Annotated in this window: 39 protein-coding genes; 21 read left to right on the top strand and 18 right to left on the bottom strand. The window is 67.7% G+C overall.

The window, feature by feature from the left end; genetic code table 11:
- Positions 1-585: 585 nt before the first annotated feature.
- Complete coding sequence (locus tag ENSA7_RS10615; protein ID WP_146157557.1) at positions 586-1,476, bottom strand: formylglycine-generating enzyme family protein; 891 nt, start codon at positions 1,474-1,476, stop codon at positions 586-588.
- A 322-nt stretch (positions 1,477-1,798) separates the two neighbouring features.
- Here ENSA7_RS10615 and ENSA7_RS10610 point away from each other — a divergent pair, with 322 nt between their 5' ends.
- From ENSA7_RS10610 to ENSA7_RS10600, 4 genes are all read left to right on the top strand, one after another.
- Entirely contained in the window at positions 1,799-1,897 is a 99-nt protein-coding gene (locus tag ENSA7_RS10610; protein WP_106089114.1) for a hypothetical protein, read from the top strand.
- Between the two features lie 113 nt (positions 1,898-2,010).
- Entirely contained in the window at positions 2,011-2,322 is a 312-nt protein-coding gene (locus ENSA7_RS43485; RefSeq protein WP_181233608.1) for an NHL repeat-containing protein, read from the top strand.
- 223 nt (positions 2,323-2,545) lie between these two features.
- Positions 2,546-3,889: a C-type lectin domain-containing protein gene (locus ENSA7_RS10605; protein ID WP_181233606.1), complete on the top strand. Its 1,344-nt coding sequence runs from the start codon at positions 2,546-2,548 to the stop codon at positions 3,887-3,889.
- A 189-nt stretch (positions 3,890-4,078) separates the two neighbouring features.
- On the top strand, positions 4,079-5,893 hold the full coding sequence (locus ENSA7_RS10600; RefSeq protein WP_106089112.1) for an RCC1 domain-containing protein: 1,815 nt from the start codon (positions 4,079-4,081) through the stop codon (positions 5,891-5,893).
- Here ENSA7_RS10600 and ENSA7_RS10595 read toward each other — a convergent pair.
- Entirely contained in the window at positions 5,884-6,453 is a 570-nt protein-coding gene (locus ENSA7_RS10595; protein ID WP_106089208.1) for an ECF-type sigma factor, read from the bottom strand. The genes ENSA7_RS10600 and ENSA7_RS10595 overlap by 10 nt on opposite strands.
- A 60-nt stretch (positions 6,454-6,513) precedes the next feature.
- Positions 6,514-6,966, bottom strand: coding sequence for an AgmX/PglI C-terminal domain-containing protein (locus tag ENSA7_RS10590; RefSeq protein WP_106089111.1), 453 nt, complete (start codon positions 6,964-6,966; stop codon positions 6,514-6,516).
- A gap of 145 nt (positions 6,967-7,111) precedes the next feature.
- Between ENSA7_RS10590 and ENSA7_RS43480 the strand changes: the two genes are divergently transcribed.
- From ENSA7_RS43480 to ENSA7_RS10565, 5 genes are all read left to right on the top strand, one after another.
- On the top strand, positions 7,112-8,056 hold the full coding sequence (locus ENSA7_RS43480) for a hypothetical protein (RefSeq protein ID WP_181233604.1): 945 nt from the start codon (positions 7,112-7,114) through the stop codon (positions 8,054-8,056).
- 38 nt (positions 8,057-8,094) lie between these two features.
- Positions 8,095-9,036 (top strand): aldo/keto reductase, encoded by a 942-nt coding sequence (locus tag ENSA7_RS10580; protein WP_219907943.1) that lies wholly within the window; start codon positions 8,095-8,097, stop codon positions 9,034-9,036.
- 123 nt (positions 9,037-9,159) lie between these two features.
- Entirely contained in the window at positions 9,160-10,131 is a 972-nt protein-coding gene (locus ENSA7_RS10575) for an MbnP family copper-binding protein (protein WP_106089110.1), read from the top strand.
- Positions 10,121-11,290, top strand: coding sequence for a methanobactin export MATE transporter MbnM (locus tag ENSA7_RS10570; protein WP_106089109.1), 1,170 nt, complete (start codon positions 10,121-10,123; stop codon positions 11,288-11,290). Before ENSA7_RS10575 ends, ENSA7_RS10570 begins: the two co-directional genes overlap by 11 nt.
- A gap of 164 nt (positions 11,291-11,454) precedes the next feature.
- Positions 11,455-12,000, top strand: coding sequence for a GNAT family N-acetyltransferase (locus ENSA7_RS10565; protein ID WP_181233602.1), 546 nt, complete (start codon positions 11,455-11,457; stop codon positions 11,998-12,000).
- Positions 12,001-12,027: 27 nt separating this feature from the next.
- Here ENSA7_RS10565 and ENSA7_RS10560 read toward each other — a convergent pair whose 3' ends face one another.
- Positions 12,028-14,043: a polysaccharide biosynthesis protein gene (locus ENSA7_RS10560; RefSeq protein ID WP_106089107.1), complete on the bottom strand. Its 2,016-nt coding sequence runs from the start codon at positions 14,041-14,043 to the stop codon at positions 12,028-12,030.
- Positions 13,989-15,125, bottom strand: coding sequence for a DegT/DnrJ/EryC1/StrS family aminotransferase (locus tag ENSA7_RS10555; RefSeq protein WP_280523993.1), 1,137 nt, complete (start codon positions 15,123-15,125; stop codon positions 13,989-13,991). Before ENSA7_RS10555 ends, ENSA7_RS10560 begins: the two co-directional genes overlap by 55 nt.
- Positions 15,126-15,279: 154 nt before the next feature.
- On the opposite strand from ENSA7_RS10555, the gene ENSA7_RS10550 reads away from it, so the two are divergent.
- The 5 genes from ENSA7_RS10550 to ENSA7_RS10530 are packed head-to-tail and all read left to right on the top strand — an operon-like array spanning position 15,280 to position 22,779.
- Positions 15,280-17,142 carry a hypothetical protein gene (locus ENSA7_RS10550; protein WP_181233600.1) on the top strand — a complete coding sequence of 621 codons (1,863 nt, stop codon included), beginning with the start codon at positions 15,280-15,282 and terminating at the stop codon, positions 17,140-17,142.
- A complete protein-coding gene (locus ENSA7_RS10545) occupies positions 17,139-18,398 on the top strand; it encodes an O-antigen ligase family protein (protein ID WP_106089104.1) in 1,260 nt (419 codons plus the stop codon). Before ENSA7_RS10550 ends, ENSA7_RS10545 begins: the two co-directional genes overlap by 4 nt.
- Positions 18,395-19,606: a glycosyltransferase family 4 protein gene (locus ENSA7_RS10540; RefSeq protein ID WP_106089103.1), complete on the top strand. Its 1,212-nt coding sequence runs from the start codon at positions 18,395-18,397 to the stop codon at positions 19,604-19,606. Before ENSA7_RS10545 ends, ENSA7_RS10540 begins: the two co-directional genes overlap by 4 nt.
- On the top strand, positions 19,603-20,940 hold the full coding sequence (locus ENSA7_RS10535; protein WP_106089102.1) for a lipopolysaccharide biosynthesis protein: 1,338 nt from the start codon (positions 19,603-19,605) through the stop codon (positions 20,938-20,940). The genes ENSA7_RS10540 and ENSA7_RS10535 overlap by 4 nt, the downstream gene beginning before the upstream one ends.
- Positions 20,941-20,955: 15 nt before the next feature.
- On the top strand, positions 20,956-22,779 hold the full coding sequence (locus ENSA7_RS10530; RefSeq protein WP_181233598.1) for an aspartyl/asparaginyl beta-hydroxylase domain-containing protein: 1,824 nt from the start codon (positions 20,956-20,958) through the stop codon (positions 22,777-22,779).
- A gap of 9 nt (positions 22,780-22,788) precedes the next feature.
- On the opposite strand, the gene ENSA7_RS10525 is transcribed toward ENSA7_RS10530, so the two are convergent.
- Both ENSA7_RS10525 and ENSA7_RS10520 read right to left on the bottom strand, forming a co-directional pair.
- Complete coding sequence (locus tag ENSA7_RS10525; RefSeq protein ID WP_106089100.1) at positions 22,789-23,409, bottom strand: sugar transferase; 621 nt, start codon at positions 23,407-23,409, stop codon at positions 22,789-22,791.
- On the bottom strand, positions 23,406-24,473 hold the full coding sequence (locus tag ENSA7_RS10520; protein ID WP_181233596.1) for a GNAT family N-acetyltransferase: 1,068 nt from the start codon (positions 24,471-24,473) through the stop codon (positions 23,406-23,408). The genes ENSA7_RS10525 and ENSA7_RS10520 overlap by 4 nt, the downstream gene beginning before the upstream one ends.
- Positions 24,474-24,671: 198 nt before the next feature.
- Between ENSA7_RS10520 and ENSA7_RS10515 the strand changes: the two genes are divergently transcribed.
- The 6 genes from ENSA7_RS10515 (at position 24,672) to ENSA7_RS10490 (ending at position 37,454) form a co-directional block, all read left to right on the top strand.
- A complete protein-coding gene (locus ENSA7_RS10515) occupies positions 24,672-26,981 on the top strand; it encodes a GumC family protein (protein WP_106089098.1) in 2,310 nt (769 codons plus the stop codon).
- Positions 26,982-27,028: 47 nt separating this feature from the next.
- A complete protein-coding gene (locus ENSA7_RS43475) occupies positions 27,029-27,814 on the top strand; it encodes a hypothetical protein (protein WP_181233594.1) in 786 nt (261 codons plus the stop codon).
- A gap of 14 nt (positions 27,815-27,828) precedes the next feature.
- Positions 27,829-28,956: a glutathione S-transferase family protein gene (locus ENSA7_RS10505; RefSeq protein WP_106089097.1), complete on the top strand. Its 1,128-nt coding sequence runs from the start codon at positions 27,829-27,831 to the stop codon at positions 28,954-28,956.
- A gap of 133 nt (positions 28,957-29,089) precedes the next feature.
- On the top strand, positions 29,090-29,815 hold the full coding sequence (locus tag ENSA7_RS10500; protein ID WP_106089096.1) for a hypothetical protein: 726 nt from the start codon (positions 29,090-29,092) through the stop codon (positions 29,813-29,815).
- A gap of 36 nt (positions 29,816-29,851) precedes the next feature.
- Entirely contained in the window at positions 29,852-32,065 is a 2,214-nt protein-coding gene (locus ENSA7_RS10495) for a flotillin family protein (RefSeq protein ID WP_342352820.1), read from the top strand.
- A 7-nt stretch (positions 32,066-32,072) separates the two neighbouring features.
- The gene (locus tag ENSA7_RS10490) at positions 32,073-37,454 is read left to right on the top strand and encodes a DNA repair ATPase (protein ID WP_106089095.1); all 5,382 of its coding nucleotides are present in this window, start codon (positions 32,073-32,075) and stop codon (positions 37,452-37,454) included.
- Between the two features lie 7 nt (positions 37,455-37,461).
- On the opposite strand, the gene ENSA7_RS10485 is transcribed toward ENSA7_RS10490, so the two are convergent.
- The gene (locus ENSA7_RS10485; protein WP_106089094.1) at positions 37,462-39,615 is read right to left on the bottom strand and encodes a prolyl oligopeptidase family serine peptidase; all 2,154 of its coding nucleotides are present in this window, start codon (positions 39,613-39,615) and stop codon (positions 37,462-37,464) included.
- A 225-nt stretch (positions 39,616-39,840) separates the two neighbouring features.
- On the opposite strand from ENSA7_RS10485, the gene ENSA7_RS43470 reads away from it, so the two are divergent.
- Entirely contained in the window at positions 39,841-40,491 is a 651-nt protein-coding gene (locus ENSA7_RS43470) for an STAS domain-containing protein (protein WP_181233592.1), read from the top strand.
- On the opposite strand, the gene ENSA7_RS10475 is transcribed toward ENSA7_RS43470, so the two are convergent.
- From ENSA7_RS10475 to ENSA7_RS10435, 10 genes are all read right to left on the bottom strand, one after another.
- Positions 40,459-40,812 carry a ferredoxin family protein gene (locus tag ENSA7_RS10475; RefSeq protein WP_146157554.1) on the bottom strand — a complete coding sequence of 118 codons (354 nt, stop codon included), beginning with the start codon at positions 40,810-40,812 and terminating at the stop codon, positions 40,459-40,461. The genes ENSA7_RS43470 and ENSA7_RS10475 overlap by 33 nt on opposite strands.
- A 10-nt stretch (positions 40,813-40,822) precedes the next feature.
- Positions 40,823-42,052, bottom strand: coding sequence for a DUF4215 domain-containing protein (locus ENSA7_RS10470; protein ID WP_106089092.1), 1,230 nt, complete (start codon positions 42,050-42,052; stop codon positions 40,823-40,825).
- 125 nt (positions 42,053-42,177) lie between these two features.
- Positions 42,178-43,299 (bottom strand): hypothetical protein, encoded by a 1,122-nt coding sequence (locus ENSA7_RS10465; protein WP_106089091.1) that lies wholly within the window; start codon positions 43,297-43,299, stop codon positions 42,178-42,180.
- A gap of 161 nt (positions 43,300-43,460) precedes the next feature.
- On the bottom strand, positions 43,461-44,111 hold the full coding sequence (locus ENSA7_RS10460; RefSeq protein ID WP_106089090.1) for a hypothetical protein: 651 nt from the start codon (positions 44,109-44,111) through the stop codon (positions 43,461-43,463).
- Positions 44,112-44,978: 867 nt separating this feature from the next.
- Positions 44,979-47,789, bottom strand: a complete 2,811-nt coding sequence (locus ENSA7_RS10450; RefSeq protein ID WP_146157553.1) for a hypothetical protein — start codon at positions 47,787-47,789, stop codon at positions 44,979-44,981.
- 196 nt (positions 47,790-47,985) lie between these two features.
- Positions 47,986-48,243 (bottom strand): hypothetical protein, encoded by a 258-nt coding sequence (locus ENSA7_RS10445; RefSeq protein WP_146157552.1) that lies wholly within the window; start codon positions 48,241-48,243, stop codon positions 47,986-47,988.
- A gap of 5 nt (positions 48,244-48,248) precedes the next feature.
- On the bottom strand, positions 48,249-48,398 hold the full coding sequence (locus ENSA7_RS43465; protein WP_181233590.1) for a hypothetical protein: 150 nt from the start codon (positions 48,396-48,398) through the stop codon (positions 48,249-48,251).
- 700 nt (positions 48,399-49,098) lie between these two features.
- The gene (locus ENSA7_RS46115) at positions 49,099-49,278 is read right to left on the bottom strand and encodes a putative adhesin (RefSeq protein WP_372237562.1); all 180 of its coding nucleotides are present in this window, start codon (positions 49,276-49,278) and stop codon (positions 49,099-49,101) included.
- Positions 49,265-56,674: a SpvB/TcaC N-terminal domain-containing protein gene (locus tag ENSA7_RS10440; RefSeq protein WP_106089086.1), complete on the bottom strand. Its 7,410-nt coding sequence runs from the start codon at positions 56,672-56,674 to the stop codon at positions 49,265-49,267. The genes ENSA7_RS46115 and ENSA7_RS10440 overlap by 14 nt, the downstream gene beginning before the upstream one ends.
- Before the next feature lie 103 nt (positions 56,675-56,777).
- Entirely contained in the window at positions 56,778-57,092 is a 315-nt protein-coding gene (locus ENSA7_RS10435) for a hypothetical protein (RefSeq protein ID WP_106089085.1), read from the bottom strand.
- Between the last annotated feature and the right edge of the window lie 579 nt (positions 57,093-57,671).

Raw genomic sequence — 57,671 nt, 5'->3', positions numbered from 1 at the left:
ACTCGTGGGCGAGGGTTTTGCCGATCGTTTCGGTCCCCACTGGTTTAGGCAAGTGGAAGTTCATCCTGATCGCGTGGGGGCTCGCGTGCGACTTTCCCTGACCATGGCTCAAGAAGACGTCGCTCTCGCTGGCGCCGTAGCCGAACGTGACAGAATCGAAGTAGTGCTGTCCGTTTGTGACTTGCCAGAGAATCCGAGACCCCTCACGGAAGAAATCGCAGTAATTGTCAGCGTCGTCGCTCGTCACCTCCAACGCGCCAAGATCCTCCGGCGGGAAGTTGGCGTGCACAGCGATCGACCATGTCCCATCCCCGTGATCAATGAGATTCTTTTTCTCTGCGAAAGCTATGCCGGGCAGTGAGCCCATGGCGATGGATGCCACGAATGCCACAAGACCAGTTGCCGACCAACGCGAGGAGAGGCGAACGTTGCGACTCATGCTCGTGGAGTAGCACTCGACCGCAAGCGTGGTTCCAAAATAGTCCCGCTCGAATCCCGTTGCAATTGCGTCCTCATGACCCCATGTGCCAACAAGGGTGAGGGGAGACTCGACCACGCCTGCTAGTCCCATGGCAATACTATCGGTCACTCGGAGACCGCGCAGCGAAACCCGGTGCCGGGCCCGCCCGCTCCGCCCTGGGCCCGCCAAGCCAGGTGCAAGTAGCCACCACTCGCATCGTCGAGCTGTGAGGATATATATGTCCCTCCCTTCCACACCTTAAATGACCCGCTACCAGGACTGTCGGGACCGGTGGGATCTGTACCCAGGTTAGGCTGCCCAGGCGCGAGCCAGTCGGCCGTGATCTCGCCGACGTTCCCCACCATGTCTTGAACGCCGTACGGGCTGTCACCCTGCGGCGAGTGGCTCCCCGGACGCTCCGGCATTCCGGTACCGCATCCCCACAATTCGAACGGCTCCTCGCCCCAGACCGGCTCGCTCGCCATGCTGGCGTAAAAACAGGTGGGCGCTTCATTCCCCCACGCGTAGTCGCGCCCGTCGGTGCCGCGCCCGGCCTTTTCCCACTGCGCCTCGGTGGGTAGTTCGGCGCCCCGCGCGTTGCAGTATTCCAGCGCTTGCAGCCAGTCCACACAGGCGACCGGATAGGTGTCGATGCCCTCGTTTCCCCAGCGGCATCCAAACGTCAAGTCGTTGTTCGGGTCCTCTGCGGCCGGCGGCGAGCACTTCCCCGCCTCCACACACAGCCTATACTCGCCAAATGTCACCTCGTGTCGGTCGATATGAAACTGCGACAGATACACGACTTGCTCGGGGATCTCCCGCTCTTCGAGAAACCCCAACCCATTCGAGCCCATGATGAATGGCCCCGCCGGGATGCAGATCATCCCCTCATGCATGGACTCGCAGGGAGGCTCGTGACCGTCACCATCACCGTCGCCGAGGTCTCCGTCTCCAGGGGCGCCGTCGCCAAGGTCGCCGTCAGCGTCCCCCGGATCACCATCGCCGTCACCTTGCACATTAGTATCCTGCGACGGTTCTGGCCGGTTGGGAGCACAGGATGCCAGTGCAAGCGCGGCGAGACACGCACCCCCAGCGGCCATTGCTCCGATGCTCGTGTGTCGCATTATGTCATTGTCCCCTGGGTGTCGTCACCGCTCTGCGGGAATGACGAGTCACGCTAGTACTAGTGAAGTAGCACTCGACCACAAGGGTGGCTCCCGAAAGACCTGACTCAACTCCCGTTGTTTTTGCGCCCGAGCCCGTCGCCGGCTTGACGGCTTCCGAGCCACGGGTCTTGCGATCACCGAGCGGAGATCGTGATGCTCGAGTTGTGGCGCCGTGGTGGTCTTGCCGGACGGGTCGTTCTACGTGGCGGATGGCTACGAGAATTCCCGGGTCGTGCGCTTCTCCCCCACCGGGGAGTTCGTCGCTACCTGAGGGACCCGCGGATCCGGCCCGGGCCAGTTCGCGGTTCCCATGGCATCGCATGGGACGGCGACGCGCTGCTCTACGTCGCCGATCGGGGCAACCGCAGGATCCAGGCGTTCGGCTTGAACGGCACCTTCGAGTTCGCCTGGACGGCCGACGAGCTCGGCCGCCCGTACGGGATCGACGTCGCCCCCTCCGGCGAGCTCGACGTCATCGACGGAGGTGACCTCCCCGCGACCGGGCCCGATCGATCGCGGGTGGTGATCTTGTCTCCCGAGGGCGGAATTCGGGCCACCTTCGGAGCCTTCGGCAGCCAGGATGGCCAGTTCCGGCTCGGCCACGACGTCGCCGTCGGCGACGACGGCAGGATCTATGTGGTCGACGCTTGGGGGCGCCGCGTACAAAAGTTCGTCGGGGCGACATTCCACGAATGACCGAACTCCCGATTCGGGTAGGCCTCGCGGAGCTCTCGCGGATAGGGGCGACGATCTGCGCAAGCCACCGGAGGCTTGGCCGGGTCGAGGGTTCGCGCGTCGCCCGACCGTCGGGCCGACGGTCTGCGACCGTCTCGACGCTCGCACCGACACACGAACGAGCGTCAAACCGACGTTGCGCGGCCAAACGCGTGCGGCACAGCGGTTGCACGACGCAACCATCGTGACCATCTCCAAGCGCACCTTCCTCCCGCTCTCTCTGCTCGTTTCGATCGCCGCGATTGGCTGTGACGCCGGCCCCGATTCGCTCGATGACGCCGTGCTCGAGGCCGAGCTCGTCGATGGTGAAATGTCCAGCAGTGAAGCGATGGCCAGCAACGAGCTAGCCGCCCCGCAGACCGGCGAGCACACGACCGTCTCGCTCGACGGACTCGCCGAGAGCGACATCGTCCGCATCACGCACGGAGAGGCCGGCGCGTTCATCCACGACGACGGCGACGGCACGGTGTCCGCGAGCACGACGACCGACGATCCGGCCAACTACTGGGAGCTCGTCGACAGCGTCTACGGCACGCAGTTCAAGAACGTCGCGACCGGTCAGTACCTCAAGACCAGCACCACCGCCTGCAAGACCGGCTCGATCACCGGCTCGGGCGACGGCGCGTCGTGGAACGAGACCCTCGTCAACGGCGGCGTGACGCTGAAGAATTACAAGCGCAGCACCTGCTGCGAAGTCGACTCGGCCAGCGACACCGACATCTCGACCGGCAACTGCCACAGCCCCGACTCGCTCATGCGCGTCGAGGCGCTGCCGCGCGAGTTCTTCCTCGTCGACATCGACGTGACCGCCCACGAGGCCCAGGACTACTGCGCGTCGCTGGGCACCAACCTCGCGACGATCAGCAACGAGAACACCAATGATCTGGTCGCCGAGCTGTGCGAGCAGTCGAGCGACGTGCTGTGCTACACGGGCCTCAACGACGAGGTCAGCGAGGGCGTCAACGCCTGGGTCGACGGCTCGCCGATGATCTACGAGAACTGGGACGCGACCCCGCAGGGCGGCAACGGCATTGACTGCGGCACGATCGGCGCGACCCAGCAGAGCTGGATCGACTACGGCGCGTGGGAGTACGGCTACTGCGACGCCGTCCCGCGCCCGTTCATCTGCAACGGTCCGCGGATGGTCCGCGAGTACGTGCTCGTCGACATCGACATGACCGCCACCGATGCCCAGGCGCACTGCCAGTCGCTCGGCGACGACTATGACCTCGCGACCATCACCTCGCAGGCGGAGAACGACATCGTCGCAGCGCTGTGCGAGCAGTCGAGCGACGTGCTGTGCTACATCGGCCTCAACGATAAGGTCAGCGAGGGCGTCAACGAGTGGACCGATGGCGCGCCGATGGTGTTCGAGAACTGGGACGCGACCCCGCAGGGCGGCAACAACATCGACTGCGGCACGATTGGCGCGACCCAGCAGAGCTGGATCGACTATGGCGCGTGGGAGTACGGCTACTGCGACGCCGTCCCGCGCCCGTTCGTCTGCTCGCATCCGGTCCCGGCCTGAGGCGTGGCTCAGCGATCGAGCCACTGTCCCAAACGCCGCGCCTGGAACGACCAGCCGGCGAGCATCTGGGCCCGCGCTCGCGCATCGAGCTGCGCAGCGCCGGATGCTCGCCGAGCGCCAGTCTCAGCACGGCGTCCGCGGTGCGGCCAGCCAGTTGGGTATGTCGGCCACATCGCGCACGCCCGCTTCGTGGACGAGCTCGACGAGCTCGACGAGCTCGACGAGCTCGACCACGAGGTCCACGTGTCAGTGCGCGACGATGGAGAGCTGGTTGCGACCGGGCTGCTGCGCAACGTCGGCGCCGGCGATCGCGAGGCGCTCGCGCTCGACCCCGCCACGAAGACGCTGCGCTTCACCTCGAGCGAGGACATGCTGGCGTTTGCGGTCAAATTTGTCGATGCTCGGCCGCACATGCGCAAGCGACATCTCGACTGCTTTGGTTTGGCCTCGCTCCTGTGCCTCACAGGCACCGGGGCCTGCGGCGACGACTCGAGCATGGCCGACGCGGCCACGGAAACATCGAGCGAGACCGACACTTCAGATGACGGCGATGGTGACCCCGGCGATGGTGACCCCGGTGACGGCGATGGTGACCCCGGTGACGGCGATGGTGACCCCGGTGACGGCGATGGTGACCCCGGTGACGGTGACGGTGACGGCGACGGCGACGGCGACGGCGATGGCGACGGCGACGGCGACGGCACCGGCGATGGCGATGGCGATCCCGATCCCGTGTGCGGCGACGGCAACGTCGATGTCGGCGAAGTCTGCGACGACGGCAACGCGAACGGCTACGACGGCTGCGAGAACGACTGCACGCTCTCAGTCGGGGCGCGCAAGGTCGTGGAGGGGAACCAGCACGTCTGCGCGCTCTTGTGGGACGGCCAGGTCAAGTGCTGGGGCTACAATTTCACTGGCCAGCTCGGCCAAGGCCACACCATGAACATCGGGGACGATGAGCTGCCGTCCAGCATCGACTACGTCAGCCTCGGTGGGACGGCGGTCGACATCGCGGCCGGCCTCCACTACACCTGCGCGATCTTGTCGGACGCCTCAGTCAAGTGTTGGGGCAACAATGCACACGGACAGCTTGGCGGCGGCGACACCGTGAACATCGGAGACGACGAGCTCCCATCCAGTGTCGGCACCGTCGACCTCGGTGACGACGCCGTCGCGCTCACTGCGGGCTATCGTCACACCTGCGCGCTGACGGATCAGCAGACCGTACGCTGCTGGGGCAACAGCGAGTTTGGCTCGCTCGGCTACGGCAACACCACGCAGATCGGGGACGACGAGGCGCCGAGCACTGCAGGCACCGTCAGTCTCGGCGGAGCGGTGTCCAGCATCAGCGCCGGCGCGTTCTCGACCTGTGCGCTGCTCGACTCCGGTGAGGTTCGGTGTTGGGGCTTCAACGACGGTCGGCTTGGCCTCGGCCACACCGACACAATCGGTGACGACGAGCTGCCGAGCAGCATCGCCCCGGTGAGCCTCGGGGATGTGCCGGTCGTCCAGCTCGAGGCCAGCGTGGCCCACGTCTGTGTCCGCTACGACGACGGGACCATGCGCTGTTGGGGCCGCAACGAGTACGGGCAGCTCGGCTACGGCAACACCACCATCATCGGCGACGACGAGCTGCCGATCTCCGTCGGCACCGTCGACGTGGGCGGCAGCATCGATGAATTGGCGCTGGGTCGCTTCAACACCTGCGTACGGATCGGCGCCGACGTGAAGTGCTGGGGCGCGGGTGTGCTTGGCGGCAACGGCTCGGGGTTGGTCGACGACCTCGGCGACGACGAGGTCCCAGCCAGCTACGGGACCATCGATCTCGGATTCAGCGTGACCGAGCTTTCCTCAGGCAGCCTCGGCGCATATCAGTGTGCGCGCAGTGACGCGACGCTTCGCTGCTGGGGTGCAAACGAGCACGGCCAGCTCGGCTATGGCGACACGCTACAGATCGGCGACGACGAGGCTCCGAGCGCAGTCAGCCCGGTGTCTTACCTCTGATCGACACCTCGCCATGGCCCGCGATCGGACTGGTGGGCCGCGCGCTGCTCGATGAGCTGCGGCAGCTGTGGCCTCAGGCGGCCGGAGCGGCTCAGCGCGAGCGGCGAGCGTGGAAGCTCCACCAAGCACGAATCAAGGCGCCCCGGCACAGCTTCACCCCCATCACGCAGGCACGTCTGCATCGCTCGGCACACACCTGCGCCAAGCTCGTCCGCGATCAGTTGCTCGTCGAGTGTCACCACCCGGCCGGGCCCGCCCCGCTTGAGCGCCGCCTTCGCGCGCGCATGGTCGACGAGGATCTGGCGCATGGTTCGAGCCGCCACCGCGAAGAAGTGGGCGCGATCGTGCCAGTCGACGTCAGCGCCGACGAGCCGCAGATACGCTTCAGAGACCAAGTCTGTGGGGCTGAAGGTGTGGCCGGCACGCTCGCCACCCATGCGCGCCCGAGCGAGGCGATGCAGCTCGGTGTGCACGACTTCAATGAGCTTGTCGAAGGCCGCAGCGTCCCCGGCTCGCCACGCTCGCAGGTATCCAGTCACTGGCTGCTGAGCGTCGGCCACACCATCAGTCTCCACGATCACCGCGGGGCGGACAACGAGACGCCCGGAGACCTCGGGTTCTCAGCCGGGGCTCATCGTGAACGGGTAGCTCACGCGTGTCTGAGCTTCGGCGACCGGGAACGACCAGGTCGAGACCGCTCGACGCATGCACCGGTCGAAGCGCGGCGGCATCGTCGACTCCGGGACCTTTGCCTTGGTGACGGATCCATCGGATCGGACCACGAACGCGAGCACCGAGCTGCCCTCGATCGTCGCATCGTCGACCAGCTCGGCGTTGTAGCACGACCGAACCTGGTCGATGTTGGCGCGCACGACCTCGCGGACGGCCGACTTGTCGAGCCCGCCCTCGACCGTCGCATTCTGGACCTCGGTGTTCGCCGCGTCGGCCTCGGACGGCATGAATATGGCGGCGAGCAGCCCCGCGAGCAGAGTCGCGGCCGGCTTGCGGCGCGCACGGACGCGCTGGGCGTCGAGAGAGTGAAAGGTCGGAGCAGATTTGGTGAGGAGGGGCATATCGATTTCTCCAGCGTTCGAGCTGTCACTTCATCAAGCGCAGGCGGCCGTGGAAAACCACAACACGAGGAAGAAGAAACGAGCGGCCGGTACGCGGGCCCATGGTAGGCTCGGCCGCCCGCGCACCATCTAGCGCGCCCTGACCATGCGCACGCACTCTCCGACGTATCCAGCCTCGTTCATTCCATTGTGTCTCGTGCTCGGACTCGCGGCGGGCTGCTCGGACAGCGCAGGACCCACCGACACGCTCGCTGCTACGGACACCGAGACGGGCGACGGCGACGGCGACGGCGATGGCGATGGCGATGGCGATCTGGGCGACGGCGACGGCGACGGCGATGGCGATGGCGACCCGGGCGACGGCGATGGCGACCCGGGCGACGGCGACCCGGGCGACGGCGACGGCGACGGTGACGGTGACGGCGACCTAGCTTGTGATTACGAGGTCGGCCCCAACGGCGTCCTGATGTTCGAGGCCGAGTCGCTCGCGCTCAACGAAGACTGGCAGATCTCCGCCGACGTCCCCGGCCACTACGGCTCCGGCTACATTCTCTGGTCTGGCCCCAGCTTCAACAACCAGCCCGGCAACGGCTTGCTCGAGGTCGTGCTCGGCGTCGATCAGGCCGGTCGCTATCGCGTGCAGTGGCACACGCAGATCGGCATGGGCCAAAACGCGACCGAGCACAACGACGTCTGGCTGCGCTTCACCGACGCGGCCGACTACTACGGCAAGGCCGGCGACGACCCGGAGACCCGGCGCTACCCCAAGCCGATCTGCGAGGACGCGAACTTCATCGCCGAGATCGAGGCCATGCCGCAGGTCAGCGGGGCGGCGTGCGCGGCCGGGTCGAGCAGCGACGGGTGGATGAAGGTGTACTCGTCGGGCGCGACGAACTGGAAGTGGTCCACGCAGACCAGCGACAGCGACGCGCACCAGATCTATGTGGAGTTCGCGGCACCGGGCGCGTACACGATGCAGCTCTCGGCCCGCGCCGACTTCATGCTGCTCGATCGCGTGGTCGTGCACCGCGAGGACGTCGACAACGCCACGGCGCAGGCCGCCGGCCAGAGCGAGACGCCCTGCGACTGAGCCCATCTGTCATACGAAACCGTGGCAAGCTGCGGGGCGTGGATCATCACGCCCTCGGCGACCTCGACATCTCCGGAATCGGGCTCGGCTGCATGCCGCTCTCGCAGCCCGGCCTCCTGCCGGACCGCCCACGGGCCCTCGCCACGGTCCACGCGGCTCTCGACGCGGGCGTAACCCTGCTCGACACCGCCGACATCTACGCGCCCGATGGTGAGCGCTTCGGACACAACGAGGAGCTTGTCGGCGAGGCGATTCGTACGTGGGGGTCCGCGGCCGAGCGAGCGCGCGTCGTCGTGGCCACGAAGGGCGGCATCACCCGCCGCCCGGGCCCTGACGGGGACATGTGGGGGCGAGACGCGTCGCCCCACGGGCTCGCCCGCGCTGCCCGTGCGTCGGCCAGGCGACTCGGCGTCGACGTCATCGATCTCTATTTCCTGCACCGCCTCGATCCGAGCGTGTGCTTCGATGAGCAGGTCGGCGGCCTCGCGCAGGTGAAGGCCGACGGCATCGCCCGGCACATCGGGCTCTCGAACGTCAATCTCGCCCAGCTCGACCGCGCCTTGCAGCTCGTGGGTGGGCCCGGCGAGGGCGGCGTGGTTGCAGTGCAAAACGAGTACTCTCCGCGCTACCGACAGGACGCCAACGTCCTCGAGCGCTGCGTCGAGCGAGGTGTCGTGTTTCTGCCCTGGTCTCCGCTTGGCGGCGCGAGCCAAGCGAGCGAGCTCGGCTCGCGCTACGCCGCGTTTGCGCAGGTGGCCGACGCGCGCGGTGTGTCTGCGCAAGAGGTGACGCTCGCGTGGCTGCGCGGCCTCGGGCCTGGGGTCATCCCGATCCCGGGCTCGACGAGGCCCGAGACGGCCCGCTCATCGGCGGCCGCTGCCGGCCTGGCGCTCACGGACGAGCAGATGCGACGGCTGAGCGCGACCTCGCCTGAAAACACCTCGGTGTTCCCCGACGACACGCCGCCGCCACCCATGTGAACCACGAACCTCTACCTCTCCGGACGCCACGAGCCAGGGCATCTCGATCATGGGTGCGACAGCTTGTCTCGCTGAGACATCTGGTCGCACCCATGGTCACCACAGGTCGAGTATATCCCCGCGATGCTCATCACTCCGCTCCGTACCCGCACCGGCGTCCTGTTGCCCTGCTTCGCCTTGCTCGCCGTCGCAGCATGCTCCAGTGAACCAGGCCAGGATGACGAGGTCGGCGACACGATGGCCGACAGTGAGACCTCGATGTCGACCGAGGGCGACACCTCTGACGACACCTCCACGGGCACGGAGGTCATTCAAGTCACGCTGAACTTCGGCGCGTCGGTCGGGGATCAACCAGCGGCCTGCGGCCAGAGCTACACGGGCCTGGGGAGTCAGGGCAGCACCGTCGAGATCCAGGATCTGCGCTACTACGTGTCGGAGATCGAGCTGCTGGATGCGCAGGGCAACGCGACCCCGCTGACGCTCGATCAGGACGGGTTGTGGCAGTACGCCGATGTCGCGCTGCTCGACTTCGAGGACGGCACGGCCGCATGCCAAGAGGCCGGAACCGCCGAGCTCAACAACTCGGTGGTCGGCAGCGTCCCGGACGGGGACTACACGGGGGTGCGCTTCATCCTTGGCGTGCCCTTCGATCTCAACCACCAGGATCTCGCCGCCGCTCCGTCGCCGCTCAGCGTGCCCTCGATGTTCTGGGTCTGGCAGGGCGGGCATAAATTCGTGCGGCTCGACCTGCGCAACGACAACCCCGACGACAACGCGTGGTTCTGGCATCTGGGCAGCACAGGCTGCACCTCGGACGGGCCCGAGGCGCCGCCCGAGGCTCCGTGCGTGCGGCCCAATCGACTCGCGGTCGAGCTCCCGGAGTTCGACTGGTCGGCGCAGACCATCGTGATGGACGTCGGGATGTTGCTCGAGGGCGTCGATGTCAGTCAAAATACGCCCATGACCGCCCCCGGTTGCATGAGCGCCCCCGACGATCCCGAGTGCATGGAGCTGTTCCCCAAGATCGGGCTCGGGCTCACGACGGGCGAGTGCGCGACCGACTGCTCGGACCAGCAGGTCTTTCGTGTCGAGTAGCAGGAACTTGCTGGCGATCTCGCTGGTCGGGCTCGGCCTGTGTGCGTGCGGCGGCGAGGGTGGGCCTGGGCAAGACGAGACCGACACCTCGGGCGACGAGGGCGATCCGCTGCTCGAGCTGCCCGAGGACTTCCCTGCCCCTGCGATCCCCGAGAGCAATCAGCTGACGGCGGCCAAGATCGAGCTTGGCCGGCATCTCTTTTATGCCGAGGAGCTCTCGGCTAATCAGACGATGTCGTGTGGCTCGTGTCACCTGCAGGAGCTCGGATTCAGCGACGGCGAGGTCACCCCGATCGGGTCCACGGGCGAGGCCTTGACGCGTAACTCGATGGGTCTGACCAACGCGGCCTATGCGTCGAAGCTGACCTGGGCCAACCCAAACCTCGACCAACTCGAGCAACAGATCGCCATCCCGATGTTCGGCGAATTCCCGGTCGAGCTCGGGATCACCGGACACGAGGATGAGGTCCTGGCCCGGTTCGCCGAAGATCCCACCTATGTGGCCATGTTCGAGGCTGCGTTTCCGGACGCGAGCGAGCTGGTCAGCTTCGATCACATCATCGACGCGCTCGCCTGCTTCGTCCGCGTGTTGATCTCCGGCGACTCGCCCTACGATCGCTACCGGCGTGGAGATCAGGCCGCGATCAGCGAGTCGGCCGCGCGCGGGGCCGCGCTGTTCTTCTCCGAGACCCTCGAGTGTCACCACTGCCACGGTGGCTTCAATTTCTCGCTGGCCACGCGCCACGCGAACACCACCTTCACACAGAACGCGTTCCAGAACACCGGCCTGTACGACATCGACGGCGCCGGCAGCTACCCGCCCGACAATCGCGGCATCTACGAATTCACGTTCGCCGACACTGACATGGGCCGGTTTCGCCCACCGAGCCTGCGCAACATTGCGGTGACGGGCCCCTACATGCACGACGGGAGCGTGGCGACGCTTGGTGAGGTGCTGGATATCTACGCGGCCGGCGGTCGCGTGGTCGCCGAGGGTGAGCCCTGGGCCGGGGACGGCCGGGCGAACCCCTACAAGAGCGGGTTGGTGGCCGGCTTCGAGCTCAGCGACCAGGACCGCGAGGATGTGCTCGCGTTCTTGACCAGCCTGACGGACGACTCGTTTCTGACGGATCCCCGCTTCGCCGATCCCTCGCCCTGAGGGTCGAGGCTAGAGCGCAAACCGCCGGGCCCGGCCCAGACACAGCAGGACCAACAGGACCGGCAGCGGGTTTCTCATCCCCGCAGCCTGACCCAGAATGAGCCGGCGCGGTAAACTCGGGAGGCGAATTAAGAGACTGACGCGCGACGTGTTAACCTGTGAGGGTGAGCTACACCCTCGCTGAGCACGGCGTTCACTTGCGCCGCCCAGAGCCGCGCGACCTCGCGGCGATCCTGCGGTTCAAGAACGACCCGGAGGTCGCGGCCCTGCTCGGTGGCTTTAGCACCGGGTACGCGCAGGCCGATGGTGACGACTGGCTCGCGCGTCGCCGCAATCGCAGCGATGAGCTCGTCTATGCGATCGCCACGGTCGAGGACGACGCGTGCCTCGGGCACGTGGGGCTGTATCAGATCGACCACCGAATCCGCAGCGCCGAGTTTGCGATCATGCTGGGTGAGAAGTCGGTCTGGGGCAAGGGGATCGGCGGCGCGGCGACCCGGTGGATGGTGGACGTTGGCTTCGCGCAGCTCAACCTCAATCGGGTGTCGCTGTCGGTGCTAGCGTCCAACGAGCGGGCCCAACGTCTGTACGCGCAGGTCGGGTTCGTGGAAGAAGGCCGGCTGCGCGAGGGGCAATACAAGGGCGGCCACTACCACGATGTGGTGTGTATGTCGGTGCTGCGCCGCGAGTGGGGCCGCACCTCACAATAGCGGTCACCATCGCGATCACCATCGCGATCACACATGGGCGAGGCTGAGCGGCGGGAGCACACCAGACGCGGCGGGTGTCGGCTCGGGCACCGGGCTCGCCGTGGACTCACCGTCGTCGAAGTCGGGCAGCATCGCGCGGAGGGCCGCGCGGATGGCAGCCGCTTCACCGCGCTCGGCCACGGCGATCAGCTCAGCGACGTCGCGGTCGAGCCGCTCGGCGCGGAGCCACGTCGCCTCTCGCTCACACAGGATCGAGGCGTGCGAAGTGGGTTCGAGCCCGGCGACACCACACAGCTCCTCGCGCAGCTTCTCGCCGGGTCGGAGACCAGTAAACTCGATCGGGATGTCCTCGCCGGGCACCAACCCACACAGCCGGATCAGGTCATTCGCAAGGTCCAAGATCCGCACGGGCTCGCCCATGTCGAGGATGAAGATCTCACCGCCGCTACCCATGCTCGCGGCCTGCAAGACCAGCTGCGAGGCCTCGGGGATGGTCATGAAGTACCGCTCCATGTCCGGGTGAGTGACGGTGACCGGCGCCATGTTGGCGATCTGCGCCTTGAAGATTGGCACCACGCTACCGTTGGAGCCGAGCACGTTGCCAAACCTGACGATGGTGTACTTGGTATGGTGCTGCAGGCGAGCGAGGCGCTGAATCAACAGCTCGGCGCAGCGCTTGCTGGCGCCCATGATCGAGCGAGGGCGCACGGCCTTGTCGGTCGAGATCATGACGAATGAGGCGACCTCGTGGTCGCCCGCGAGCTCGGCGATGACTCGGGTGCCAACGACGTTATTGAGGATCGCGGCGCCGGGGTTGTACTCGAGCATGGGCACGTGCTTGTGCGCGGCGGCGTGAATGACCACGGCGGGGCGCCACGTATGGAACACGCGATCCAGGTGCTCGCGCTCGGTGATGTCGACGAGCGCGGGGACCAGCTCGATGTTGGGGCACTTGGCCCGGAGCTCGCGGTGGATCTCGAACAGGGCGTTCTCCGAGCGCTCGACCAGGATCATGCGGCGCGGTCCGTAGCGACAGACCTGGCGGCACAGCTCGGACCCAATGCTGCCGCCCGCGCCGCTGACCAATACGGTGCGATCGGCCAGGTCGCCCGCGATCGCGGCGTCGTTTAGCTCGACGGGATCGCGGCGCAGCAGATCCTCGAGGGCGACCTTGCGGATCCGCTCGACGGCGACGCTGCCGTCGACGAATTCGGCGACGTTGGGGATCATCTTGACGGGCAGGTTGAGCTGCTCGACGTCCCGGGTGACCCGCCGGACAAAGGCGCCGTTGGCCGAGGCCACGCAGATCAGGATCTCGTCGATCTGATAGTGGCGGCAGACGCTGGCGAGCTCGTCGACGCGGCCGCAGACCGGGACGCCGTGGATGCGCGTGCCCTGCTTGGCGTGGTCGTCGTCCACGAACGCGATCGCCTCGAGATCGGTGCGACGATCGAGGGCCCGGGCGACCGCGACCCCTGCCTCACCCGCGCCAACGAGGATCAGGCGGATCGGCGCGGCGTCGCTGAGGGGGGCGCGGCCGCGCTCGTGCTCGCTGGTGCCGCGGCGGATCGCCCGGAGCGCGGCCAAGCCGACAAACGCGAGCACGACGTCGGCCGCTGCGGCGCCGATCGGAACCAGCACGTGGGTCGCCGAGGGTATGTATTGAGAGACAGCGGGCGCGGTGAGCCGCGCGACCAGCAGCAGCACGCCAGACAGACCGATCGCCGCGCCCATGCGACCGAGCTCGGCGAAGCCAAAGTGCTGCCACGAGCAGCGCGGGACGTTGAAGGCCACCAGCGCGAGGTACTGACATAGCAGCACCCACGGCATCACCAGCAGCATGCGCCGGACCCAGGGAACCGGAATGTTCCAGTCGAAGCGCAGCGCGAACGCCAGCCACAGCGCGAGCGCGAGGACCCCGAGATCCAGCAGGATCCGGGCGATGCGGCGCAGCGCCAGCTTGACGCCAGCGGCGCGCAAGCGCTGGATCACGCGCACGCCTCCGTGGGCATGAATACCTGCGGCCGGGCGGCGCGGTGGCATGCACGAATGATCTGAATGACGCGATCACGATCTTCGCCGCGCAGGGTCGAGCCGCTGGGCAGACACAGGCCGCGCGCGAACAATTGCTCGGTAAACTGGCCACCAATGCAGCGACTGCGAGCGAACAGCGGCTGCATGTGAAGCGGCTTCCACAGCGGGCGCGACTCGATGCCCTCGCGGTCGAGCGCGAGCCGGACTTGCTCAGGGCCAGCACCAAATTGCTCGCTGTCGAGCAATACAGCGGTGAGCCAGCGCGTGGATCGATACCCGGGCGGCTCGGGCATGAACGAGATCCCGGGCAGCGACGCGAGCTCGGCCGCGTAGTGGTTGAAGTTGGCCCGGCGGTGATCCACGAGCTCGTCGAGGCGACCGACCTGGGCCACGCCGATCCCAGCGAGCACGTTGCTGAGCCGGTAGTTGTAGCCGCCCAGCTCGTGCTGATAGTGGGCGGTGTCTTCGCGCGCTTGCGAGGCCAACCACCGGGCGCGCGCGATGACCTGGGGGTCGTCACCCACGAGCATGCCGCCGCCGCCGCAGGTCGCGATCTTGTTGCCGTTGAACGACACCAGCGCGAGCTCGCCAAAGCTGCCTGCGGGGCGGCCGTGGTAGCTCGCGCCCAGGCTCTCGGCCGCGTCTTCGATCAGGGCGACGCCGTGGCGCTGGCAGGCGGCGACGATCGGATCGTAGTCGGCGCACTGACCATAGATGTCGACCACGATCACCGCCTTGGGCAGCCGGCCGATCGCAGCCCCGCAGTCGAGCGCGTGGGCGAACAGCTCGGGATCGAGGTTCCACGTGCGGGCCTCGCTATCCATGAACACTGGCTCGGCGCCGAGCCAGGTGATCGGGGTCGCCGAGGCCACGAAGGTGAGCGTGGACAGCCAGACCTCGTCGCCCGGGCCCACGCCGAGCAGCCGCAGCGCCAGATGCAGGGCCGCGGTTCCGCTGTTGGTGGCGGCCGCGTCGCTGCGACCCACACGCTTGGCTAGCGCCCGCTCGAAGGCTTCGACCTGGGGTCCAAGGGGCGCGATCCAACCAGAGTCAAAGGCCGAGAGCAGCGCCTCGCGTTCTGCGGGGCCCACGTCGGGGGGTGACAGGTAGATGCGCTCGGGCGTTGCACGTCGAGCACTGACCACGCTTCGTACATGAGCGCGTTGATGTGATCCTTCATTTCATTTGTGGGTGATTCAATGCGAAGGATGCAGGCCCGACGGTCCATGCATTCGGGTCACCATGATGAGTACTCGCGCCGATATTGGGCTTGTGGTCGCGCTCGCAATCGGGCTCGTCGCGCTCGGCTGTACCGATGACGTGACCGTGGAACCGCCGGCCGACACCGAGACTGGCGACGGCGACGGCGATGGCGATGGCGACGGTGACGGCGATCCTGGTGATGGCGACGGCGACTGCCCCGAGGGCACGCTCGGCTGCCCGTGCGGTCCAAACGACGTTTGCGACGCTTCGCTGGCGTGCGTCGAGGGCACCTGCGACCTCGCCTCCGATCCCGTGTGTGGCGACGGCGTCGTCGAGGGCGACGAGCAGTGTGACGACGGCCCCACCAACAGCAACACGGGCGCCTGCAAGCTCGACTGCACGGCGCAGACCTGCGGTGACGGGTTCGTCGGTCCCGGTGAAGCGTGCGACGACGGCAACGAGATCAACGACGACGCGTGCACCAACGCGTGCGGCCAGCCTGGCTGCGGTGACGGGATCTTGCAGGACGGCGAGGTCTGCGACGACGGCAACGCCGACAACGGCGACGCGTGCCTGTCGAGCTGCCTCGCGGCCAGCTGTGGGGATCTCTTCGTTCAAGTCGGCGTCGAGGACTGCGACGACGGCAACGAGATCGAGACCGACGCGTGCCTGCCCGGCTGCGTGGCCGCCAGCTGCGGCGACGGTGTAATCTGGGCCGACGTCGAGGCCTGCGACGACGCCAACCCGGTCGATCTCGACGGCTGCAACGCCAACTGTCAGCCAACCGGCAGCCTGATCTGGGAGCACAGCTACGACGCGGGCCCGAGCTCGTGCGACTACTTCTATGGGGTCGACGTGAGCGCGGCCGGCAAGATCGCGGCGGTCGGTGTGCTCGGAAAAGCGCCCGATCCCCTGAGCGACTGCCAGATCATCGTGCAGGTGCTCGAGGCCGACGGAACCGTGGATTGGACCTCGATCCCGCAGACCACCGGGCCCAACTGCGACGAGGGCTGGGCCGTCGATTTCGACGAGCAGGGCAACGTGTGGGTCGCCGGGCATGTCTACGAGCCCGGCCGCGAGCGCGAGCAGTGGATCCGCAAGTATGATCCGGTCGGTAACGCGCTGTGGTCCCGCCGGTTCGGCAGCCCCGCGAGCGACTACGCCTACGGGCTGGCGGTCGACAGCCTGGGTCGCGGGATCTTGGTCGGGGCGATCAACTCGAACGAGACCGGCTACGACATCTCGGTTCAGGCGATCTCGGGCAACGGCGCGGCGGTGTGGTCCAAGCTGATCCACTCGGGCAACGCTGACTTCGCGCTCGACGTGATCACGGAGGGCCAGAACATCTGGGTCGCCGGGTTCCTCGATGTCGAGGGGCAAAACCAAAATGCCTGGGCCGCGCGCCTGGATCTGGCCGGTAACGTGGAGTGGAGCCACGCGCACAACGGCGTGTTCTCGGGCATGGATCGGGCCGGCGGCATCGCCCGCGCAGCCGATGGCAGCCTCGCGCTGGCCGGGTTCGAGACTGGCGCGACCAACCACGATATCTGGGTGCGGCGGCTCGACGCGGGCGGCCAAGAGCTGTGGACGCAGACCTTCGACGACGAGTTCTTGCTGTGGGCGGACCGCGGCCAGGAGGTTGCGATCGACGGCCAGGGCAACATCGTCGCCGTCGGCCAGCACTGGACCCCGGGTGATCAGCTCAACAGCTTTGACGCGTGGATGCGCAAGTACGACGCCGACGGCAACATCGTGTGGAGCGAGAGCGCGAGCGGGGGCGCCGACGGCGAGGACGTGTGGTTCGCCGTCGACATGGCCGCCAACAACGAGATCATCGTCGCGGGGGCCATGACGACGCAGATCGGCGAGTGCACCAACGCGGTCCTGCGCCGCTACAACCCGTGAGCTCCACGCTGTCGATGCCGGCGCCCCACCACACCTCGCGTCGACCGGCCGTGCCAACGCCAGCTGCGAGCGGGGCGGGCCGCGAGGTCCTGTGTGGGTTCGCGCTGGCGCTGTTCCTGGTCTCGGGCAGCTGGAGCCTGGCGCGGGTCGCTGGGGTCGAGCCCATGGTGATCTGGCAGCCGCGGGTGTGGGCGGTGATCGTGTTGGTGGCGCTGGCGTTCATGCCAGCGCGCGGGCGAGCTGGTGGACGGGCTCGGGGGCGGTCGGTTCTCGGCGCCGAGCTGGCGTGGCTGGGGTTCTCGCTGGTGTCGATCACCTGGGCGCCGGAGCTCGAGCTCGCCGAGGATCAGGCGGTCGACCTCGCCTTGCTGATCGCGGTCGCGGTGGCGCTCCACCGCCTGGCCCACACCAGCCGGATCGAGCGGCTCGCGAGCACGCTGCGAAGTAGCTTGCTGGTGCTGTTGCTCGGCCTGGCCGCGCTCGCGCTGCTCGGTGGGGTTGGCGGGCGCATGGCCGTGCTCGGCGGGGGGCCGAACGTGTTTGGGCGCAACATGGGGTTGCTGTGCCTGCTGGCCCTCGAGCGGGCGCTGTGTTTTGGCGTGGCCCGATCGCGATCGCGTGGCTGGTGGCTGCCAGTGTGGGCGCTGGTCGCCTGCGTGGCCGCCGGCTTGGTCGCGCTGTCGGGCTCACGCGGGGCGATGATCTCGACGGTCATCGCCGCTGGCCTGTTGCTGATGCTCGGCCGCGCGCGCCTGAGTCGGCGGCTCGCGGTCGCGCTTGGGGTGCTGGGATTGTTCGTGGGCCTGCTGGTGCTCACGCCCCTCGGTGATCGGGTGATCGAGTCGTTCGCGTCGCGAGTGCTCAACCTGCTGGTCGCGGATCGCTACGTGAGCAGCCGCGACCAGATCTATTTGATCGCGCTCGAGGGCGGCGCGACCCGGCCGATCGCCGGTCACGGGCTCGCGAGCTTCGCCGCCCAGACCCCGTGGCCATACGCGCACAACCTCGCCCTCGATGCGTGGTTCGAGACCGGCGCGATCGGGGTCGCGCTGCTGGGCTTGTACCTGGGCCGCAGCGCGCTGCTGCTCGCGCGGGTCGGCACCAGCGGCCGCGAGCTGTGGGTTGCGATCGCGCTGCTGATCCTGGTCGGCGCGCAGTTCAGCGGCGGCCGCTACGACGCCCGCGCGCTGCTGGTGTGCGTGGCGCTGGCCCTCGCGCTGCCCCGGCCCATGCCGCGCGTCCGGAGGTCGCCGTGAAGATCGCCTACCTGCATCAGTACTTCCTCGAGCCCAGCGACGGCGGCGGCACGCGCTCGTGGGAGCTTGGGCGGCGGCTCGCGCAGGCCGGGCACGAGGTCACGGTGATCACCAGCGATCTACGGGTCAACCGACGTGGCTGGCAGGTCGAGTGCAAGGCTGGCATGGAGATCCACCGGGTCGGCGTGCGCTACGACAACGGCCTGAGCTACCGCCAGCGGATCGCGGCGTTCCTGCGCTTCGCGACGGCGGCGGGCCCCCGGGCGCGCGCGACCGGGGCCGACGTGGTGTTCGCAACCAGCACGCCGCTGACGATCGCGCTGCCAGCCATGTTCGCGGCCCGGACCTTGGGCGTGCCGTTCGTGTTCGAGGTCCGCGATCTGTGGCCGGCCGTGCCGATCGCCATGGGTGCCCTGCGCAACCCAGCGTTGATCGCCGCGGCGCAGTCGCTCGAGCGGCTCGCCTATCGCGAGGCCGCGCAGGTGGTCGCGCTGTCGCCGGGCATGCAGGCGGGGGTCGTCGCCGCGGGCGCCAAGCCCAGCCAGGTCACGATGATCCCCAACGCCTGCGACTTCGAGCTGTTCGACGTCGAGCCCGAGGTCGGCGCGCGCTGGCGGGCCGAGCAAGGCTGGCTCGGCGATCGCCCGCTGCTGGTCTACGCGGGGACTCTGGGCAAGGCCAACGGCGCGGGGTGGCTGGCCGAGCTGGCCCACGCGCTCGCGCGGCGCGGCTCGTCGGCCTGTATCGCGGTGGTCGGCGACGGCTGGGAGCGCGCGCAGATCCAGCAGCGGGCGGCTCGGCTGGGCGTGCTCGACAATAATTTCTTCATGCTCGGATCCCGGCCCAAGTCGAGCATCCCCGCGCTGCTGTCAGGGGCCAGCGGGGCGCTCAGCACCTTCTTGCAGCTGCCCGCGCTGCGCGACAACTCGGCCAACAAATTCTTCGACGCGCTCGCGGCCGGCAAGCCCGTGTTCTTGAACCACGAGGGCTGGCTGGCGGACCTCGTGCGCGAGCGCGACTGCGGGTTGGTCATGCCGCGCGACGTCGGCCAGGCCGCGGCGGTGCTGGCCGCGAAGCTAAACGACCCGACCTGGCTGGCCCGCGCGGGCGCTGCCGCGGCTCAGCTCGGGCGCGAGCGCTTCGATCGCAACGACCACGCCCGCGCGCTCGAGGCCGTGCTGACCCGGGCGATTGCGAGGGCCGCGTGAGCGCGGGGTCCCGCAGCTACGGGAGCAACGTGCTGGTCTCGGTCGCGGCCGTCGGGCTGATGAGCGCGATGGCGCTGGGCAACAACGTGGTCATCGCTCGGGCCGCCGGGCCGGAGGGGCGCGGGGTCTATGGGCTAGCGGTTGCGATCGGTGCGCTGGCGCTGCCGATCGCTTCGGCGGGGTTGGGCTCGGCGACGACCTGGCAGCTCGGGCGCGGCCAGCCGCTCGGGCAGCTGCTCGCGCTCGCGCGTCGGGCCATCTCGATCACGCTGGCGATCTCGCTGGCGACCGCGGGGGTCATGCACCTCGGCCTGGGGCTGGCGCTGGGCGAGGCGACCGAGTGGGCGGTGCTGGCGGCCGCGCTCGCGCTGCCGGCTCAGGTCATCGTCGAGATCGGTCGCGGGGTCGCGCTGGGCCGGGGCCGAGCGGTCGCGTACAACCTGTGCTCGGCGGCCGTGATCGCGGTGCTGCTCGGCCTCAACTCGATCGCCGCCGTGCGGGGCCTGCCCGGCACCAGCTGGGTGGTGCTCAACCTGGTGTTTGCGAATTGGGCGGTCGCGCTGGTGCTGCTATGCATGACGTGGGGGCGCCTCGAGCCCGCCGCGCCGCCGCTCGTCGGGGACACCCTGCGCTACGGGGCTCGCAGCGCGGCGGTGGCGTTGGGCGACGCGGCGTTGCTGCGCGTCGACTACCTGGTGGCCGCGCCGATCATCGGGCTCGCGTCGCTCGGGGTCTATGCGATCGCCGATCAGATCAGCCACCTCATGGCCTGGGTCGGGCTGCTGGCCGGCAAGATGATGCTGCCCGAGGCCGCGGCCGACGACGACGACGACGCGAGCCGGAGCCTGGGCAAGCTGGCGCTCGCGTGTCGGTTGATCGTCGCGGTCACGCTGGCTGGGGCGGCCGTTGCGATCGCCCTGGGCCCGTGGCTGATCAACGCGCTGTTTGGTGTCGCGTTCGCGGACGCCTACCTGGCGCTGCTGATCTTGCTGCCCGCCACGCTGAGCAAGAGCCTGCACGCGCTCGTCGCGACCTGGCTGCAGGGCCGCGGGGACCAGCGACCGATCGTCCGCGCCAGCGCGATCGCAATCGCCGTCGAGCTGCTCGCGGTGGTGGTCTTCGCCCTCAGCTTCGGCTGGCTCGGGGTCGCCGTCGCCAAGGCTGGCGCCTACGTGGTCCAGCTGGGTCTGAGCCTGGCCGCCCTGCGACGCCACCGATCCCGGCTGCCCGACGACGATGGCCACGTGATCCCCGGCGGCCGCTGGCTGCTCGATCGCAGCGACCTGCGCACGCTGCAGCGCTGGCTGGCCGCCCGCCGCCGCGCCAACCCCTGACCCATGGACCCCACCATGCAACCGCACGACTGGATCGATCGCTCCCGCGCCACCGCCCCCCCAACGACCCGGGGAGCCCGGCGGCTCGACGGCTTCGAGTGGCCGCTCGCGCAGCTGCAGGCCGAGCTCGACGCGATCGAGCCGACCGCCTGGAAGCCGCTGCCGCGCGGGCGTGGGTGGACGAGCATTCAGCTGATCGAGCCTGACGGCCGCGGCGGTGCGCGTGAGCATCGGCTGCTCGACAGCTGCCCGGCGATCCAAGCGCTGGCGGCGTCGTTCGGGGCCCGGGTCATGGGCCTCACGCTCGCCCGCCTCGCGCCTGGCGGCGGCGTGCATGAGCACCGCGACATCTCGGGCGGTCTGCCGATGGGTGTGATCCGCTTGCACGTGCCCCTGCGCACCAACCCGGGCGTGCAGTTCGTGGTCGACGACGTGCGCGTGACCATGCGCGAGGGCCAGACCTGGCAGCTCGACACGACCTACCGCCACCGCGTGGCCAACCTGGGCGACGCGCACCGGGTCCACCTGATCGTCGACCTCGCGCTCACGCCAGCGCTGCGCCAGCTGCTGCCCAAGCCGGACCTGCGCGACCACCTGCACCGGGTCGAGTTCGCGGCGGTGTGCGTGGGCAAGGGGCTGCAGCTCGCGGTCACCCAGCCGCGCGAGCTCGCGGATCGTGCGGTTCGGTTCGCGCGGCTGCGGGTGTTGGGTCAGGCGGTGATGACCTTCGAAGACGAGACCACGGCGCCCTCACCCACCACGATCCCGCGTCCGACCGCGGTGCCCGACTACTTCGCGTGCCCCGAGTGCCGCGGCCGGAAGCTCGAGCTCGTCGAGGACCTCAGCCCGCGCCCGGGCGTGGCGTGGGCCGGTCGCTTCGGGCTGCGCTGCCGCGACTGCGCCCGTGAGTACCCGTGGGTCGCGGGCGTGTGGGTGCTGTGGTCCGACGAGCTCGCCAGCTTGATCGCCGCGGGCCTGCCCCAGGCGAGCCCCGACGCCGCGCCCGAGCCCAGCGCGGTCAAGCAGGCCAACTACGCGATCTATCAGCAGGTCAGCGAGGCCTACGGTGAGCACGCCGACGCCAGCGTCGACTACGTCGATCAGCTGCTGCTGCTCAAGGCCCACGCACGCGAGGCGATCGACGCCAACCAGGCGGCCGAGCACCGCCCAAGGGTGTTGGTGGACGTCGGCTGCGCGAGCGGGTTCTCGCTGGATGTCGGCTCGGCCGGGTTCAGCGAGCGCGTGGGCGTGGACATCTCGCTGGCCAACCTCGAGCAAGTCGCGGCCCGAGGTCACGTGGCCGTGCTCGCCGACGCCGAGCGCCTGCCGTTTGCCGCGGGGTCGGTCGACCTGCTGACCTGCTTCGCGGCCATGCACCACTTCCCCGACTGCGAGGCGTTCCTGCGCAGCGCCAGCGCGAGCTTGCGGACGGGCGGCGTGTTGCTGACGTCCGCGGATCCGAGCGCCGACAACATGTACATGGGCCCGCTCGCGCGCGCGGCCTGGGAGCTGCGCAAGCCCGTGTATCGAAGGCTCGCGCGGCTGTCTCCGCGCTTCTACCTGCACGCCGACGCGGACACGCAGGCGCTCAACGATCTCGCGGAGCACCACCGCACGGGCGGCGGTTTCGAGCCTGCGCGGCTGCGGGCGATGCTGCTGGGGGCCGGGCTCGCGCAGCCCGAGCTGTTTCACGGGGTCGATCGCCGCGGTCGGCAACGCTGGGGCAAGCCCTCGTGGCAGGAGTTCGTGCTCAAGAGCTTGTCCGGTCGCAACCCGCTGTTGCGGCGTAACTTCGTGGCGCTGAGCTCCCTGAGCAGCAAGCCGAACGCCCGCCCGTGAGCGTCTGGGTTACTTCTGGGGCGCCTCGATGAAGCCCAGATCATCGACGTCAGCCAGGCTCTGCCCGGTGTGCTGCCCGTGCCCGACCACGACCTGCGCCACGGTCTTGCACAAGATGCGTAGGTCCAGCGCCAGCGAGCGATTGTCGACATACCAGACGTCGAGCTCGAGCCGCTTCGAGAACGGGATGGCCTGGCGCCCATTGACTTGGGCCCACCCCGTGATCCCGGGCGCGACCTCGTGACGGCGCATCTGCTCGGGCGTGTACTTGCGCAGATACTCGAGCAGCAGCGGCCGCGGCCCGACCAGGCTCATCTCGCCGCGCACGACGTTCCACAGCTCGGGGAGCTCGTCGATGCTGGTCTTGCGCAGGAATTTCCCGACCGCGGTGACCCGGGCGCCGTCGCTGTGCAGCCGCGACTCGCCCTCGCGTGGCTCGACCATGGTTCGAAACTTGTAGATCGTGAACGGCTCGCCGTTGCGGCCAGGGCGACGCTGACGAAACAACACGGGCCGCCCCATGCTCACGACGATCGCCGCCGCGGCGCCGGCCAGCACGGGGGCGAGCGCCAGCAGCCCCGCGCTGGCCAGGGTCACGTCGACGGTGCGCTTGATCGCGTCGCGGATCATGCTGACGCTCGCTTGGTGATCGGCGCGCGGTACAGCGGGAAGAACTCGCCCGCGGCCTCGCGCGAGCCACCCCCCGCCTGCCAGTCGGCGACCAGACGATCATGGAGCGCGGGGTTGGGGGTCACGCGCCAGCTGCAGAACCGCCCGCGCTCGCTCGAGAACCCGCGCTTGAACCGAAACAACGGATCCTCCTGGGCCCCGACGCCGCCGCCAAGGTGCATGCGCCAGTCCCCGCGCGCGGCCTGCCTTCGCCGGACCTCATCGAGCATCAGCCGACTCGGCGACGCGCGCTGCCAGGCCGTGGCCGTGCCCGAGAGGTGATACTGGACGATGCCCGAGCAGCTCGAGAACACGCCGCCCGCGATCACCTGATCACCATGCTCGACCAGGGCCAAATACCCGCGACCGAGCAGGACCGCGGCGAGCCGCTGGAGGTAGCTGTGGTCCATGTCGCAGGTGGTGGCCCCGAGCCGCGCCATGGTCTCGGCGTAGATCGGGTAGAACTCGTCGAGCCGCGCGAACGCGTCGTCAAAGCGCACGCGCAGGCCGTCGCGGGTGGCCCGGCGGACCAGGTTGCGATGGGTGCCGCGGTAGTTGGCCCACTGCGTGGCTTCGTCGGTCTCGAGATCGATCCAGACCGTGGGCCCGTGATCGACGAGGCTGCCGAATCGGGCCAGGGCCTGGTCGGGGATGCGCAGCAGCGGGTGCAGACGTACAAACGCCGAGGCCACGTCGCGCTTCGCCATGGCCGCGACGAAGCACCCGACCGCGGCGGTCTCGAACCGAGGATCGGCGCTGGTGAACAGCGGGCCGGGGTAGCCGTAGGGCGAGGTCGCGTCACAGCCCTCGCCGCTCGGCAGCGAACGCAAGATCAGCGGCAGCAGAGCCGCGCGCTCGGGGGCTCGAGGATCTTCGACCAGCAGCGCGACGCCGCGCCCACCGAGGCGATCCGCCTCGATCGCCACGTATTCGGGCAGCTGATGAAAATCGTGGCGGGTACGCTGCAACAGCGCGCGCCAGCGCGCGAGGTGTTCGTGCTCGAGTGGATCGAGCCAGCGAGGCACGAGCGAATGACCGCAGCCCACGACGTTCGACCGGCCCGTCACCAAGAACCCATCCACGCGACGAATGTGCCACGAAGCAAGGTGATCTGCGAATCCCAAATTCATGCGAATCGGCGTGAAGGACCCCGGACGTCGCGGCCATCACACCATGCCCCCCCACGTCGCGAGTTGCGACGTCGAGCGCGGCTCTGGTGATTCGTGCTCGATGATCCCCGAGACCTCCCGTCGGATGCTCAGCACCCTGAGCCAGCTCGCGGCGACCCGCGCCGACCGGAGGGCCGCACCTGGCCGCGCTCGACCCACGCGCCGCCCTACGCCGAAGCCGAGCCGGCCGCCAACTGGACGGCGACCATGGGGTCGGTGCTCGAGATCCTCACGATCTTGCGGCGTCGTTGGCTGCGCGTCGCCGTCACTTGTTTGATCGTGGTGGTGACGACCGTGCTGGCGGTCTCGCTGCTGCGCCCGCAGTACCGGGCCGAGGCCACGCTGTTGTTGCAGCCCAGCGGCGCGCAGGTGCTCGACGAGGTTCAGGGTCTCGGCGAGCAGCTCGACACCAACACCTACCGGCACTACTACCGCACCCAGCACGAGATCATCTCGAGTCGCGCGGTCGCGGCCGAGGCCCTCGCCCGGCTTGGGCTCGCCGACGATCCAAGCTTTCTGGACATCGCGGATCTGACAGATCCAGACGAGCAGGCCGAGGCGGCAGCGGAGATCGATCCAATCGAGCGACTGCGCGAGCTCGTGGAGATCCGCGAGGTTCACGACTCGCGGGTCGTCCGAATCCGCGTCGAGTACTCCGATCCCGAGCTCGCGGCCGAGATCGCAAACACCGTGGCCCAGGCCTATCTGGATCACGTCGGCGGTGAGCGTTCGGACACGGGGGCGCGCGCGGCCGGGGATCTCGGTCAAGAGCGCGAGCGAGCCCGGCAGCGGCTGCGCGTCGCCGAGCAAGCCCTCGACGCGTTCAAGGCCGAGCACGAGATCACCACGATCGCGCTCGAAGATCGCCAGAGCGTGATCACGCAGAACATCATCGAGCTGAGCCTGCGCACCAAGGCCGCCCAGGCCAGCGCGTTCGAGGCCAAGAACCTGTACGAGCAAGCCAAGAAGCTGCATCAGCGCGGGGTCTCGGCTGGGGCCGCGGCGCTGTTGCGGCCGAGCGAGCGCAACATCTTCGATCACCTGCTCACCGAGCGACTCGCGGCCGAGGCTGCGTTCAACGACGTCGACCTACAATATGGTCCGCTCCACCCCGAGTGGAGGCAGGCCAAGCAGCGGCTCGACCTGTTCGAGCGGACCACCAAGGATCAGGCCGGGGGCCACCTCGCCACATTCTTGGCCCGCTACGAGGCCGCGCACGCGACCCAGCAACAGCTCGCCGCCGAGCTCGAGCGCGAGCGGCTGCGCGCGCTCGAGCTCACCCGGCTCGAGCCTGGGTTTCGCGAGCTCGCGCGGGACGTGGCCGACGCCGAAGAGATCTACTCGGTGCTGTCGCGACGCGACACCGAGGTCGAGCTGACCAACCGGATCGAGGACGAGCCGCAGGTGCGGATCCTGGATCCCGCCACGACACCGCGCGAGCCCGTGCGGCCGCGGGTGTTGCTGTGCGCGGCGGCCTCGGTGGTGGTCGGCCTGCTGCTCGGCTGCGTGCTGGCGGTGAGCGTGGACCTGCGCGACCACACGGTTCGGGATCTTCGTGACGCGGAGCGGGCGGTCGCGGGCTGGGACATCGCGGTGCTCGGGCAGCTGCCCAAGCTCGGCCCGGATCCGGCGATCGGCCCGGCGAACCTACGCGCGCAGCGTCTACGCCGGGATCTGCAGACTCACCTGCTCCCGCAGTCGTTGATGGCCGAGCGCGCTCGCAAGGTCCGCGCGGCGATCGGGTTTGGCCTGGGCAAGGTCCGCTGCCCGGTGCTGTTGGTGACCTCGCCCGCGTCGTCCGAGGGCAAGAGCTCGACCGCGCTCAACCTCGCGCTGAGCTGGTGCCAGGCTGGCAAACGAGTCGTGCTGATCGACGCCGACATGCGACGCCCGCGATTGCACGAGGTGTTCCCGGCCGGGGTCGACGCGCAGAACGTGGGCTTGGCCTCGGTGCTTCAGGGCGGCTGTGAGCTCGAAGACGCGATCGAGCAGGGGCCCGACGGCGCGCCGGAGCTGCTCGCGGTGCTGCGCTGTGGACCGGTGCCCGAGACGCCTTCGGAGCTACTGGACACCCACGCGTTTCGGCGGACGCTCGCCAAGCTGCGCGAGAGCTTTGATCTGGTGATCTTCGACTCGCCGCCGGTCTTGCCCGTCGTCGACGCGCTGCTGGTCGCTCGCCAGGTCGATGGCGTGGTGCTCGTCGCACGGGCGGGCGCGACCTCGGAGCACGAGGTCCAGCAGAGCCTGGGGCTGCTGCGGCAGCGGGACACCAACCTCCTGGGGTTGGTGCTCAACGACGTGGACCTGCGCCGCGAGGGTGGGCGCTATGGGTCGGCGTATTATCGCTACGAGCCAACGGCCTGAGCACGTCGTACGCGGGGGTCTGGGTTCCCTGCTACGCTCGCGCCCCAATGACCCGTGCACGCCTGGTCTGTCTGTTCATTGCGCTCGCGGCCTGCCGCACCGAGACGGAGCCCGGCAAAGCCGAGCCCGCGCCGGTCGAGGCCGCGCCAACTCCCGAGCCGGAGCCGGAGCCGGAGCCGGAGCCGGAGCCGGAGCGAGTGCCAGAGCCCGCACCAGTTCCAGACCCCGTCCCAGAGCCGGCACCAGAGCCCAAGACGCCGATCACCGCACCCACCATGGTCGGCGACGCGCAGGTCTGGCGCCAATCCAAGTCCCGTCAGCCACCGTGGGACCTGATCGAGATCGTCACGGTCAGCTTCGGCGTCGAGCCCAAGGTCGGCGAGGCCGTCACGGTCATCCCCAAGCACCCCACGCTGCCGGTCCTCGAGCTCTCGATCGTCGAGGTCATCCTCCACGATGAGCTGGTCAGCGACGGCGGCCAGCCGTGGTGGGAGGCGCTGCTGCAGCCAGTCACCGATCCGGCCTACCACGACCTCTCCTCCCCTTCCCCCGAGTTTCCCGCGCACGTGGTCGTCGTCTACCCCGCGACCCCGACGGCGACGCTGCTCGATCCCAACCTGCTGACCGCGGACCAGCTCCCGCCGGGCGTTTTGCTCGCAGGCGTGAAGATCGCCGTCGACGCGGACGCCGACGGCCGGCCCGACACGATCGAGCTGAGCTACTGTGAAGACAATCGCAAGCGTGCCTCGTGTGGCGAGGCCACGGGCACCGAGATCCACCGGCTCGACGCCGGCGCCTGGAGCCTCGTCCATCGAGCCGAGCCAGGCACCTGAGCGGGCACCTGAACATGCCCAAGCCCTACACGCTGATCGCCGCCGAGGTCTCGCTCTACAGCGGCAAGGCGCGGGCGTACCTCCGCTACAAGCGTGTCGGCTTCGACGAGCTGTTCGCCAGTCGCAAGGTGCTCGTCGAGATCGTCCGCCCCAAGACCGGGCTGGCGATGATCCCGGTGTTGCTGACCCCAAGCGGCGAGGCCGTGCAGGACACCACCGCGATCATCGATCACGTCGAGGCCGTGCACCCCGCCCGCTCGGTCTACCCGAGCACGCCCCTGCTACGCCTCGCGAGCCTGCTGCTCGAGCTCTACGGCGACGAGTGGCTGCTGCTGCCTGCCATGCACTACCGCTGGCACTACAAGCGCCAGAACCTGGGTCTGATCCTGTCCGAGTTCGGCAAGATCATCGCCCCGGGTCTGCCCGCGATCCTCCACCCGCTCGCTGGCCTCCCGCTCGCGGCTTACTTTGGCGGGAACTACGGACGCGCGCTCGGGATCAACCGCCACAACCGCGCCGCGATCGAGCGCAGCTACGAGGCGTTCCTCGCCGACTTCGACGCGCACCTGGCCGAGCACCCGTTCTTGTTGGGGTCGCGCCCGAGCGTGGGTGACTTCGGGTTCATGGGCCCCCTGTACGCGCACCTCTACCGCGACCCTGCGCCCGGGCAGCTGATGCGCCGGACCGCGCCCCGGGTCGCCGACTGGGTCGAGCGGATGAACGCGCCCACGACCAGCGACGACGAACCCGGCCGCTTCGCAGCCGACGACGAGCCTCCGCGCAGCCTCGATCCGATCTTCCGCCGGCTGTTCACCGAGCACTGGCCAGTCGTCGCGGACACGCTCGCCGCCGTCGATCGCTGGGTCCGAGCGCACCCCGACAAGGCCAGGATCTCGCGCTTCGTCGGCGAGCACAGCTTCACGATCGACGGCGCCACGACGACCCGCTGGATTCAGTCGTTCACGCAGTGGATGGCCCAGCGTCCGCTGGATGCCTACCACGCCCTCGCGCCCGACGATCGGGCCAGGGCCGATCGCTGGCTCGCGCGGGTCGGCGGCGATCAGGCGCTGCGATCACAGCCACGAACCCGGGTCGAGCGAGTTCACAATCGCCTGGTCCCGATCCGCGCTCAGTCAGGCTGAGCTCCCCGTTCCCTCAGCCAGGCCCCAACTAGACTGGCATAAACAGCACTGAGCGATGTTGGGCCGCCGAACATGGTGAGCCCTTTGCGCTCGATCATCGCGACAGAACGTGGCACCCTGCGCGAGCCCCGACATGACCGAGTTTCTCCTCGCTGCGCTCACCTTCCCCGCGGTCGTCTTCACCACGCTGCTCGGGATCGTGCTCGGTTATTGGTCGCTGGTGACGGTGGGGCTGTTCGGTCCCGAGGCGCTCGAGGGTGTGGCCGACGGCGTGCTGGAAGGGGCCGCCGAGGGCACCGCCGCGCTCACGGCCCCGCGCGACGACGACGACGAGTCCAAGCCAGGCGCCCTCGCTGTTCGCGACCAAAAGCGTGGGTTCCTGGCCAAGTACGATCTGCGCCGGGTCCCGATCACCGTCAGCTTCTCGCTGTTCACCCTGTTCGGCTGGGCGCTGACCCACGGCACCTCGCTGATGGCCGGGTCGATCCTCGACGGCCTCGTCGCCCGCGGGATCTGGGGTTCCGGGGTCATGCTGCTCGCGATCCTGTTCTCGCTGCGCCTGACCTCGTGGGCGATCATCCCGATCGCGCCGTTCTTCTCGGGCTCGCAGAGCCTGACCAACGACGAGATGATCGGCCAGATCGCCCGGGTCCAGACCATTCGGGTCACCCGCAAGGTCGGGCAGGCCACGCTCAACACCTCGGGGGGCTCGCTCAACGTCACGATCCGGGCCGACGAGAGCCTGGCCCTGACCAAGAACGACCGCGTGATGCTGGTCAGCTATGACCCCGAGCTGCGGGCCTTCGAGGTCACGCGAATCGACGACATGCTCCCCTCCGAGGCGGCCCCCCGCCCCTGACCATCTCCGCCTACCGCTCAGCCACGCTCTCGACTCATGCCACTCGCGAACATCATGTCCTTCCTCCACAGCCTCATGCTCGCGCCTGACCCCCAGGCGACTCTCATTACTGTCGGCATCTTCGTTGGCTCGGGGCTCGCCTTGTTGGTCGGGCTCGGCGTGGTCGTGGCGGCGTTCTATCGCAAGGTCGACCAGGGCTCGGCGCTGATCATCAACAAGATGGGCGCGATCCCAACCGTCAAGTTCACGGGCGGGATCGTGGTCCCGATCATTCACCGCGCCGAGATCATGGACATCTCGGTCAAGACCATCGTCATTGATCGGCGCGGCACGGACGGCCTGATCTGCAATGACAACATTCGCGCGGACATCAAGGTCACCTTCTTCGTGCGGGTCAACCCGCAGGACACCGACGTGATGGAGGTCGCCCGCGCGATCGGAGCCCGCCGGGCCTCCGACCAGCAGACCCTCGAGGCCCTGTTCACGTCAAAGTTCTCGGACGGCCTCAAGACCATCGGTCGCCAGATGGACTTTCAGGACCTGTACACCAAGCGCGACGTGTTCAAGGCCGGCATCCTCGAGACCATTGGCCAGGAGCTCAACGGCTACCGGCTCGACGACTGCGCGATCGACTACCTCGAGCAGACGCCGATGACCGAGCTCGACCCGGCCAACGTGCTCGACTCGCAGGGCATCCGCAAGATCACCGAGATCACGGCCGACCAGAACATCAAGACCAACTTCCTCAAGCAGGAAGAGCGCAAGGCGATCACCAAGCAGAATGTCCAGGCCGACGAGGCAGTGTTCGAGCTCGACCGTCAGCGGTCCGACGCCAAGGCCAAGCAAGAGCGCGAGATCGCAACCATTCAGGCCCGCGAGGCCGCCGAGACCCACAAGGTTCAGGCCGAGGAGACCAAGAAGGCCGACATCGCCCGGATCAAGCAGGAGGAGGAGACGGCGATCCAGCACGAGAACCGGCTGCGCGAGGTCGAAGTCGCCCAGAAGAACCGCGAGCGAGTGGTCGCGGTCGAGACCGAGCGGGTCGAGAAAGAGCGCGCGCTCGAGGCCATCTCGCGCGAGCGCGAGGTCGAGCTGCAGCGCATCGCCAAGGAGAAAGCCCTGGAGATCGAGCGCAAGGACATCGCCGACGTGGTCGCGGCCCGGGTCGCGGTCGAGAAGAACGTCGCGCAAGAAGAAGAGGCGATCAAAGACCTGCGGGTGCTCGCCGAGGCCAACCGGACCAAGGACGCCCGCGTGGTCGCGGCCGAGGGCGAGGCCCAAGAGCAGCTGGTCAAGCACATCAAGCACGCCGAGGCCCAAGAGCAGGTCGCCAAGCACAAGGCCAAGGAGAAGCTGACGCTGGCCGAGGCCGATCTCGAGGCCTCCGACAAGCAAGCCCGCGCCAAGATCCGCCTGGCCGAGGGCGCCCAGGCCGAGCAGGCCGCCAGCGGTCTCGCCGAGGTCAAGGTCAAAGAGGCCAACGCCCTCGCAATCGAGAAAGAAGGCCAGGCCGAGGCCCGCGTCACCCTGCAAAAGATGCAGTCCGAGGCCCAGGGCGAGCAAGAGAAGGGGCTCGCGGTCGTCAGGGTCAAAGAGGCCGACGCCGCCGCCGTGCAAAAGCAAGGCGAGGCCCAGGCCGAGGCCACGCGGGTCATGCTCATCGCAACCGCGCAGGGCCGCGAGGCCGAGGCCGCCGCGATCGAGAAGGTCGGCATCGCCGAAGCCGTGGCGATCCGTCAGAAGATGGAGGCCGAGGCGACCGGGTTGGGCCAGAAGGCCGAGGCCATGAAGGCCCTCGACGGCACCAGCCGCGAGCACGAGGAGTACCGGCTGCGGCTCGAGAAGGACAAGGCCGTCGAGCTCGCCGGGCTCGAGACCCGCGAGAAGGTGGCCGAGTTCCAGGCCTCGGTCATGGCCCAGGCCATGGCCTCGGCCAAGATCAACATCGTCGGCGGCGACGGCCAGTTCTTCGACCGCTTCGTCAACGCGGTGACGCTCGGGCAGTCGCTCGACGCTGGCATCGACAACAGCGAGACCGCCCGCACGGTGTTCTCGGAGTACCTCGACGGCCGCAAGAGCCTGCCGAACGACCTCGTCGACGTGCTGTCGCGCCCGGCCATGGACGCCGAGACGATCAAGAACCTGGGCGTGACAGGGCTGATCAGCCAGATGATGAGTCAGGCGTCCGCGGTCGACAAAGACAGGTACGCCGACCTCTTGGCCGCGGCGCAGCGTCTGGGCCTGAAGTAAGCACCTCATGGCCGAGGACAGCGAAACCGGACAAGTCGGAGATCAGGCCGGCGAGGACGTCGGCGGCAGCTACGACGTCATTCGTGCGCGCCTGGTCGAGCAGGCCCGCGAGCTCGGTACGCGGGCTCGCGCGCTCAACGACAAGCGAATCGAGACCTTCGGCGGCTCCGAGCTGACGATCATTGGCACCGAGCACGTCCGCACCGACAACAACTGCGTCCCGTGTGACGTGGTGATGGTCAACGGCCGGATGCTGTTCGGCTACAACGTGTTCTTGGGCCTGCGCAAGCAGACCAAGCGCGAGGACGTGTTCTCGCTGCACAACTTCACGACCACGGCCGAGGGCTTCGATCTATCCCCGCTGCCGGGCGATCACGAGGATCGGGCGTTCCTCGACGATCCGCAGCTCGAAGCACAGTTTCACGAGCTCTACGAGTACTACAAAGACGCGCGCCTGATCCGGCTGTGGCGCAGCGAGACCAAGCTGCTGGCGATCTTTCAGATCGGCGCCACCCACGACGACATTCGCGTGTTTCGCTGGTCGCTCGACGCCGAGGGTCGGGCCAACTACATCGACAATCGGGGTGAGCGCGACTATGTGTTTCCGCCCCAGCACGACTTCGAGTGGCGACGGACCGGCCGCGAGCACCACGTCGCCGGTCGCCACCCGCACGTGTCGATCCTCGACGAGGTGTTCGTCGAGACGGTCGGCGGCGATCTCACCGTCAAGGTCGAGAACAACACCGAGGACGGCCACGGCATCTACGCCGAGCCGGTCGACGAGCGCGGCCAGAGCCTCGACGACGCCGAGATCAGCTACGCCAAGGTCGGCACGCTGATCTTGCTGAGCGTGCTGCCCTACCGCGAGACCACGCGCCGGTTCCTGGTGTTTGCGACCCGCTCGCGCAAGGTCGTGCGGGCCGACGCGATCGGGGCCGCGTGCGTGCAGCTGCCCGAAGACCACGGGGTGATCTTCCCCGGCGGCTATTTTCTTCAGGACGGATCCCACAAGGTCTTTGACGGCGACTACGCCAACTTCGAGTTCGAGCGCGCGATCAGGAGCCCCAACGGCGAGGACGTCCTATACGTGTTTCACCGCCGGGCCGGGGGCCAGTACGCGCTGTTCCCCTACAACCTGATCCGCAAGGAGATCGGCTCGGTCATCCCCTGCAACGGGTTTAGCGTGTTCGCCGACGGTCGCATGGCCGTGTTCCGCTCGACCACCGACGAGCCGTCGCGGATGCACGCGATGCAGTTCTGGCAGACGCCCTTCACCTCGCTGCAATTCGCGGCCGAGGCCCCGAGCGCGACCGGACCGCTCGCCAAGATCGGCAACGCCGAGCTGGTCCGCGGCATCTCCGAGTGCCTCTCGCTGCAGCGGGCCGTCGACGAGCAAGAGCCGTCGCGGCAGATCTACGAGGACCTCGTCGGCGCCCTCAACCGGGCGCTCGACACGTTTTATTGGTTCTCCCGCGAGGACGTCGGCAACCCGCGCGCGGTGATTGATCAGCTGCGCGAGACCGCCTCGCTGATCGTCGACGAGTTCGACAAGGTCGTGGCGATCCGCAAGGAGGCCGCCAAGGCCCTCGCCCAGGCCGAGCACGAGCAGGCCGAGCTCCTGCGAGCGGTCCGCCCGGCGTTCTTCGACACGATCGAGCAGTTCATGACCGCGCTGACCGGGCTCCGGACCCGCCGCGGCCACGTGATCTCGCTGCGAGAGATCCGCTACATCAACCGCGAGCGGCTCGACGAGCTCGAGCGCGAGCTGGTCGACTCGTTCGACCGCACCTCGGCCGCGACCGTCGAGTTCCTGCTCGACGACAAGGCCTTCGACCCGCTCAGCTCGCGGCTCGAGCAGCTCGGGACCAAGATCGGCGCGCTCGAGAAGACCAAGGAGGTGCCGGCCCTCGAGACCGACATCGAGGCCACCAGCGAGGGGCTCAACGTGCTGTCCGAGGTCATCGGCGGGCTCGAGGTCGACGACCCGACCAAGCGCACCACGATCCTCGAGCGGATCTCCGAGGTCTTCGCGCAGGTCAACCGCGCCCGCGCGATGCTGCAAAACAAGCGGCGCTCGCTCATGTCCCACGAGGGCAAGGCCGAGTTCGTCGCCCAGTTCAAGCTGTTCGCGCTGTCGGTGTCGAGCGGGCTCGGCATGGCCGACTCGCCCGATCGCTGCGACGAGCAGCTCTCGCGCCTGCTGGTTCAGCTCGAGGAGCTCGAGGCCAAGTTCTCCGAGTTCGACGAGTTCCTGGGCGAGCTTGCGACCAAGCGCGAGGAGGTCTACGAGGCCTTCACCCAGAAGAAACAGCAGCTGCTCGACGAGCGCTCGCGCCGGGCCGAGAACATGGTCGCGGCCGGCAATCGGATCCTGCAGGGCGTCGCCCGCCGGGCCAAGTCGTTCAAGTCGGCCGACGAGCTCAACGCCTACTTTGCCTCGGACCCGATGGTCCTCAAGCTGCGCGAGCTGGCCGGCAAGCTGGTCGCGCTGGGCGACACCGTCAAGGCCGACGAGCTCGACTCGCGGGCCAAGTCGGCCCGGCAAGACGCGCTGCGGGGGCTCCGTGATCGACTCGAGCTGTTCGAGGGTGGCGAGGGCGGCGCCTCGCTGGTCAAGCTGGGCCGCCACCGGTTCACCGTCAACACCCAGCCGCTCGAGCTGGGCATGGTGCCGACCGAAGCCGGCATGATGATGACCCTCTCGGGCACCGACTTCCGCGAGCTGGTCGACGACGAGGCGTTCGCCGCCACCCGCGAGTACTGGGAGCAGACCCTCGTGTCCGAGACGCCCGGCGTCTACCGGGGCGAGTACCTGGCCGCGTCGATCCTGTTCGCCGCCGAGCGGGGCGAGCAAGGGCTGAGCCTGACCAGCCTGCGCGAGGCCCAGCGCGCCGACGCGGGCTTGCTCGGCCTGGTCCGGCGCGTCGCCAGCGAGCGCTACGACGAGGGCTACGAGCGCGGTCTCCACGACGCCGACGCGGCGGCGATCCTCGACAAGCTGTTGCTGCTCTACAGCGGCGCGGGCCTGCTGCGGTTCAGCGTCGAGGGCCGGGTGCTGGGCCTGGTGTTCTGGGCCGAACTCGAGGCCCGCGAGCACTGGCAGATCAGCGCGCGCAGCCTGGGTCGGCTGCGGACCGAGTACGGGGACAGCCGCGCGACCCGGGCCCTCGCCCGCGAGCTCGCCGCCGCGGTCGAGGCCTTCTACACCGCCCGCGAGATCCCGATCTCCGCGTCCGCGGCTCAGACCGCCGGCAGCTATCTGGTCGAGGAGCTCGCGTCGGAGCAGCCTCGCTTCGTCGTCAGCGCTGCGGCCAGCGCCCTGCACACCCGCTTCATCGCCTCGATCGATCTGCGCGGGCTCCGAACCGATCTCGAGCATGATCTGTCCTCGCTCGGCCCGCTGCGCTCGCGCTGGAACCTGGCCCGCGCGTGGGTCGACAGCTACCTCGACAGCCAGGACACCGACGACAGCGCCAAGCTGGTCGCCGACGAGCTGGTCGGGCTGCTGCTGACCCCCACGCTCGACCGCCAGGAGTCCGCGGCGCTGCTCGGCGTCGAGGCCGAGGGCCTGCTGGGTCAGCACCCGCGCGTCAAAGACGGCAAGCTCGAGATCCGGCTCGACGAGTTCCTGGCCCGCCTCGAGCAGTTCGGCCGGGTCCGCGTACCCGGCTACACCGCGTATCGCCGCCGACGTCAGGAGCTGCTCGAGCGCGAGCGCAAGCGGCTGCGGATCGACGAATTCCTGCCGCGGGTGCTGTCGTCGTTTGTCCGCAACAAGCTGATCAACGAGGTCTACCTGCAGGTGATCGGCGACAACCTGGCCAAGCAGCTGGGCGCGGCCGGTGACGCCAAGCGGACCGACCTGATGGGCCTGCTGCTGCTGATCTCGCCGCCCGGCTACGGCAAGACCACCTTGATGGAGTACATCGCCAGCCGGTTCGGCCTGGTGTTCATGAAGGTCAACGGGCCCGCGCTCGGCCACAGCGTGGTCTCGCTCGATCCCAGCGAGGCGCCCAACATCACCGCCCGTCAGGAGGTCGACAAGATCAACCTGGCGCTGGAGATGGGCAACAACGTGATGCTGTATCTCGACGATATTCAGCACACCCACCCCGAGCTGCTTCAGAAGTTCATCTCGCTGTGTGACGCCCAGCGACGGATCGAGGGCGTGTGGAAGGGCCGGACCCGGACCTACGACATGCGCGGCAAGAAGTTCTGCGTGGTCATGGCCGGCAACCCCTACACCGAGTCCGGCGAGAAATTTCAGATCCCCGACATGCTGGCCAACCGGGCCGACACCTACGATCTAGGCGACACGCTCACGGGCTCGGCCGAGGCGTTCGCGCTGTCGTATATCGAGAACGCGATCACCTCGAACGCGACCCTGGCCCCGCTCGCAACCCGTGAGCAGGCGGATATCTACAAGCTGATCCGCATGGCCCAGGGCCACGACACCCCGACGACCGAGCTGTCCCACGACTACTCCGGGGTCGAGCTCGGCGAGATCAAGAAGACCTTCGCGCACCTGCTGCGGGTCCAAGAGGTGCTGCTCAAGGTCAACCAGGAGTACATCCGCTCGGCGTCGATGGACGATCGCTACCGGACCGAGCCGCCGTTCAAGCTGCAAGGCAGCTACCGCAACATGGCCAAGCTCGCCGAGAAGGTCGTGCCCGCCATGAACGAGGCCGAGCTGCAGGCGCTGATCGAAGATCACTACGCTGGCGAGGCCCGCACGCTGACCAGCGGCGCCGAGCAAAACACGCTCAAGCTCGCCGAGCTGCGCGGGGTCCTGAGCGACGCACAGCGAGCCCGGTGGGACGAGATCCGGCGCGGCTTCGTCAAGGCCAAGAACCTGGGCGGGGCCGAGGACGATCCGACCACGCGGGTCACCCGACAGCTCTCGAACCTCGCCGAGCAGCTCGTGGGGATCCAGGGCACGCTGGCGGACAAGGGCTACGGCGTCCAGCTCGACGGGATCCGATCGGCGCTCGACCAGGCCGCGCGCCTGCTCGACGCCCAGGCCAAGACGGCCGAGCTCGAGCGCAAGAAGTCCGCGCTCGCGGCTCCAGTCTTCGCGCCCAAGCCCGCGATCGCGCCGCCGCCACTGAGCCCGACGAGCTCGCCCGACCTCGTCAAATTGCTCGAGCGGCTCGGCAACCCCAAGATCGAGATCACCGTCCCACCGCCGGCTGGGATCGAGGAATTACTCGGCCAGCAGGTCCAGATCATCGAGCGCACGCTGGTCCCGCTGGTCCGCACGGCGACCAAGAAGCTCGAGGATCGGGTCGCCCTCGAGGCCAAGCTCGACGAGGTGATCAGCGCGCTCGAGTCGATGGATCTGCGCATGAAGCAGGGCTTGGCGCCGGTCGGCCCGCGCGGCGGCGGCTGATCCGCGCTCAGCCCCTGCCCCAGTCGGGCGCCAGCGCGGTCAGCATGAACGACAATAGGTCCGCGTAGGCCTCGATCCGCTGGGTCACCGAGTCCGCGCCACCGTGCCCGGCCTGGGCCTCGGTGCGCAGCAGCACGGGGCCCGAGCCAGCGCTGGCGTGCTGCATCGCGGCCACATACTTGCGGGCGTGCAGGGGGTCGACGCGATCGTCGGTGTCGGCCGACATCATCAACAATGACGGATACCGAACCCCAGCGCGGATCCGGTGATACGGCGAATAGTCGAGCAGCACCGCGAATTCATCGGGATGTTCGGGCGCGCCGTACTCGTCGACCCACAGCTCGCCAAGCCCGAACTTGGGATACCGGATCATGTCCAGCAGCGGGACCTGGCAGACCACCGCCCCGAACAGCTCCGGGCGCTGGGTCGAGGCCGCGCCGACCAGCAAGCCGCCGTTGGACCCGCCCAGGATCCCAAGCTGAGCCGGGCTGGTGTAGCCACCGCTGACGAGGTGCTCGGCCGCGGCGATGAAGTCATCGAACACGGTTTGCTTGTCCGCGCGCATGCCCGCGCGATGCCAGTCTTCGCCGTACTCGCCCCCGCCGCGGAGGCTGGCCTGGGCCCACACGCCCCCGCGCTGGGCCCACAGCTGGGCCAGCGGGCTGTAGCCGGGCGTGACCGAGATGCCGAAGCCGCCGTAGCCGTAGAGGATCGTGGGACGTCGGCCGTCGAGCACCAGATCCCGACGGTGGAGCACGAACACCGGAATCTCGGCGCCGTCGGGCGAGCGCGCGAAGGTCTGCCGCATGACCAGCGGCGCGCTGCCCTGCGCCGCCAGATCCTCGGGCGCCCAGAACACCTCGGGCGCCGCCGTCGCGCGGGCGTCGGCCGGGATCGGGACCCGGTAGATCACGGGCTCCTGCGCCAGCGAGCTGAACGCGATCAAGGCCTCGCTCACGCTCGGGTCGGTCCAGACCCCGGCGACCGCCCCCGTCAGCGGCAGGTCGACCGGCCAGCTGCGCCCGTCGTCGATCCGCTGGACGACCACCCGCGCGTTGACGTCCTCGAGATACGAGAGGATCAGGTGACCGTTCATCAGCGCCACTCCGTCGAGGATTTGGTCGCGCTGCGGGACCACCTCACGCCAGTTGCTGCGCTCGGGGTGCTCGGGGTCAATCTCCAGCAGGCGGTGACGCGGGGCGCCCTCGCTGGTGAACAGATAGAAGTGATCGCGGTAGCCAAACGCCACATTGATCGCCCCGCTGCCGACGGTCAGCGGCTGCGGGCCCCCGTCGCGCTCTAGATCCTGGACATACACGTCGGCGGCCCCGGCCGCGCCGTGGGCCACGTGCACCAACAGATAGCGCCCGTCGGTCGCCAGCTGGGGTGACAGGTACGTCCGCGCGTCGCCGGTCGGCCCAAACAGCACCTCGTCATCCGCAGGTGGCTGCCCCAGCACATGGCGGCGCACGCTCGCGTGACCGGCCAGCTTCGCGGGTGGGATTGTGGGGTCGTCGGGGAGCCCCGTGTAATAAAATGATCGACTGTCGGGCGCCCACTGCGGGTCCGCAAACCTGGCGCCCCGGATCACGTCATTGCGGTGATCTTTTCCGGTGTCGACGTCGCGTACATACAAGGTCGCGGCGTCGGCGTTGTTGCGGCTGACGGCATACGCGACAGATCGGCCATCGCGGCTGGGGTGGATGCGGCGAACGCCGAGGCTGCCGTCTTTTGAGAGCCTCGCCGGGTTGATCAGCACCCGCTCCCGCCCGTGGAGGCCCTCGCGGACGTAGTAGACTGGTTTGTCGCGGCCCTTGTGGCGCCGGGCGTAGAAGTAGCGGTCACCTCGCTTGTGAACGGGACCGACGATCGCCTCGCGATCCCACATCTTGCGCAGGTCGTTGCGAAAGCCCCGCTGGTGGGCCGAGCTCGCGAGCACCGCTCGCGCGTGCTCGTCCTGGGCCCGCACCCACGTGTCCACCTCGGCGCGCTCGCCGTGCTCGAGCCAGCGGTACGGGTCGTGGACCTCGCGGCCATGAATGATCTCGACCACATCTTCACGCGGGGCCGGTGGCGGACCGCGCCGCGAGGGGTCGTCGCCGCGGCACCCGCCGACCACGAACAGGAGCGCAACCACCAGCCAGGCCATGCGAGCGTGCATTTCCCGGTGAGTGTAACCTGGGGCGCTTTCGAACCGCTGGCCTCGCTGCGCAACCGCGCAGGTCTCGGCCCACGCCCGCGGATTGGGCACGGCAGGGAATCTCCCGCTCGCGTGGTCAGGGCTCTACAATGGCTGCGCCGCCATGCTCCACGTCAACACTGCTTCGCTCCTGCACGACGACCTTCGCCAGGCTGGCGCCGAGGTCGTCGGGGAGCTGCTCGCCTGATGCGCTGCGAAGGCACCTGTCTGCTCGAGTCCGAGGCCGCGCCGTCCCTCGAGCTCGAGCAATTCCTGGCCCGACTGAGCGGCTGCGACGGCTGCCCCCACGCCGCCGACGACAGCCCGATCGTCCGCCTGCTGCTCGCGCGCGCCAGCGAGGCTGCCCGCGCCCAACAGCAGCTGCAGGCCAAGGTCCACGAGCTCGAGCAGTCTCGGCAGGCCAGCTCGCAAGAGATCGAGTCCGAGCTGAACCAGCAGGTCAACCGAGTCCGCGAGCAAGAGCGGGAGATCGAGGCGCTGTCAGTCCCGATCATTCGGATCTGGGAGGGCACGATCGTCCTGCCGATCATCGGGGCGCTGACCGCCAGCCGGGCCAGGGTCCTGACCGAGCGGCTGCTCGACGAGGTCGCGCGGACCCACGTTCACACGCCGATCATCGACATCACCGGTGTCAGTGACATCGACACGGCGACCGCGAACCACCTGATCCGCATGATCGAAGCGCTGCGGCTGCTCGGGGCCCAGCCGATCTTGACTGGGGTCACGCCTGATGTCGCGCAGGCGTTGGTCTCGCTGGGGGTTGATCTGGTCGGGTACACGACCTTGCGCAACGTCCGGCAGGCGCTACGCCACATCGCCCGCGCCCGCGCGCAGTGACCCGGTCGAGTGGTCACTGACGTCTAGCTCGTCAGCCTCGGCCAGCGCCCGGAGAACCGCCGCATCGCGCCCAGCGTAGCGAATACACTTGGTGTCAGCGCCGCGTATCGCGTTGAGCATGACCTCCAGCTCTCGCGCACTCGTGGGTTGCCTGCGTACATAGCAATGCTCCTCACCGTCAACACCAAACAGGTCAGGTGCCTCGTTGGTAAATGGGACCCCACACATGGTGCAGCAGCCATCCTCCACGTAGAAGTCTCCGACCACGTTCAGGCGATAGCGGCGTCGCGGTGAGCTTGGCTGAGTTGGTTCCTCGTGCATGGGCGCCCCGTCAGTCCGGGCACTCGACGCTGTTCGGCGCCGGGATACACACGAACCCACCGCTGTCCCCGGGGTTCTCGCCACCGCACCACCCGAACGCGCCAACGTTGCCCTGCGTGAAGTAGTCGGGCGGCAGCGGGGCGAGACCACACGCGCCGATGCTACACGGCTCGGCGTCAAACCCGTAGCACCACCGGGCCCGACCGGTGTTGGTTTCGAGCTCGAAGCGCTCGGCGAGCTTCCAGTAGTTGGTGGCCGAGCTCGTGTTCCAGCCCTGGTTCTTGGTGTGCCACCAACACGCGTACTGCTCCCCTTGATGCATGAACAGACCCCGCCAGTGGTAGCCGGTCTCCGAGTCCAGGCATAGACCTTCCACCGGCGTGCACTCGAGCTCGCCGGCGAGCCAGTCCGTCAGGCAGTCGGTCAGCTCGCAGTTGTTGCTGCACGCGTTGTCGTCGACCGCGTCGGCGTCGTCGCACTCCTCGACGCCCGCTTGCACAAACCCGTCCCCGCAGGTCGCGGCGGCGCAGGTCGTCGGGCAGGCGTCGGTGTCGTCGTCGTTGGCGTCGTCGCACTCCTCGACGCCGGTCCATACGATCCCGTCGCCGCACACGGCCGGCTCACAGGCCGGATAGGTGCAGCCGTCGTCCGTGGCCATGTTGCCGTCATCGCAAAACTCGAAACCTTCGCGCTGGTAGCCGTCACCACAATACGCAACCTCGCAGATCGTGCATCCGTCGGTGAGATCCACGTTGCCGTCGTCGCACCGCTCGCCCGCCTGCACGACCCCATCGCCGCAGGCCGCCGGCTCGCAAGCCGACGAGCACGCGTCGGTGTCATCTTGGTTGCCGTCGTCACACAATTCGACGCCCGCTTGCACGAACCCGTCGCCGCAGATCGCCGCCTGACAACCCATTACGCATGCGTCGCTGTTGTCGGCGTCGCCGTCATCGCAAGCCTCGAACCCGGCGTGGACGTGGCCGTCACCGCACACCGCGATCGTGCACGCCGGCGTGCACTGGCCGGCGGACGCGTTCTCCGATCCAAGATCACACTCCTCGCCGGTCTCGACCACGCCGTTGCCACACTCGGCTGCGGTCCCGTCGCTGTCGCCGGTCTCCTCCGCGGCTGAGTCACTGACGCTCTGTGTGTCTGCCTCGTGTTCGCTGGGCGTACAGCCCCAGCTGCCGCACAACAGCGCCGCCAGCCACAACACGGTCGGTGCTCGGAGCTCTGTCATGCAACGCCAGGGTACCAGGTATCTCGGGCAAACCTGCGGAGTAGCGCCCGATCACAGCGACAGGTCGGGCGCGGGCGCGCCGCGACGGGCGTGACGTTCACAGCCCCGTCGAGACAGCGCTCGCGCTACTGCGGATCGGGCAAGGTCGACTCGCACTCGGTCAGCGGCCCCGTCAACCCGCTCCAGCCAGCGACGCCATTTGGCAGCGCCGGTGGACCCGTCACGAGGATCGGTGAGAGGCTGAGATCGCCGGGATCGGCCTCGTACAGGTTGCCACTGGAGTCGAGCACGTAGAGACGCGCGAGCAAGTCGTCGAACAGCGGCCCCCCCAGCGCGTGGACACCATAGGTGCCCGCCATGCCCAGGAGCGTCCCCGTGCCCGTGTTGTAGTCAAAGTCGTAGACGCTCGCCGAGTCGATCGCAAAGCCCTGGCCGTCCGTGATCTCGCCCATCACGTCGATGCCGGGGCCCATGTCGTCAATGTCCGCAACGGAGGCATTCTGGAGATCGGTGATGACCTCGTAGGAGAGGTCGCCTACGAGGTAGTCACCCGTGAAGCGAATCAGCCGATTGCCCGCGGCCGACGACACGTTGGCGCCCGTGTCCATCAGATAGACCAGGCCCTGGCAGTCGGTGAACAGCGCCTCGATCAGCAGGTCGTCGGGGATTGTGCCAAGCAGCTCGGCCTGCACCGGAGCGCCGTCTGTGAGCGGATTGTGGATCACGTGCAGCTGCGTCGAGGTGCTCGAGTTGTTGACTCGCGTGAGCAGGAGATCAATCTCGTTTTGCTCGGTGAGGACCATGGTGATCCCGCTTTGGCCCTGGAGCAGCGGCGGGTCGACCTCGATGGTGCTGACCTCGAGGTTGGCGACGGTGCCGTCGCTTGTGTCAATCTCGATGTAGATCAGCTTGTCGTCGATCGAGTACCAGAGGTGGGAGCTGTTCCAGAGCTCGTTGGGGGGATCGCCGTCGCCGTCGCCGTCGCCGTCTCCGTCTCCGTCCCCGTCTCCGTCCCCGTCGCCGTCCCCGTCTCCGTCTCCGTCTCCGTCTCCGTCTCCGTCTCCGTCTCCGTCTCCGTCCCCGTCGCCCTGCCCGCCCGACTCCGACTCGGTCGCGCCTGCGGTGCTCTCACTGCCTGACTCAGTCGCTCCCTCGCCGGAGCTCGAGCTCGAGCTCGAGTCGTCAGCGCACGCGCTCAGCAGCGCCAAGCCGGCCACGATGATGGGCGCCCAAGTCTTTGTGATCATGGGCGGGAGTCTGCCACGTCCGACCATGGTGTACAGCCCCCGCGGTCGAACCGCAGGCTGACACACGTCGACCTGGCCGAGTCCGTCGCGCGGCGCACCGCTGGAAACTGCGCGTGCTCGCTGCCGCGTGTCGTCATGGCTCTGGCTCTTTCGTGACCGACTCAGGGCTTGTCGTCGCAGTAGGCGACCTCGGGCCGCAGTTGCTCGATCGTGGCCTCGCCGTAGGTGTCCGTACCGGGGTCGTAGGACATCTGAATCCTGGTCGTCGGAGGCGTGCACGCCTGCTCGAGACACTTGCGAATGTTGTAGCCGGCGTTCATGTCGATCTCGCACCACGTCACGAGCACGCCCTCGGGGGTCAGGCGCACGTCCTCTCCGTCGATGTCTCGGGTGGCGTGCATCCCGTAGATGGTCTCGAGCATTTCCTGATGCACCACGGCGTCCAGCTGTAGCGACAAGTTTGGACGCATCACGGTGAACCGGCGCTGCGCGTAGCTCTCTTGGTAGTAGGGGCGCACATCGTCGGAGGGCTCGTCGAAGTCCTCGTAGTTGGCGTGCATCGTGACATGGCTGGTCTCGAGCACGATCTCGGGTATGCCGTCCCCGTCGACGTCCGCGACATCGAGTCGCTCGACGGCGATCTGCCCGATCTCCGACCAACCGCCCCCGCCCTCGGGGGAGTCCGTGCTCGGCTCGCCGCAGTTACCGAAGTCCTCAGGCTCGCAGCCACTGTTGAGGACGCGGACCCGCTCGAACCGAGGTTGTTTGGGATCCGTGTAGGAGACGACCGCGACGCCCAGGTACTCTTGCACCTCCAGCGGGACGTAGGGACTGCTGTCCGGGTCATGTTGACAGGGGCGTGGACTGCAGCCTGATCAGGCGAGCTGCCCGCAATCCCCGCCCCGGATCGGACACAGACCCCCGCAACACGTCGAGCGCACACAAGCGTCGGGCCAAGCCCCCGCCCCCAAGGCAACTGAATCCCAAAACTGAAGGCGACTAACCGGGATGGGCCCCTCTGCAGCCCGTGCGCGGCACATCCTGCATCGCGGGAAAAGGGACCGAGCGCCCCGCATAGAGAGGCTGCCAATCGGCCAGCTGATAGCGCATGGCCAGAAGATTGTCGTGAAGCCGCGGAACGCTGATGGACTCCGCCCCGGGGATGTGGACAGTTGCCCCGAGAAGAAGCTCCCCTGGGGGTCAAAATCGACCTTGGCGAAGCGTTCTTGCTTGCAGGCCAGCAAGAACACATGGAGCGGGAGCTCCAGCACGTGGCCCGGAAGCAGCTCGATCTCGCGCGGTCGCTGCATCGAGAGAGACAGCTGCCTCGACATCACCGCACTGCGCAGGGCCTTGAGCGCCTCAGACTCCCCGAGCCGCCGCGCTTTTGTCGGGGGGCGGGAACGGTACAGCCACAGCTCCCGGCCCGCGTACTTGTGGATGCATCGAGGAGCCTGCCGCATGACCGCCGAGGCTACTATAGAGCAGCGCGGCCCGCGGGTGGGTGGTCGCGTTGTTTCCCCTGGGCCGGTTCCGATAGCGCCCTCGGCGACGCGTCAGCTTCCACCTGCTATGCCCGCCAAGGCCACCGGGGTCGAGTGGCAACCGAGCCCGATCGACGGCGGCCACGACATGCAGGACGCTCAGTACTCTCACGAGCGGTCGCGATGAGGACCGGCTCACGCGAGGAACGCATGACACGCCCCCCAAAAGTCGAGTTCGATGAGGCGAACCTGCGAGAGATCCAGGCCCGCGTTGAGGTGGGGCTCCACCTTCAGGCGCCAGCGCGTGAACGGACCGATGCTCGCGTAGCGTGTACGTTGCGAGACGCTGCCGATGGTGCCGTCGATCTCGATGGTGTCGTCCGCGAGCCGGTACACGAACGCGACCCGGTCCCAGGCGTGGCGAAACGAGCGTGGCCTGCCATGGCGGTCGACGATGACCTCCGCGCCGTCGCTCTCCAGGGTCACGTGCAGGCGCCCGGTTGCGGTGACGGCCCCGAGAATCCAAGCCCGGACCTCGGTCAGGCGCACGTTGGCGAGACCCGCAAAAGAGCTCTCGTCGCTCGAGGTCGTCGGCGTCGCCGGCCGTACATTGACGTAGAGCTCACCGGTCTTGCGAAACCGCGCGAGCTCGTCGGGGTGGGTATCGTCGGTAATCAGCTCGACGATCCCACGCGGCTTCGTGGCCCGCGCCCGAGCGGCGTCGGGAAAGCGCTGCGGCAGGTTGCGCATGGCCTCGACCGCGCTCTGGTAGGCGCTCAGCAAATTGTCGGCCGCGGCGGTCAGCGTCGCGTGGTCGAGCGGCGCCGGCGAGTCGGCGCGCACGATCTCGGCGAACGGCGAGCGCGGCTGCTCGAGCGACCAAAAGGCCAGGGCTCGGCTCGCTTGGTAGATGTGGCGGAGAACCTGCTCGACCGCGCGATGGTAGAGCCCGCCCATGAACGCGACCATGCGGTGGAGGTCGGGTTGGGTCGAGCGCGCCAGGTCCTGGCTGAGCTGGCGGCTCTGCGCGACGAGCTGGTCGATGGTGCCCGATCGCTCGAGCTGGCGATTGGCGAGCTCGTTGAACTCCATGGCGAGGGCATTGCGACGCGCGACGATATCGACAAAGTCGCGCATGGCACGACGCGCCGATTGCGACTCCACGACATCGGCGTATTGCTGCAATGTAGCGTTGAACTCCTGCTGAAACACCATCAACTTTTGCCCGTAGGCGTCGTCGACCTCGAAGCCGATCTGGTGGGCGCGGTAGCCGTCGCTGAGTGACTTCAAGTCCTTGGCGATCAACTCGACCTGCCCCAGCAACAGCTTGCGGGGCACCGACCCGTGACCGACGTCGGCATAGCGCACCCCCCGTTCGATGATGCCGCCCGTGCCCATCGCTACCGCCGCCCCGACCGAGCCCCAGAAGCCGCCCTGCGCCTTCGAGCCGGTCCACATCATCGGGAGGAAGACCAGCATGCTCGCCGCGTTGAACACGTCACCGATGTTGCAGCCCGCGACCCCCTCGATTTTCGTGCGAAACCTGGCAAGGCTGGACTCGAGCTGCACGCGCCTGCGGAGCACCTCGGCGTGGACCTGCTCGATCCGAACCTGAAGATCGGCGCACTGCGCCTGCAGCTGTTCGACTTCGACTCGAAACTCGCCTGCGAGGACCTCGGCCTGCCGTCGGCCGTCCTCGAGGGCCGCCCGGGCTCGACGGTGGTCCGCGAGGTTCTCGACGTAGGTCTTGTGGGCGACCTCTACAGTCGCCAGCATCTCGAGCCGACGCTGGATCGAGTCGGCGTACAGCTCGAGCGAGGCCTTCGGACAATAGTCCTGAGTGTTACCGAACGCGTCGAGACCCTGACTGAGCTGGGCGAGCCTCGCTCGAGCTTCGCAATACACGCCGCGCAGCGTCGCCGCGCACTCGGGCGAGCGCTCCGCGGACTCGGCTTGGCCCTCGTGGATCGCCGCAGTTGAGAGCGTGATCCAATCCAGGAGCTCGGCGGCCCGCCGGTAGCCCTCGGGACGGTGGTTCGGATCCGCCGCGAGGTAGTGCAGGTTGGCCTGCTGAAGCAGCGCAGCTTGGTGGCTGGCGATCGCATGGTCGGCCAACGCCACGAAGTCGAGCACTCGGAGGTCGGGCGGTGTGTCGCGTCCATCGATGCCAGGCTCGCCGTCGGCTCCCTGGGCGCCCTCGGCGGCCGGGGCACGGTGCCGACTGGATCCGCCGGCGCCGCCACTCCCCCCAATTCCACCCGCGCCGCCCGTTCCACCGACGGCCTCGCACGAGAGAACCGACAGCGATCCACGCAGGCGAGAGTCCGCCCGACCGCGGATGATCAGGACCCCGGCATGTCCACCGGATCCGCCGCGTCCGCCCGGGCCTCCGTTACCCCCAGGCCCGCCCATACCCGCCTTGACGCGGACTGGCTTGCGGACCACGGAGTTCTTGCGCCGGCGAGTTTTCCTCGAGGAAGTGTACCCCAGCCCCCCGTATGCGCCCTTCGAGCCGGCGGCCCCGCCTTGTCCGGCCTGCCCGTCGGCCCCGTTCGCGCGCAAGGTCAACGGCGACAGCACGTCACCAAACCACAGGTCGATACTCCCCGCATGCCCACCAGCTTGGCCGGCCTGCCCGGCGGCTCCGTCGCGCCCCTGAGCCCCGTCACGACCTCCTGCGGCTGAACTCGGGGCGTTGGGCGGTGCCGGGGCCGGGAGCGGTTCTGGACTCCGCGCTGCGCTGACATCGATCGTGGCGCTCGCAGACCCGACACCGCCGATCTCGCGCGCGACCATCAGGATCTTGCGTCCCGGCAGCACCAGGCTAGTGCGAACCTCGACGGCGTTGGCGTAGACGAACAGGTCGAGCTCGGGATCGACGCTCACCACGTCGTCATCGTCGACCCCGTCCTCGGTGGTCAGGACAAGACGCTCGAGCGAGCTCAGGATCGTCGTTTGTCCGACGTTGTGATCGATGTCGACGGTCAACCGGGAATCGGATTTCACTGCCTGCTCCTGTTCATGGGTACGTAGTGAGGTGAGCCGCTCCGCCAAAGTCCACATCGCGGTAGAGCCTGGCGAGGGAGTCGCAGGATCGAGCTTTGCGCGAGTCCCAGCGCGGGGCCATGAAGCGTTGCCCGCATCGTGGCTGAGGGAATCACCCCAGCGCATGCCTCGCGTGGCTCTCGGCGAGCGGAGACGGCTACGATCCAGCCACAAGACCAAGACCAATAGGGCAGCTGGGCGCCGAGTCGGGCACCCAGCGAAGCCTCCCGGCGGTCCGCGGCAGGTTCGGAGCACTGCCAGACGGCAGCTTGTCCCGCAGCAGCGCGCGCAGCTGCTCGCGGATACACGGCACTTCTGACTTGGCGTGGCTCATGCTCACCAGCGCGTCTTGCAGCAGCGGTTGCAGCTCGGGCCGCGCGCCCACGATGGGCAGCGCCAGGCTCTCGGTGTGCATCTCGATCAAGTTGTGCGCTGCACCGGGCAGCCGAAGAAGTCCTCCAGCGCCTTGCGATCGTGCTCGAGCGGCGCGCGAAAGCTGATCGAGACCGCCCGCACGTCGACACCGGTGCTCGCCCGCGAGAGGTTTAGCCAGCTGCTGAGCTGCCCCACGGCCGCAGGCGTCGAGGATCGTCTGCCACGCGAACGCCTCGCCACTCGGCGCGGTGAGGTCGTGCAGTTCGTAGCCGCGGCTCTCGGGTCGGGATCGCCAACCGACGCGCTGCTGCTCATTTGTCCATCTGGACGAATATGAAGGTACAGGCGCACGGCCAACCCACGCCCGTGCTGCTCACTGGACGAATATGAAGGTACAGGACCTTCGGGCAGGGATCATGGGATCGTCGAGTTCGTGGACCGTCGCGTCGACGCCAGCGTCCCGCCCGGTCTATCCCTTTTCAGGCTTATCCCTTGTCACCGGGCCGGATCCCGGCCTGGCTCTGAAACTGCGCGCTCGGCCTCGTGGGCAAGATCTCCCGGCGTACTCATGTGAGCCTTGACTTGAACGGCCAACACACTCAACGCCGACTGAATGGCAGATGCCTCAGTTTCCCCGGAGCCACGACCGCTAACCACTTTCATGACTGCGCCCGCCATGATCGCCGTCTCGGGTGTAAGGACTCCCGGATTTGGATCTGAGTCGTACACATGGGCGGTGGCGACAGCCAACCATGAGGCGGCAAACGCGGAGCCTGGTGAGTCAGCGTAGTGGTACGTCGTAATTTGATAAGTCAGATGCAAAGGGTATTTTTTCGCATCATCTTGCATAGCGGATCCCTTTTGTTGCTTTTGGGTCGTTGCCGGCGTTGTGGAACTAGGGGAGGCGACATGCGGCCCAGACACAGAATCCCATGTTCTCGGAGAGCATATCACTTAGCAGCGTAGGTTCAGTTACTTGCGTTGTGGCGATGCGCGCCTGAATTTCCCCGCTCACCGGATGAAGAACGAGGTTGGGAACTTCTTGCCCTGGACCAAAAAGCTCACCCCCTGGAATGCTTCCGGACTCCGCAATCTGCTGCCCAACTCCCTCCTCTATCTAGTCCCCCTCGCGGCGGAAGCCTGATCCATGTTCCCTCAGGCACGGTGAATGTCCCTGGCAACTCCGAACCATGCCCCTCAAAGATGGTTGCATGAGACGGATTCTCCCCGTATCCCCAAACGACCTGTCCAGGCTCGGGCGGTGACACTGGCGCGCCACCTTCCGACCTGAAATTCTGAGGCCTGGCCGGCTTCAAGGACCTACTGGGCGATCCAGGCATGACGAGATCGACCGGAAGCCCATGTGCCACGGCATCCGCGACCACATACGACTCACCGAGCGCGACCGCACTCAAGGTGAACACGTCTGCGCTAGCGTACGTCCCCACCGCTTGTCCAACATGGGCGCCGGCCTCAAACCCCGCGTAGCTCATCCGAGCCCCAAGGCCGGACCAGCCCGCACCGCCGCCCACCATCGCAGCCTCGTACGCCAGGTACGCTTCAGTTCCGGTAGCAAGCACAACGGCGGACGCCAAGTAGATCCCCATGAACGCCATGGCCATGCCCCGGCCTTCGTTCATTTGGGCGACCAGGTTCTCGTCGCTCCACTTCTGCTGCCAAGCGGACCGTGCCGCAGCGTGGTCAACGACAAGGCTCTCAGGGTGGGCGTTCGGGACCGCCAAGCTGAACGGAGCAAGCTCCGGATCGTCAGGATACGGTGTCGTGCCAACGAGCCTGACCGCAGAGGCGTACTCGCCTTCAGGTTCGGCGAGCATCGACTCATAAATGGCGATCTCCTCCCCGATCGCGCTGCGCTTGTCGGGTGATGCCGACCCGTACGCCTGCCTCGCCTCCGCGAGCGACTGCTGCACGGCGGGACTTCGGCCATTCGGGTCGGACAAGCTAGCCGGATTGCCGCGGCAGTACGCAAACCGATTGACCCCATCCCCCAGCCCAATCGGATCCCCCGCCGTCCACCGCCCCAACCACGGCGCATAGTACCGTGCAGAGTGGTACTCCAGCCCCGTCTCTTCGTCGCGCTCCATCCCCGTGTACCGGTAGCGCTTCGACGAGACGTCGATACTGGCGTTGACCGCCCGGTACGAACTCGTGCCGTAGGGGTGGTACTCCTCGTACGAGATGACTGCCCCGCTGCCGTCGACTTCGGTCACGGCGGAGCCGAGGTGGTTGCTCAACTGGTACCGCCAGATGCCGGTCGGGCTCCCGACCGCAGACCCGCCGTCGACCGTCTTGGTCTCGATGATGCAGATGCGGCCCGTGTCGTCGCTGATGTGCAGCGACTCCCGCTCGAGGTCAAGCGTGCCGCTGATGCGCTTGCGATAGATCTCGAACGGACCGAGATAGATGCGCTCCTCGGTGGTGGCGCCAGATTTTTCTACGTACTTGCGGCTGCGCATGCCGCCCGCGTACTGGAAGTACACCGTCTCGGTGCCTACCGTGACCTCGCGCAGCTCGTCGTCGTGGTTCCACACCATGCTCGACAGGTGCGGCATTGCGGTCATGTTGCCGTGCGCGTCGTACGTGTACGCGTGCGTGTACGGCCCGAGGGCCGGGTCTCCTGGGGCGGAGGTCTTCTCGAGCCGGTTGCCGTCGGCGTCGTACTCGTAGTAGCGGGTCCAGCCGCTCCCCGAGGCGGGGATGTGCTGCATCTTCAGAATGTTACCCACCTCGTCGTAGGTGAAATTCTGCGTGTACCGCCGCATCGCCGACGGGTCACTCGTCATCGGCTGGGCGCCGATCGTGATCTGCACGTCGGTGCGCTGGGTCGTGCCTTGCGTGCTGTGCTCGCGGCCCGTCGCCTCTATCAGCCGGTACGTCGCGTCGTAGGTGTACGAGTTCGCGGCCTCGACGACGGAATTGTTGAAGTACACCGTCTGTTGCGCGGTGTCGCGGATGTCGGTGATGTTGCCGACCGGGTCATAGTGGTAATGCAGGCCCTGAAGGTTGGCATCGTCGCTGCCGCGCACGGTCGAGAGCGACGCGAGCCGGTACGTCTGCGGGTCATACGTGTAGCTGGTCGTCGTGGTCGGGCTCGAGGTCGAGCCGTAGACCACGGACTCACGCTGCCCGCGGGCGTTGTAGGTGATGTCCCCGACAACCGTCTCGGCCGTGGGGCTGCCGCGGTGCTTGACCTCGACGGCCTGCAGCGTGCCGCCCTCGTCGTAGGTGTAGATCACCTCACTGTCATCGGGCGATATCGCCGTCAGCACCCGGTTCACCGCGTCACGCTGACTGCTCGCCGAGAACGTCTCGGAGTCGAGCAGCGAGGTCGCGGCGGTCGCCATCGCGGCAATTGTACTCTGGCCCAGCAGCGCACTCCAGTCCGGCTGCGTCGTCTTGCTCGTGACCAACTGTCGCTGCTCCTCCAGCGGGTTCCCCTTGAAGTCGAATTCCACCGTCGTCGCCACGCCAGCCCCGTCGTACACCCGATACACACGCCCGACGTGATTCGTGTCCTCCGGCGAAGACAGTAAGTCGCCATACACGATGCGCCCAAGCAACTTCTCCGACCCGCCAGACACGCTCACCGTCCGGTCCACCGGCCGGCGCAGGGTGTCGTACGAGTAGGAGAAGCGCTGGCTGCGGCTGTCCCAGCTTCGCATGGGCTGCCCCAGCGCGTTGAGCAGCGTGTGCCGGTCGCCAGCGTCGACGCTGCTGACCACCAACGACTGCCCCAGCATCCCGTACGTCCGAGACTCGGCCGTGTTGTCCCGCGCGTCGACCACCTCGAGCACGTGCCCTTGAATATCCAGCACCGACTCGGTCTCGAAGTACTCGGCATCATCGTTGAGGTCGATGTTGTGGGCCACCGACAAGAATGGCCGCCCGAGCGTGTCGAGGTGCACGACGCTCGGCGTGCCATGGTGGTCCGCCGCGAGCAACGCGGCCCGCTTCTCCGCCAGCAGGCCGACGTCCGCCCCCCCGTAGCTGTACCGCGCCGCGTACCAGTCGCTGTCCGTCACCGTGTCATTCGGGTCATAGCTGGTCTGCTCCCACGGCGTGAACTCCACTTTGGAAAATGTGCCGTTCGGCAGGTCCGTGCGAATCAGCCGACCCAGCGGGTCGTAATGCATCAGCGGCGTCACGCCCTGCTCGACCAGCTCGGCCTCGTCCTCGTACGCGTGGGTGCTCGAGTAATACGGCTCATACGCCTTGATGACGTTCCCCTTGTTGTCCTTGACAACCCGACCATTCCCCACCCACCGCACGTCCGGGCTGGTGTCCTCGTACTGCAACACGTCATCGACGAATACCAGCTCCCCGTTGACATCGCGCTCGGGCGCGAGCCCGGGCCGCGCCTGCACCTTCGTCATCACGACCCCACCACCCCCACCAAAATAGCTGTACGACTCGAGCCAGCGCGTCCCCACGTCCCGATGCGTCTCCCGCACCCGCGACTTCGCCCAGTTCGGCTTACCGTTCGTCGACCACTCGAACAGGTCATATGCAAAGGTGCTCGTCGGGTCACTCAGCGTGTCTCCGTCGCTGTCCCCGACCTTCCCGAGCACGGCCGACTTCACCACAAACCCCAGCACGTCGAACTCGACCTGCGTCCGGTTCCCGTTGGGATCCGTCAGCTCCCACGGCGCGAGCACCCGGTAGTCGAACGCCGCGCTGCTGGTCTGGCTCAGCGGATCCGAGGTCGCTGTGATCAGCAGCGCATGACTGTCATACGTGACCGAGTAGGTCTCGCCAAACGGGTCATCCGCGCTCGTGACCTGATAGAACTTGCTCGCGTCGTAGGTCGGGTGCCCGGTGCGGATCCACCACGCGGAGTCATCCAGCACATACCCGCCCTCGTTCTGCAGCTCCGTGTTGGTGGGCGCCCCCGTCAGCAAGCCGTACACTGCCTGCCGCTGCGCCTCCGTCATCGCCATCGTGTCGCTGTCGTACACCAGCGCCTTGCTCTGCACGCTCCCATGCGCGAGCGGATCCGTGAGGTCGTCCTCGAGATACCGGATCCGACTGCGCGAGAGCAGCCGCTTCTCCTCGGTGCCGGGCCCGGTGACCGTGCCCTCGAAGTCGATCGGATCCGCCTCGTCGCAGGCGTCCAGGATCGTCTGCCACGCAAACGCCCCGCTCCCCGGCGCGGTGAGCCCGTGCAGCTCGTACCCGCGGCTCTCGATCGGCACCGCCAGCCGCAGCACGTCGTCGGTGGCGTCGAGGTGCACCACGTCCGACTCGCTCAGCGTGATGTACAGCTTGTCCTTCGCGTTGCTGGACGTGGTCCGGCGCGGGTACACGATCGAGGCCGTCCGCAGCACCGCGCCGTGGTCGTCGACCTCGAGCGTGAGCTCGTGGCTGACGCGCGGGTCGTAGTCGCCGCTCAGATCCGTGTAACGATCATAATAGTGTGCGAGCGACTCGCGACCTTGCACACGATACACACCAAACGGGTTGGGCCCATGCGCTTGCTTGCGCACGACCTCGGCGTTCGAGTCGCTCACGCTGTACGGCCTGCCCTCGTCGGCGCTGCCGTCGAGCGCATACACCTCACTACGCAACGGCGTCCCCGCGAGCGCCCGCGCAGCCTCCCGGCTCTCCGCCCCCGTCAGCCCAGCCGGCATCACGCTCGGCGGCAGCGTGAACGCGTCCGCGTCGGCTTGCCAGTACTCCTTCGCAAATTGCTCAGCCAGCGACTCACACGCAAAGTACGCCCCCGTATGAAACCAGCTCTTGGTGTGCACGGGCGGCTGATGCAGATCAGCCTCAACGCTCTCGAACAGCTCCACCTCGAACAGCGCCTCGCCGCTGCCAAACTCGTCAAACGACTCGGTATCCCAAGTCTCGACTCGACCAAAACCCCGGAACTCCCGCTCGATCCCATCATAGAACCCATGGTGGTACGACGTGGTCTGCACATAGCGCTGCCGCGTGACGTGATCCACGGACTCGACCCGCTGCACCACGTGCACGGGAAACGGCAACCGCGTCGCCCACGGCGTTCCCGCGGCCTTGTCCCGCAAGTAGAACATCGTCGACGGCGCGTAGCGGATCTTCGTCTCCGCGCCCATGTTGTTGCGGCTGCCGATCAACAAGTGCGGCTTTTGCCCACCTGTCAATGCCAGATACCGGATCATCGCCCCGCGGCCGGAGGGCAGCGAGCTCGACCACACCAAGCAGCCGGTGCCGTCGCCTTTGAGATCCACCACCGAACACCAGTCCACGCTCCGCACGCCGGGAAAGGTGTTCAGCGACACACCCCCAGACAGCCGGTTGCCCGCGCGATTGTGGTACAGCGTGGCGCCGCGATCATCGAGGTAGAGCAGATCCGTGGTCCCGCTGCCGTCGACGTCCGCCAACCGCAGGCGATCCGGCGAGAACAGATCCGGCGCGGCAAAGGCCGGTACGTCACCCATGCGCACGATCGGCCCAAACCGCCCATGCCCGAGATTTGGCCAGTACGCGATCTCCCCGTTGCGAATCCTGACGAGATCCACCAGCCCATCGCCGGTCATGTCCGCGAACTGCACGCTGCTCTGCCGATCCGAGAACAACAACACCGGCCGGCTGCGATCATCGCCCGGATGCATGACCACGCGCGGCGCTTCAAACCCCTCGGCCCCGCGGCTCCGGTACCAGGCGAATCCATTCGCGTGCGGGAGCAGCAGATCAGGAAAGCCGTCGCCGACCAGGTCGATCAGCTGCAGGTTGGGATCCTGCCAATCAATGTTGGGCACGGCCGCGAAGCTGCGAAAGTTGCCCCAGCGGTCATCGTCGTGACCACACAGCCGATCAAAGAACCCGGGCGTGGGCGCGGCGAAGGTCACCAGCTCCTTTTGCCCGTCGCCGTCGATGTCCATCAGCTGCGCGCCCGAGCTGCCGAGCAACGTCGGCCGGGCGCGTAGCGCCATCATCGGACCGAAGCGGCCATCCCCGAGCCCAGGCTTGTAGAAGAAGGTGCCTGCCTCGGGTTGCTCGAGCACGATCCCGGGCACCCCCTCGCCGTCGAGGTCGACGAGGCGCGCACGCTGGCCGTCGATTCCACCAGGGAGGTTGGCGAGCGTCGTGGGGTCGCCGAGCTCGTGGATCGTCGCGTCGACGCCCGAGTCGCTGTACTCGAGGTCGAGCGTGGGCAGCTCCGCGTACTCGAAGTAGCCGGTGAGTTCGTCGAGCCGATAGCTGCGTTGCCGGATCCCGACCACGCGCGTCATCGCGGGATCTTCGTCGTGGATCAGGTCCGTTGACGCGACCAGGTAGGGCTCTTCCGACAGCTCCGCGATGTGGTGAAACATCAACACCCGCCGACACAGCCGACGGGTACGCAGCTCGAAGCCGGCGCGGAACGTAGAGAACACGTCCTCGCGCTGGGGCCACTCGCGCGCAGGCGTGGTCGAGATCTCGAGCTGATCGCCAGACCCCGTGACCTGCCAGGTCCCGAATTCCCCGTAGTCGAGCACGACCTCGAACAGCCAGTCGCTCGCGACATTCGGCGTGGCGTTCCCGTATTTGATGCGTGACAGATATCGCTGACCAGCGAGCGTGGCCCCCTCGAGACGGGTGCGCTCGAATGGCGCGTTGACGTCGACTCCCTGGAGGTCATCGCGCTTGTACTCGTAGACCATGATCTGCCCGCGATCATCGCGGACTTCCTCGAGCAGCCAGCTAAACACGCGCGAGCTGTCTTGTGGATCGCTGATCCGCGCGTCGCTGGTCTTGCCGAAGTAGCTGGTGACGTTGCTGGCGCTGATCGTGCGCCAGTGGATCTCGCCCGTGCTCAGTTCCGTCCAGCGCTCGATCTTGGTGAAGCTGCTCTCCACCCGCGGGCGAAACCGGTGAATGCGATAACCGCCTCGTTCCTCTACCCAGATTCCCCCAGTCATGGGATCCAGCGCTGCGACGAGGTCTTCGGCTCCTGCGAGAACGAAGGTGTCACGCTGCTTCGGATCGGGGTGCCCATCGTTGTACTGAGGTACGCCGCGCTCGGTCTTGCGGGAGATCGCGGGCACCCCCAGCTGCCAGCCCAAGCCGAACGGCCCATTGCCCTGACCGGACCCATAGTTGAGCGCGAGCGAGGGCCCAAACCCCGCGCGCCCCGGCGAGCAGGCAACCGGCACGCTCATCGAGCCCGTCCCCGTGAACGGGTTGGGCGAGAATTTCTCGCCGATCGAACGCAGCGCGCCGCCGCCAGTGGGCAGCGTGATACTCGGCGCGAAGCTAGCCGTTGGGTCCTGCTGCTCGCCCTGCTCCCCCGACGGCCCGCCCCACGGCGAGCGAAACGCCTGCGCAAAGGGGTTCTTGTCCTGCCCGGGCGCGCTGCGCATGCCAGACGCGTTACGACCGGGCGCGTTGCCGGCCGAGAACGACGGCGTCGCGGTCTTGGGCTCGGTGACGAGCGAGGGGCCAGAGGTCAGCTGGGGACCGGGGGGCTTGGTGGGATCGTCGGACATGAATTCACCGAGGTCCTACGCGCGAGCGGGCGCGAGCAAACAGGCAGGGAGACAGAAGCAACAGGGCGGGCGCGCTCGAGTGAGGGCGCCCGCCCGCGAACGACTAGCTCGGCGTCAACGAGTAGTGGACGACGAGCACCATGCCCGCGATTGTCGAGCGGTCGAGCATGCCGGTTTCGTCGGGGTCGAGGCCAGGGGGGATCGTCGCGGTGGTCGTGTCGACCTCGAGCCGCCAAGGTTGCGCCACGGCCGTGAGCGCTGTGAAGCTCGCGGTGACCGTGTTGCCGTAGATTCCGGCCGCGAACGCGTCGGTCTCTGGCGTCCCGGGCGGATCCGCGGTGGCATCATCGAAGAAGTCGAGGTCCGTCCCCGTGGCGGTGTCCGACACGCTCGGATCGAGGATCAGGTGGACATCCACCTGGTCGATCGTGAAGCCCTAATCGCGTGGCGCTCAAACATGCGCGACTCGTTTAGGCTGTCTCCTATACCAGCAGTCTCTCGGGGATACAAATTACATTTTGAAGTATCTCAAATATGACCACCCATCATTGGTTTGGGTGGAACCACCCCAATCCTCGCGATTGGGCCCAGCGCGCCCTACAATCTCGCCACGCATCCGCCGACCTGCCACGTCACACCGATTGTGCCCAAGCGAACAATCTCAGTCCGCTCGATTGCATTATAGCGATCCGCACCCAAGCTCATTGCAGGGTTCAACTCCAAGCGACGCAAAGGCGTCATATGGCGAAGACGCAACAGCCGCGGCACCACCACTCAGCCAACACCGCGTGCGCTCGCGCCGGTCCTCGCCCGCTTCCATCACGCCCCGCCCCAACCCGCGACGACTCGAGCGTCAGCGCTCTCGACCAAGGCAGCCGGAGCTCACGGTCCCGCCCAACTGACGCAGCTCGGCGTGGACCTCGTGGCCGCACCGCGGCACCCTCTCGGCACACCGGGACCCACGCGGTACCCAGACCGCCCACAACCCCAACAAGAT

Source organism: Enhygromyxa salina (genome assembly GCF_002994635.1).
GTDB lineage: Bacteria > Myxococcota_A > Polyangia > Nannocystales > Nannocystaceae > Plesiocystis > Plesiocystis salina_B.
The sequence above is the reverse complement of the archived record's forward strand: the minus strand, read 5'-3'. Positions and strand labels throughout refer to the sequence as shown.

Excerpts from the sequence above, each read along its gene's own strand:
- ENSA7_RS10575 (WP_106089110.1), top strand. The coding sequence starts at position 9,160 with ATGCTCATCACTCCGCTCCGTACCCGCACCGGCGTCCTGTTGCCCTGC.
- ENSA7_RS10465 (WP_106089091.1), bottom strand. The coding sequence starts at position 43,299 with ATGATCACAAAGACTTGGGCGCCCATCATCGTGGCCGGCTTGGCGCTG.
- ENSA7_RS43480 (WP_181233604.1), top strand. The coding sequence starts at position 7,112 with ATGCGCACGCACTCTCCGACGTATCCAGCCTCGTTCATTCCATTGTGT.
- ENSA7_RS10525 (WP_106089100.1), bottom strand. The coding sequence starts at position 23,409 with ATGATCCGCGACGCGATCAAGCGCACCGTCGACGTGACCCTGGCCAGC.
- ENSA7_RS10475 (WP_146157554.1), bottom strand. The coding sequence starts at position 40,812 with ATGCACGAGGAACCAACTCAGCCAAGCTCACCGCGACGCCGCTATCGC.
- ENSA7_RS10445 (WP_146157552.1), bottom strand. The coding sequence starts at position 48,243 with ATGCACACCGAGAGCCTGGCGCTGCCCATCGTGGGCGCGCGGCCCGAG.
- ENSA7_RS10590 (WP_106089111.1), bottom strand. The coding sequence starts at position 6,966 with ATGCCCCTCCTCACCAAATCTGCTCCGACCTTTCACTCTCTCGACGCC.
- ENSA7_RS10560 (WP_106089107.1), bottom strand. The coding sequence starts at position 14,043 with ATGCCACCGCGCCGCCCGGCCGCAGGTATTCATGCCCACGGAGGCGTG.
- ENSA7_RS10495 (WP_342352820.1), top strand. The coding sequence starts at position 29,852 with ATGCCACTCGCGAACATCATGTCCTTCCTCCACAGCCTCATGCTCGCG.
- ENSA7_RS10470 (WP_106089092.1), bottom strand. The coding sequence starts at position 42,052 with ATGACAGAGCTCCGAGCACCGACCGTGTTGTGGCTGGCGGCGCTGTTG.
- ENSA7_RS10490 (WP_106089095.1), top strand. The coding sequence starts at position 32,073 with ATGGCCGAGGACAGCGAAACCGGACAAGTCGGAGATCAGGCCGGCGAG.
- ENSA7_RS10530 (WP_181233598.1), top strand. The coding sequence starts at position 20,956 with ATGCAACCGCACGACTGGATCGATCGCTCCCGCGCCACCGCCCCCCCA.
- ENSA7_RS10500 (WP_106089096.1), top strand. The coding sequence starts at position 29,090 with ATGACCGAGTTTCTCCTCGCTGCGCTCACCTTCCCCGCGGTCGTCTTC.
- ENSA7_RS43470 (WP_181233592.1), top strand. The coding sequence starts at position 39,841 with ATGCGCTGCGAAGGCACCTGTCTGCTCGAGTCCGAGGCCGCGCCGTCC.
- ENSA7_RS10505 (WP_106089097.1), top strand. The coding sequence starts at position 27,829 with ATGCCCAAGCCCTACACGCTGATCGCCGCCGAGGTCTCGCTCTACAGC.
- ENSA7_RS10550 (WP_181233600.1), top strand. The coding sequence starts at position 15,280 with ATGAGTACTCGCGCCGATATTGGGCTTGTGGTCGCGCTCGCAATCGGG.
- ENSA7_RS43475 (WP_181233594.1), top strand. The coding sequence starts at position 27,029 with ATGACCCGTGCACGCCTGGTCTGTCTGTTCATTGCGCTCGCGGCCTGC.
- ENSA7_RS10485 (WP_106089094.1), bottom strand. The coding sequence starts at position 39,615 with ATGCACGCTCGCATGGCCTGGCTGGTGGTTGCGCTCCTGTTCGTGGTC.
- ENSA7_RS10440 (WP_106089086.1), bottom strand. The coding sequence starts at position 56,674 with ATGTCCGACGATCCCACCAAGCCCCCCGGTCCCCAGCTGACCTCTGGC.